We start from the raw sequence: 57,671 nt of genomic DNA on the forward strand, positions 1-57,671 counted from the left end.
ATCGGCAATGCGGTCGGCATGGTCGACGTTGTCGCCGAACTGCTGGGTCCGGACGGGCACGTCGTGGCATCGGCGCGCGGCGCGTTGCACGCTGCGCCGCTGGAGCGCACCGCGCTGGGCCTGATGCTTGACAAGATTCAGCCAGATCTGTGGTCGCCCGATCGCCCGGTGCTCTACACGGTGCGCACCAGGCTGGTCGTGGATGGCCGGATCACCGATGAACGCGTGACCCCGTGCGGGTTTCGCACCATTCGCTTCGATCCGGCGCACGGCCTGCTGCTCAACAGCCAGCCGCTCAAGATCAAGGGCGTGTGCCTGCGCCAGGATCACGCAGGGACCGGCGTTGCGATCCCGGCCGCGTTGGTTGACTGGCGGTTGCGCCAATTGAAGGCGATGGGATGCAACGCCATCCGGGTCGCGCACGGTGCGCCGGATCGGGCGGTGCTCGATGCCTGTGACCGGTTGGGTCTGCTGGTGATGGATGAAAACCGCAATTTCAACACGAGCCCCGATTACTTGGCGCAGCTTGAATGGCTGGTGCGCCGCGATCGCAATCACCCGTGTGTGTTTCTGTGGTCGATCTTTAACGAAGAGCCGATCCAGAATTCCGTTCAGGGTTATGAAATGGCGCGCAGGTCCACTGCGCTGGTCAAATCGTTGGATGACAGTCGCCCGGTCACTGCGGCGATGAGCTCCGTAACCAATTCCAAAGCCAGCGTCGCGCAAGCGGTCGATGTGGTCGGCTTCAACTATCAGAATGCCGGTTATGACCGGTTTCATTCCAGCTATCCCGACAAACCGATGCTCAGTTCGGAAGATTGCAGCGCCTTCATGACCCGCGGCGCCGTGAAAAGTGACAAGGCGGCACATGTGGCATCGGGCGACGACAGCGAACACGCCGCCTGGGGTCTGTCGCACCGTGCCGCGTGGAAGGCGATCGACACCCGCCCGTTCGTGGCCGGCGGGTTTTGCTGGACCGGGTTCGATTATCACGGCGAACCGACGCCTTATGCCTGGCCTTCGAATTCCAGCCTGTTCGGCATTTTAGACTTGTGCGGGTTTCCCAAGGCGGCGTTTTCCATCCGGCGGGCGCTGTGGCGCAAGGATGTGCCGGTGCTCGATATCCTGCCGCACTGGAACCGGGCAGGGGACGAGGGCAAACCGCTCAAAGTGCTGATCGCAACCAATCTCGATCGCGTGCAACTGCGGCTGGGGGGGCGCGTCGTGGGCGACGGGAAGCCCGATCCCTATGACATGATTACATTCGACGTGCCTTATGCGCCGGGGCGGCTGGAAGCGATCGGCTGGAAAGACGGGGCGCAAATTGCGCGCAGTGTGGTCGAAACGACCGGCCCGGCCACCGCGCTACGGCTGATCCTCGATCGGCAAGGGCTGCTGGGTGATGGATTCGATGCGCAGCCGGTCCGGATCGAGGCAGTGGACGCGCGGGGCAGGATGGTGCCGACGGCCAATATTGCCGTCACGCTGACCATCGGCAACGGTCGTCTGATCGGGGTGGGCAATGGCGATCCCACGTCGCTGGCGCCGTCGAAAGGCAACCGCGTCGAGACGTTCAACGGCCTGGCCCAGACGATTGTTCAAACGATCGCCGGGACGAGCGGCAAAATGCTGCTTTCGGCGAGCGCGCCCGGGCTTGCGGGGGCCGGCGTGGCCATGGCGATCACGCCGGCGCAAGTGGCCCGGTCGTTGCCACCGCTGCTGTCGCAGGTCGTGCGGCTGTGGCGCCAGTCGCCTGTCATGCCGATCCGTGCCAGCCTGATCCAGGGCATCGCCGACAGCGATATGAACAGTTGGGCGCCGGTGATAGCGGGCGAGCCGCCGCAACCGGCTACGGGCGTGGGCTATGTCATGGTGCTGGCAAAGGCGGTGCTGACAGAACCGATGCGGCGTCGTGGCACGGTGTTGCGTTTTCAAGCGATCCAGGGGGCGGGCGATGTACTGGTCGACGGGCGCGTCGCCGCGACCAAGCCCGATGCCGCTGCTGCGCCGCTGTCGGTCGCCTTGCCGCCGCATGATGGGGATATCGTCATCGCGCTGGTGCTGCATGTCAAGGCGGGCGAGGCGGTTGGCCTCGCCGGACAAGTCGTGCTCGAAGCCGCCGGCCTCTCCTGAAATTACCCGCATGACCACGAGAGGATTCACCATGTTCGACAGGCGCAATGTGATGGCCGGTGGCCTTGCGACAGCGAGCGCCGCGTTGGCATCGCGCGGGGTGGCGGCGCAGACGAACGCCGAGCGCGTTATGATCGATGCCCACCGCGAGATCGGGCCCTTGCCGCATATATGGTCCAAATGCGCCGGGTCCGATCGCGCGGCGATTACATTGCGCGAGGATTGGCGGCATGACCTGATGCGGTTTCATCGCGAAACGGGGCTGGAGCGAGTGCGGTTCCACGGCATCTTTGCCGATGAACTGGGCGTGTGGGGCGGGTTTGGTGCGGGCGGCGAACCCAATTTCCAGAATGTCGATGCAGTGTATGATGGCCTGATCGAACGCGGAGTCGATCCTTATGTCGAATTGAGTTTCATGCCGGGGCGGTTGATGAGCGCGTCGCGCCATTTTGGATTCTATGGCGCCAATATCTCGCCGCCCAAGGATCTGGGCCAATGGCAGCAATTCATTACCACTTTCACGCGTCACCTGATGGATCGCTATGGCAAGGCGCGGATTGGCAAATGGTATTTTGAAGTATGGAACGAGCCCAACCTGAGCTTTTTCTGGTCGGGCAACCAGGCGCAATATTTCGAGCTCTACAAGGCCAGCGTCGCGGGCGTAAAGGCCGTCGATCGCGATCTTCGCGTCGGCGGCCCGGCTACGGCATCGATTGGCTGGATCGAGCCGTTTCTCGCCTATTGTGCGGTGCAAGCGCTGCCGGTCGATTTCGTCTCCACGCACATTTACGCCGGGGATGATCAGCGCCCCGTGTTCGGCACGGCCGGCGCCTATTCGCAAAACGACATGATCCCGGCCGCCGTCGCAAAAGTGCGCGCGCAGATCGATGCCAGCCGGTTCAAGGGCACCGAACTGTGGATTTCGGAATGGTCGTCCGACAGCCCGGCGATGATTGCCCACGTTCTGAAAGGGGCGCTGCCGCACTGCCAGGCGATGTCGCAATGGGCGATCAGCAGCGTGTTCGAGGAAATCAACGTGCCCGCCTTTATCCTCAAGGAAGGGGACAACGGCTGGGGCATGATCGCCCAGCGCAATATTCCCAAGCCTGCCTTCAACACCTACAAACTGCTTCACCGGCTCGGTAACCGTCAATTGGTATCGACCGGGCCGGTGCTGGCATCACGCACGGAAAAAGGCATCGCCGCGCTGGTCTGGAACCTTGCCGAGGCGCAGCAACCCGGCGGAATTCCGGGCGCATCGAACGAACGCAAAGTCGTGGGACAGCCTAGGCGCCTTGACGTGGCGATACACGGCGCCCGGGCCGGCCAGGCGGCCTCTATCAGCTATGTCGACATGGCACGTGGATCGCCCTTTCCCATGTGGCGCGAGCTGGGTTCGCCGCGCTATCCCGGTCCCGAACAGATCGCCCAGATCCGCAGCGCAGCCGAACTTGCCCCGCCCGAGCGGCGGCAATGCGACGCCAATGGCAATCTGGTGATCGATTTGCCAGCAGAAGGCGTGGCACTGATCGAACTGGCCTGAGCCGCGGCCTTGGGACGCGATACCTGCGATCGCATCTGCCGATCAATCAGACCGTGTGCTGTGTGCCGCGTCCCGCACCGCAAAGGAAAAGCCGCACGACGAATTTCGCCTGCTGTTCCATTTCGGCCCGGATCATCGGCGGGCCGCCGAACAACAGGCGGCGCTGCCATTCTCCAAAGGCCATGGCAACGAACTGCGTGGCTTCGTCACGAAGGGCAGGGCCGCTCATGCCGTGCTGGTGCAGGATGTCGACCACCGGATCAACCTGATAGCGCTCGAACTGCACGCGCGCGATGGCGCGGACGTCGGCAAATTCGGCACCTTCGCGATAGAGCAGTGCCGTAATTTGCCGGCTGCGTTCCTGTGATAGTTGTTCCAGCACCGCGACCACATGCGCGATCAGAGCTTCTGCCAGATCTGTGTCCGGCGCAGATGCGGCTGGCATGTTTGATCGCAAGGTAACGCGGTGCAACTGCGCACTTGATGCCTCAAGACACGCCGCAAACAGCGCGACTTTATCGGCGTAATGATTGTAGAGCGTGCGCGTCGAGATATCCGCCTTGGCCGCGATCGCGCGCAAAGATGCGCCACGAAAACCCCGACTGGCAAATTCTTCCAGTGCGGCTTCGATCAGCGCGGTGTGTTTTCGCTCTGCCGCTTCGGCGTTGGGCCGGCCGGCGCCTTTCCTGGCCTGCTCGCCAGGCTGTTCGTTGATGATCCTCGCCCCTGTCATGTTGGCTCTTTTGCCGACCCCAGGTTCCGATGCAAGCCACCAAAGCCGTGTTGACGAAATACACACTCGGTTGTAATTTAAATCAGAACAGCGCCGCAGCGCGCGTTATCCAAGGAGCCGAGGATGCTGGCGCAATTCAATGGCGATGTGGCCATGCTTGATCAGGCAATTGCCGAGCTCGATCCGGTGGTCGCGCTGCTTTCGCTGGTCCAGATCACGGGCGACCGCACGCTGCTGCACAAGTTCGGGCCAGCACTTGAAGGCACACAGCACAAATTGCGCGAGGCGTTTGTCAGCTTTGGCGACCAGGACGGGCCGGGTGCGGCTTCTGCTGACATCGCGGCAGACGTGCGCAATCGGCTGAAGCTTGCGCTGCTTGCGGCGAAATCGCCCGTTTTGCCCAACCTCGACATGCCGCTGTTTCGTGTGATGTCACACCTTGCCCTTGGCATGGACATTCCCGAAATGTCGCTCGCCCCGGCTTTTCAGCACGCCGGATTCACCACCGACACACGCGTGCAAAAGGCCAAAGCCGTGCCGCCGGCAGGCTTCAAAGTCCTGGTGGTCGGGGCCGGTATGATGGGTATCAATGCTGCGGTAAAGCTGCAGCAGGCCGGGTTTGACTATACCGTCCTCGAACGCCTGGATGCGGTGGGCGGCAATTGGCTGGAAAACACCTATCCGGGCGCCGCTGTGGATACGCCCAGCAGAGTCTATTCGTTTTCGTTCGAACCCAATGGGTCGTGGACCCGGTTTTATCCCACCGGTCCCGAATTCCTGTCGTACCTGACGCGCGTCGCGGACACCTACGGCATCAACGCCAACATTGCGTTCGGCACCACGGTGGAAGGTGCCCGATGGGATGAGGCGCGGCAATTGTGGGTGGTGTCGGCACGGCGCGGCCACGAGTCGGTGACATACGAGGCGAATGAACTGATCATGGCGGTGGGGCCGAACAATACCCCCCATTATCCCGATGTGGCCAACCTTGAGACGTTCAAAGGTCCCGTGCTCCATGGTGCACGCTGGGACAAATCGGTCGACCTGACCGGCAAGAAGGTCGTTCTGGTCGGCACCGGGTGTTCGGGCGTGCAGATCGCGACTGCGCTCGCCGACACAGTGGGGGAATTGACGATCATCCAGCGGCAGCCCGAACACATCATCCCCAATCCCACCGCGCACGATCCGGTCGATCCGCTGGAAATCTGGCAGATGGAAAACATTCCATTTGTGGTGCAGTGGAAGCGATTGCAAAGTCTGGCCAGCGCGCTGTCGGATATGCACGGCATGATCATGAAGGACGAGGATTATGCTGCCAAAACCGGCGGCTTTGGTCCGATCAATGATGCCATGCGCCGGATGTGCAAGGCGTATCTGGAAAGCCATTTTCCCGATGACCCGGACATGCGGGCGCTGCTGTGGCCTACCTATCCGGTGTTTGCGAAACGCCCGATCCTCGATTGCGGCTTCTATGACACGCTCAAAAAGCAGCATGTCAAGATCGTGCGCGGTTCGCTGGCCGAGGCGTATGACGGCGGCATTGTTCTTGCAGACGGGACCCGGATCGATTGCGACGCGATCCTGCTCGCGACCGGCTATAATCTGTTCTTTGGTCGCCAGTTCGACATCACCGGGCGCAGCGGCAAGACTCTGAAGGATGCGTTCGATCCTTATCCCTATTCGTACGAGGGGATGCTGATTCCGGACTTTCCCAACTTCGTGTTCATGGGCGCGCCCTACAGCTATCTTGTCGCCAATCACGCCGTGGTCAGCGAACAGCAGGTCCACTACATCATCGAATTGCTGCAGTGGATGGTGGATGAGAACTTGTCGTCGGTCGACGTGACCCAGGCCGCGACGCGCGCCTTCGTCGACGAGATGGACACCAATCTGGCCCGGACGGCCTGGGTCCAGTGCGGGGATGCCCATGGCTATTACCGGGACAAGGGCAAGAAGGTGATCCTGGCCGTGCCCCGCCACAATTCGCATATCTGGCACGTGACCCGTTTGCCGCGCACCGGGGATTTTACAGTCAAGCGGGTGCCCGGCGCAGAGCCGGTTCAGGTGCGCGAACCGGATCTGTTGACGATCTGACAATTGCGGCGCGGCGTCACCCCAAACCCAACCCACCGGGAGATTATATCATGGCTCAGCAGATTCCCAGCGCCAGGACGCTCGACACCGATTTCATGTTCACCAAGCTGATCGTGCGCGATCTGGACGCGGCGACCGCATTTTATGCCTCGGTGGTCGGACTGGTCGAAATGACGCGCGTGGACGCGGCAATCGACGGACGTGCGGTGACAGAAGTCGTTTACATGCCGACGTATCCTGGTGGTCCGATGTTCATCCTCGCCCGGTTTTACGACGTCGTCACACCCGCCACGGCGGAACTGATTATGGGTTTTGCAACGCAGGACCTCGACGGATTTGTCGCCCGTGCAGAGCAGGCGGGCGGAAAAGTGATCGAGGCGGCACGCGAAATTCAGGGTGCGGGCATGCGCGTCGCATTTGTTGCCGATACCGAGGGTCATGTTCTGCAAGTCACGCAGATGCTCGGATAAATCCAGGTGCGGACGGATTTTTTCAACAAGGGTGCTGCGGCCATGGCTGAACGGCCGACTCTCGCGGTGGGGTCGCGATACATGGCCAGGTTGCCCGCGCCGGTCACCGCGACGTGCGATCCGTCCGGCCCGATTATGCATACTCTGCCGGCCGGGACAGTGATCGTTTGCGCGCAGGCGCCGGGCGATGGTGCACGGGTCCGGATCAGCAGCCCGGCGGGTTGGCTGGACGCCGGCGTGCTGGACCGCGCCGATCCCGCGCCGGCGCTGACGATCGATTTCGAGACGTTTCAGCAGCGCCATGCGCTGGTGCAGCCAGGTGATACCTATGGCATCGAATTTCCGTTTTCGCTGGCCATGCTCGAAGCGTACGGCCCTGATTTCCTGACCCGCGCCTTCCACGCCTCGGGCGTCATGGGCGCGGACAACCGGGTCACGGCGATTCTGGCGATGAAACCGATCGAAGTGAAAGGCGCATCCGAAAATGCCCTGATGACAGTCTCTTATGCCAAGGATGAACCCGCGATTTCAACGGAGCTGTTCGTGAAAATGTCGCCGGCGGACATGAATCGCAAATTCGGGCTGGCCGGGATGTCACACGGAGAGGTGCAGATCGCACAACTGTCGCAGAAGGGCATCGTGCCGGTCGACACCGCCAAATATTATTTCGCGGATTATTGCACGGATACCGCCAATTATATCCTGATCACCGGCAAGATCGCATTTGGTGTCGATCCGATCGAGCCTGCGTACCATAAGGGGTATGACTTCATGGTGCCCGATGCGGGCAACCACTATCAGGTGTTGACGCAAGCGCTGGCCCGCCTTGTCGCTGCGCACAAACTTGGCGCGATGGGCCATGATATCGAGGCGCACTTTCCTTATGCCCGTGCCGCGCGGGACTTCTGGCCGTCGGACGAATCTGCGGACCGGCTCGACCGCCTGATCGATTTCATCGGCCGGATTGCGCCGCAGTTGTTCATCGCAGAGGGCAGCGATCCTGCGTTTCTGGCACGTTGGCGCGACGATGTGCTGTTTGGCCTGGCCAACAAGGACGCGGTCATCGCGTTCCTCCACGCCGACCCCGACTATACCGGTTTGTGCCATTCCAATCTCAACATCGACAATGCCTGGTACTGGCGCGATGCGGCGGGCACCTTGCATGCCGGCCTGCTCGACTGGGGCGGAGCCGGGCAGATGAGCATTGGCCAGGCGCTCAGCAGCATGCTGATGATGCCTGAGCCGGAGGGTTATATCGCCTTGCAGCGCGCAACGATCGCGACGTTTATCGCCGCATACCGCGCGGCGGGCGGGATCGCACTCGATGCCGAAACGGTGCGTTTTCACTACAAGGCTTCGGTGTTTTCGACCGCAATCTGGATCATCGTCGACTACATCACCGACATGCTCTTCCAGTTTTCGGAAGAAGAATATGCCGGGATGAACGACCGCCATGACGCGCGGCTGACATCGACCGGTTTGTACAGCGCGATCATCTGGATCGACAACATGCTGCGTGATTGGCTCGACGACCTGACGCCGGGTGCTGCGTGCCGCCAGATCGTCGCGCAGCAGACGACGCTCGCCACCGTTTGAAACATTGACCGGAGAACGTGCCTTGATTCACCAGCTCGCCGAAAACTTTCGCCCGGTTTCCGCCCCGCAACTGATCGATGACGCCTATAGCCCTGAACAGCACGCCCGCCTGCTCAAAGTGGTGCGCGACAATGGTCCCTGGCCGCTGATCCTGGCGGAAAACTTCAAGACGCCCGAGGAAGTCATCGCGACCACTTCGGGCTCGATCCCGCCGGGGGTGAAGTTCACCTGGGAGATGATCGGGCTGAACCCGGTGTTCCGCGGCTATCTCGGGCGTGGCGGGGTGTGCCTTTATCCCGAACTCGAAGATTGCTATTACAATCCCCGCTTTCTCGAATTGGTGCGCAAGTACTGGGGGTGCCAGTATGCGGAGCCGGAAACGTTCCTGTTCAACATCCAGGGACCAACACCGATCGGTGGGCCGCCACATCTGGATGGAACAGTGTTTCGCGGCATGACGATGGATAACAACCCGCTGTGGCTGCTGCTGACAATGGCCAAATCCTGCCTGTTTGATCGCTGGCGGTCTAAGAAGGGCCAGGTTTTTGCCTGGTATTATCAGGGCAGGATTGGCGGGGGGTTCAACTGCTGGCCCAATGGACCCAGCGCTGCGCCGTTGCAGATCAACGCGCCGATGTGGGGCAAGGCGGTGGTCGTGGAAAACGAGATGATGTTCCACCATGGCCAGGCGACGGGCCCTGTCGGCCAGCGTACTCCGCAGGGCATGGACATTACCACGACCTTTGGCGCCGACCCGCAGGATGCCACCGGCTGGCAACTGGAAACATTCGGCCAGGTCAACCAGAAGGTCGCTGGCAAGGACATGCGCTTTCTCGTGCATTGGGGTGCGCGGTTGTTCAGCGATATGGCCGACCTGAAGCGTACATACGAACACACCGACGATATCACTGCGGACACCGCCATCGGCATGCTGATCGACAACATGAAAAAGCGCGGTATCGCGTTTGAAGTGCCCACCGACCCGCTGCACGACAATGCCTTTGTCGGAATTGTCGCACAAGCCTACGACATCGGTGGGCCGACCAACATTCCGGCCGATGCAATGGACGAGGTCGCCTGATCATGACGACAGGACGTTCAGTGGTTGCCGCGTGCCTGGCGCTGGCACTGTGGTCTGCGGCTGGGACACCCGCCCAGGCGCAAGCGGGCAGGCCGTTGACGGTCGATTCCACGGTTGGCGAATTGCTCGACAATCCCGCGGCAATGGCCGTGCTCCGCACCGAAGTGCCGATCCTGGTCGGCAACCCGCAGATCAAGGCGGCAGCAGCGTTGCCGTTGCGGGCGCTGGCGCACTATGCACCGACTGTGCTGACCGAGGCGAAGCTGACGGCGATCAACGCCGCGCTCACCCGGGCGCCGGGCGCGGTTTCCAGCGGAAGGGCGGTCGCCGCAGCGACCATGCTTGATCCGCGTGAGGCGTTGACTTTGCGCACTATGCCGCTGTGGGATGGCCCCGCGCCGGGCGCGCTGGGCACGCGGCCGCAGGATGTGCCGACTTTGACCGTGATAACGCCTGGCGAAACGACCTCGTTCGGTACGGCGGTGATCGTGGCGCCTGGCGGAGGGTACCAGGCCTTGGCCAGCAGCCTGGAGGGGCGGCAGGTGGCTGACTGGTTTGCCGCGCACGGCGTGACGGCCTTCGTTCTGACGTATCGCCTGACGCCGTTCGGCTATGGGCATCCAACGCAACTGACCGATGCGAAGCGCGCGATCCGCTGGGTGCGGGCGCATGCCGGCGATTACGGCGTGGATCCGTCGCGGATCGGGATGATCGGGTTTTCGGCGGGTGGCCACTTGACCGCGATGGCCGAAACGCAATTCGATGGCGGCGATGGCAGCGCGGCCGATCCCGTCGAGCGTGTCAGCAGTCGGCCCGATTTTGCGGTCTTGGGGTATGCGGCGATCGCGCTATCGGACAACCGCTGGAATTCGCGTGGTCTGATCGGGCCGAAGACTCCCCCCGCGGCATTGCCTCAGTTGAATCCAGCCGCCCATGTCCGCGCGGATACGCCGCCGACATTCCTGTGGGCGACCACGACTGATGAACTGGTGCCCTCGACCAATGCTACGCTGATGTACGATGCGCTGATTGCGGCCAAAGTGCCCGCCGAACTGCATATCTTTGCCAAAGGGCGGCACGGCATGGGGCTGGGCATGACCGATCCTGCGCTGAGCGTGTGGCCGACGCTGCTGCAGAACTGGCTGGACGGGCTGGGCATGATCGGCGCGCACGTTGGTGTCGGCAAATAGCGCGCCGCACGGTTTTTGCCCGACCCGAACGACCGCAGATATGTCCAGGGCTGGCAGGTTCAGGGCGCTGGCGCTGGTCGAGACATAGACACGCACAAGAATTGGAACAGAAAAATGGCGACTACACGTTTGCGTGCCGTGTTGGCCTTTGCCTTGCTGATAGCCTCTGTCGACGCAAGCTCTGCGCCCGAGCGGGGAGTTGTGCCGCAGATGAAGAGTCGGCTTTTCGTCCTCACCGATATAGGTGCTGACCCTGACGACACACAGTCGCTTATCCGTCTGCTGCTCTATTCCAACGAGATCGACATGGAAGGGCTGGTTGCAGTTACCTCGGTCCATCAGAAGACCCTGCTCGAACCGGACTCGATCCGGCGCGTGCTCCGGCAATATGCCCAGGTTCAAGGCAACCTCTCGCTTCATGACGTGGCCTATCCGACTGCTCATGCGCTGCTGGCGCTCGTCGCGACGGGCCAGCCCGCATATGGCCAGGCGGCCGTTGGTGAGGGAAAGGCCTCCGAAGGATCGCGGCGTATCGTCGCGGCGCTGAAGCGACCGGACACCCGACCATTGTGGATTACTGACTGGGGCGGAGCCAACACGCTCGCCCAAGCTTTGTTCAACATCCGGGAAACCGAATCCCCGGTCGAGGCAAAACGCCTGATATCGAAGCTGCGCGTCTATGCGATCTCCGACCAGGACGACAGCGGAGCCTGGATCAGGAAGGAATTCCCCGAACTGTTCTATATCGTCAGCCCGGGCGGCTATGGCGCAGCCACCTGGATGGGCATGAGCATTTTTGTGGACGGCATGGACAACACGACCGTTTCGAACGGCTGGTTAGCCTCGCACATTCAGCAGGGCCATGGGCCGCTGGGCGCCGCGTACCCCGACGTCGCGTATGGCATGGAAGGGGACACCCCCTCTTTCCTTGCCCTGATCCCAAATGGGCTCAACGTGCCCGAGCGCCCCGATTGGGGCGGCTGGGGTGGTCGATATACTCTCAGAATGCCGCCTCTCAGCGAAACTGACCCAAAAGGATTCAATGGCGGCGTTCCGGTGGTGCCCGAAAGCCGCCCGATCTGGACGAATACTGTCGATACGATAACGCCGATGATCGCAAAGCCGTTTGGACGAGCAACCGGCCCGACCAGCCGAAGCTACACCGGTTTCCGCGAGACGTTGTGGCGTTGGCGTGATGACTTCCAGAACGATTTTGCCGCGCGCATGGATTGGACGGTGACGGATCGAGCACATGCCAATCACCCGCCTATTATCCGACTTGCCCATGGCGACCATCTTGCGGCGCGAGCGGGTGACTTTGTACGGCTCAGCGCTCTGGGTACGAGCGACCCGGACGGCGACAGCTTGAGCTACCACTGGTTTGTGTATCCCGAGGCAGGCACTTGCGCGATGGCGATCCCGTTGTCGAGCGCAGACAATGTTTACCAAACCAGTTTCACCGCTCCGAAAGTCGATCGTGCGTGTGATGCACACTTCATCCTGAGAGTTACCGACAAAGGCACGCCGCCACTAACTCGATATGGCCGCGTGGTCGTTTCAATTACCCCCAAATAGCTGTGCTCCGCACTCGGCGCTTATTCGTAACGACGGTTCAGCCGGGTCCGTTTCGAGGCATCGGCGGATCGCTTCCTCGGTAAAGCCCAGCCCGCGACAGCAAAACCAGACCGCATCGTGGATGATTGTTTCGCGGTCGCCCGCGTAAGGCGAATCCTTGGTCGCAAGTCCGGCGAGTGTATTGGCCATCGTGCCGATATGTTCGGTGAACATCGACGTGTTGCGCGCGTCCAGAACTTTGCCGACGATATCGCCATCGTCATGGGCCTGAATCAGGGCGCGCCTTACCCGCTCGTTCATCATCCGATTGGCGCGGCGATAGATCAGACTGGCAAAGCTGCCATCGCCCGCTACGCTTGCCAGCAACAACCGGAAACCTTCCTTGATTTCCTCTGGTCCTTGCCCGACAGCGACTTCAAAATAGACACGCAAATTTGTGATCAATCCCCGGGCTGTGATCTCCTTCAGTCCGATAATATCGTGGTTTGCGTTCTGTTCCCGGATCGCGCGCCGCAGGACAGCGCGATAGAGCGCCTGTTTGGTCGGGAAATGGCGATAGACCAAAGCCTCCGAAACTTGCGCGGCGCGGGCAATGTCCTGAGTGCGGGTGGCTTCGAAACCAAATTTGGCAAATGCGTGCCGGGCGTGGTCCAGGATCAACGCTTTCCGTTCCGGACCTGAAATTCTTCTGCGGATCATGGGACCAACTTAGGCCGCCAGGTCAGCGTTGTGCAATAGCGCTCCCGCGTTACGATTTTGCAAATACTCGCCGACGAATCAGGCCATGGCCGGTGTGTCCGATTCGCGCATTCCAGTCGTTCGACTTTGTTTCTTGGGCTTTGCGCGAACACATAGCCCGAATTGTCTACGCAATTTGCAACCTGAACGCCCTTATCGGCAGAAATCGAACAGAACCGCACGATTTTTGACTGCCGTGCGACATGCCCGGTTGACGGGCCGCGTATCACTGGTAAGTCTAAACTAACTTACACCTCGAACTATAACAGGGGTGGTCGTTGGGAGTAGACGCATGATCGGCTGGCCGTCGCGCTGGCCGCTTACGGTCGCGCTGCGTGCAGATTGCAGTGCCCGGTCGTTGATGCGAAAAACCGGTGCCCACTCCTCCAATTGCTCTGACCGCAGGTCGAAAAATCGACGCGGCAATTTCATCAAAAGGGGAGGAAAACAATGAAATCCGTTTGTTCCAGACAGGCTCTGTTGCTGTGCTGCAGTGTTGTCGCGCTTGCCATGCCTGCATTGACCCATGCCGCAACACCCGGTGCAACCGGCGCCGCGGTGCCTGCGGCCGGTGATGTGCCGCCCGCGACCGCAACGCAGGTCGATCCTGCCGTCAGCATCAACGAGATCATTGTCACCGCCACGCGCCAGTCGAAACGGTTGCAGGACGTCGCGATGACGGTGAACGTCGCGACGGGCGAACAGCTCGACAAATACAAGATATTCGACATCAAGGATGTGGATCAGCTTGCTCCTGGTCTTGAACTGACCAACACCACGGGCCGCAACAACACCACCACGTTGCGCGGGGTCACATTCGACCCCGACCAGGGAACTGCGCCTGCGGTTCAGGTCTATTTCAACGAAATTCCGACCGACGCGCAGACCGCGTACACTGCGATCTATGACGTGCAGCAAATTGAAGTGCTGCGTGGACCGCAGGGCCTGTTGCGCGGCCTTTCGGCTCCCGCCGGTTCGATTACGATCACGACGCGCCGTCCCAGCTTCGACAAGATCGAAGGCTATGCCGAAGCGACAGCCACCGACCGCGCCGGTTACAATGCCCAACTCGGCGTTTCGATACCGATCAACGACAAGCTGGCCATCCGGTTTGCAGGTCTGCTCGACGGAAACCGCAACAACAACGTCCGGGATATCAACCGCAACGGGCAGCGCTCGCAAAGCCGCACCGAGAGTGAGCGGGTGACGCTCGGCTGGAAACCCACCGACACCGTGACGGCTTATCTGACTTATCAGCATCTCTATGCCGACAATGTCCAGTTTCAGCAGGTCGTCGGCAGCGGGGCCAATCCCTATGGCGTGTATGAAACCGAATTCGGAACGCCGGTGTCGTTTTTGCCGGCGGCGTATGGCGGGCATCCCTTTACTCCGGATACCACGGTCCGATCCGGGCCGCCTTTGAAGGCGTCGGATTATGCAGCGGTCGCTGACGGCGAGTTCCGCAACGTCAACAACACGCATATCGTCAATCTGAATGTCGCAGCCGATCTGGGTCCGGCAACCTTGTCATTCGTCGGTGCGCACCAGTTTTCGAAGCTGACGATCAACCGCGATCTCGATGACACGAATGCTCTGCCGGGCTATGTCGAGTATTCCAATGTCATTACGCCGTATATCGTCAACACCGCGGAAGTGCGTCTGAGTTCGAACAATCGCGAAGGCCTGGGCTGGGGCCTCGGCGCTTTCTACACGAAGCAAACGGGCGTCACGACGGTTGCGCAGGATTCATCGCAATTCTGGTACCCAGTCGCACCCGGCACGCCGGTCAATCTGCCTTATGCCGCAATCGGTGTGCCGCTCGCGGGGTTTACGCCGTTTACATTGTCCAACACGCTGGGCATCGCCACCTTGGTCAATGTGCCCGTGAACACGCAGACGTGGTCGTTCAACGGCAACGTGCGGTACAAGTCCGGCGGCCTGACGATCGAAGGCGGCCTGCGCTATTCGCTGTTGCGGATCGTCCAGACAACCCAACTGACGCTGTCGGGGGCGGTGACCCAGGGCCCCTATGAAATCATCCCGGCGGCATTGCAGAGGAACGATCACAACCCGCTGACCGGCGGCGCGGATATCAGCTATGCATTGATGCCAACGCTCAATGTCTATGCGGCCTATGGTCATTCCTATCGTTCCGGAAGCACCGGAGTGGCTGTTCCGGCCGGCATTTCGAACGACCTGATTCAGACCAAGCCCGAACAGACCGATTCGTTCGAAGTCGGCTTCAAGGGCTCGGCGGTGGATCACCGGATCAATTTCAGCATATCGACGTATTATCAGACGCTAAGCAACTATCTGTCATTGTTTCCCAATATCTATTATGATGCGCCCGCCGCCCAGCCGGCGACCGGCTTCTTTCAGTTCAATTACAACGGCAATGCCAGTATCAAGGGTATTGAAGCTGCCATCGATAATCGCGTGACCAGCAACTGGGACGCGGGCATCAGTGCATCGTACAATCATGCGCGGTACAAGAACGCGTTGCTGCCCTGCAACGATTTTGCCGGGACCGGCACACCGAACCAGAATGGTGCGCCGGCCGTGACAGGTGGGGGCAATGTCAGCTTTTGCCGCTCGAACGGACCGCTGGCCGAAGTGCCGGATTTCAGCTTGACCGCAAACACCGAAATCCGTTTCCCGATGGGGGCATATACACCGTTCGTGCGGGCCCTGTTCACCTATCGCCCGTCGTTCTATTCCGAGCGTGTGCAATATCAGTACCAGGACCGCGAACTGCTCAATCTGTTTGCGGGTGTGCGGATACAAGATAGCCGCTGGGAATTCGATGTGTTTGCGCGCAATCTGCTCAACCAGCAGCGGATTACCAATACGACTCTGGGGCAAGGCACAGTCAACGCTCTGCTCGGTGGAACCTTCAATTCGGGTTATCGCGCGGTCAACGTGATGAACCCGCGCGAATTCGGCGCCACGCTGAAGTTCAAATGGTAATACTTTCGACGCGTTGATCTCTACCGAGCCGCAGCGATCTGTCGCTGCGGCTCTTTTTCAGGCAGAATGTTTGCGATGATCGGTTCGACAAAGAAAACGATCCTTCTGACTGGCGCGACCGGCAACATGGGTTGCGCGACGCTGGCCGAACTGCTGACGCGCAGTGATCGTTTTCGGGTGCGGGCGTTCGTTCGTCCCGAAGAGAAGAACCATCCGGTGGTCAAGCGTCATAGCGGCGCCGCGGGACTGGAATGGGTGTGGGGCGATCTTACCCGGTATGAAGACGTGCTCGCCGGCGTGACCGGAGCCGATCAGGTGTTGCACATCGGCGGGCTTGTCTCGCCGCAGGCCGATCCCTTTCCCGAATTGACCATGAAGGTGAATGTCGGCGGTGCGCGCAACATCGTCGAGGCGATCAAAGCCGCCGGACAGGCGGATGCCACCGCACTGGTCTACATCGGCACTGTGGCCCAGACCGGGCACCGCAACGCGCCGGTCCACTGGGGGCGCACGGGCGACCCGATCAAGATCAGCCGCTACGACCATTATGCGATCAGCAAGACCCAGGCCGAAGCTATCGTCGCGCAATCGGGGCTACGACGCTGGGTCTCGCTGCGCCAGACCGGCATTTTGTATCCGACCTTGTGGAAAACTTTCGACCCGATCATCTTTCACAATCCGTTCAACGGCGTGTTTGAATGGGTCACGGTGGGCGACTCCGCCCGGCTTGCCGCCAATTCCTGTGAAGACGCCGTCCCTGATGGCTTCTGGCGCGATTTCTACAACATCGGAGGAGGCGCGGCGATGCGCCTCGTCAACCACGAATTCGCGCGCCTGACCGGCGAGGCGCTCGGTGTCGCCGATCCATTTTCCAGCTATCGCCCGAACTGGTCGGCGACACGCAATTTTCATGGGCAATGGTATGCGGATTCTGATCGGCTCGAAGCGATGGTCCCGTTCCGACGCGAAACGATGGATGATTTTGCACGCGGGGTCGCCGCGTCCATGCCCGGCGTCATCAAACTGTTGGCGCGACTTTTCCCGGGCGCGGGTCGCAAGCGGATGGAAAAGCTGGCACGCGGCCCTGGCGGTACGCTGAACTGGATCGCCAATGACGACCGCGACCATATCAACGCCTATTTCGGATCGCGTGATGCGTGGGAACGATTGCCGACGCAGTGGCAGGATTTCACGTTCCGCCAGCCCTCTCGCACCGTTTCGCTGCTTGACCACGGGTATGATGCCGCCTTGCCGATCGAAGCGTGCACTACCGCCGATCTCAATTCGGCAGCCGCGTTCAGAGGCGGATCATGTCTTGGCGAACCCCGCGAACCCGACGATCTGACGCCGTTTCGGTGCGCGCTTGGCCATGACTTTGCGATGACGGCGCGGCTTTATCTCAAGGGTGGACACTGGTGTCCGACCTGCATGATCGATCACGCCACATACGATGCCAACGCGGGCCGGAACCCGTTCTTTGCGCAAGTGTGGCCCGACAATGATTGAATTGCGAAGGTTGCCATCGAGTAAGCCGGCAACGCCGCCGAATCTACGCAGCGGGGAAGGCAGGCTGCAAGTCCTCCGGGCCCCAGAACGCCCGCAGCGAAACGATCAGTCCGTCGGCGCGAAAGCGAAAGGCGTCGGCACTGCGGATACGCAGGCGCGGTGATCCTGGCGGGGTGAATTCGACATCGAACACCAGCAGGGCTTCGTCGGCATGGCTGCCACGCAGGGGCGCGACCTGTGTGATGCGCGTTGAATAGGCGACGGTGTTGGCAAACCAGCTTGCGAGTTCGTCACCGGTTTTGATCGCGCTGCCGATTGGATCTTCGATCACGGCTTCGGGTGCGAACAGAGCCAGCACGCCTTCGGCGTCGCCGCTATTGATCCGCGCGACATAGTTATCCATTGCGGCATCCATCACGGCGCGCGCGATCGTCATCGGCTTGGCTGTCCGGGCAGCAGCTTTTGACGCGGGCTCAAAGCTCGACCACCGAAAGGATATGGCTCGCCCGCTCGGGAAAAACGTAATCGAATTCGAAAACCATGCTCTCGCCAAGCGGACCGTTGCGGACCAGATCGGTTTCGACAAACACCTGTACGCCCGCGCTGCCATAAGCATAGCGCTCGGCATTGCCGAACACCGGCGAAGCGTCGAGCTGCGCATCGATTTCGGGATCGCCGCGGCGGGCACGGTTCATGCCGATAGTGAGGCGCCCCATGAACGCGGGGTGATCGGCTTCGAGTTCGCGCAGCGCCACGACGAGCGCCTCGATCTCGCCGAGCGAGGGGACCAGAAAGCCGAAGTGAAAGCTGGCCTCGAAATCCTGCGCCATCATGGCGCGATAGTCCGTGACCGCAGCGTTTTCGTGATCGGTGCCGACGTGCAAAGCGCTATGGATCGCGGCGATCAGGCGGGCTTGCGGTTCGGGCAGGCACGACAGGAAGATAATGCCATCGCCGCGCGCAAAGTGGCTCTTGTTGGCGACAAACCGATAGAAATTGCCATTTGGCAGGGGCAGGACTTGCGTTTCGACCAGGCCCATCAGCCGCAACAGCCGCGCTGCCAGCGGACCATCCTCGGACGTTGCATAGTGCAAGGCCACATGGCCCATCGACAGACTTCTATCGGAAACCGGGCTCGGACGATCGGGGGCCAGCGTTGCCATGTTTATAAACCCTCTCACACACGCAACGGGTGATCCCGGAGCAGCGACTATTGCGGTTCAAGCATAGCGGCGCTCCACAACCGAGAAAGGTCTGGCAAGCATCACGTTGCATAATACGCGCAAAATAAATTTTAAAAATTAACGCACTACTGATTTATGTTCGACGGTTGTCAGTGATATGCGTATTAAATACCCACACTGTCTTATGCCGCCAGGGGATCGGGCAGGTGTCGAGATCGACCGCGCGATGCAAGCTGGACCTGCGTCGCGCGGACATCGATTGACGCGGTTCAGGCGTTGCGCAACCGCGCCAGTTCCTCGCCGGTCAGGACAAGCGCGGCAGAGGCGACACTGTCGCGCACCTGTTCCGGGCTGGAACCGCCAAAGATCGCGATGGTTTGCAACGGCTGGCTGAGCAGATAGGCCAGCACAACCGCGTTGATCGATACGCCGTGGGCAGCAGCGAGGTCTTGCGCGACGGCGAACCGGCGATCGTTGACCGGATTGCCATAGCGTTCGGCCAGCGCGCCAAGATCGGCGCCAGCGGCCCGCTTGGTAAAATAGCCGCCCGATTGCGCCGCATAGGCGATGATCGGCAGGCCCGTGGCGTGCAACGCTTCGTACTCGCCCTCGTAATAGTGCTGATACCCTTGCGCAGCGGCAGCGGCGACTTCGGGTACGGCCAGGCCCCAGAACGTTTCCGAGGCCACAAACCCTGGCTTGCCGAGTGAGGCGGCATAGGCGTTTGCGGCCGCGATGCGCGCGGCCGCCCAGTTCGATGCCGCAAAATGGCGGATGCGCCCCGCTTCGCGATGCGCGATCAGCATGTCGATGATCGGTTCGACCGGCGCTTCGGGATTGTCGGCGTGCAGAAAATAGAGGTCGATCGTCTCGATGCCAAGGTGATCGAGGCTTTGCATCAGATCGGCGGTCACATCCTCGGGCGTGACGCGATTGCGCCAGTCGCCCACGCGCATGTCGAAAAAGCCGCCCTTGGTGGCGATGACGAGATCGCTGCGTTGCCGGGTCTTGAGCCAGCCACCCACGGCGCGTTCGCTGGCACCGACGGGAGCCTCGGAGGACCAGTCGCCATACGAGCGCGCGGTATCGATGAAATTGCCGCCAAGATCGGCAAATGTGTCAAGAATGGCATTCGATTTGCCTTGGTCGAGCAGCCAGCCGAGCATGTTGGTGCCATAGCACAACGGACTGACCGAAAGATCGGTTTGGCCGAGTTTAACATTTGAAAGCATTGAGAAAAATCCTTCACGTGTCGCCGGCGGACAACCATCCTGCCCGCCATTTATGAGTGCCTACTTCATGATGCCGCCATGACTGCAAGCCGGGATGCGATCCGCCGCAGGATGATGACACTCCTCGCGCTCGTCACAGCCTACCACGGCATGAACGGCGGCATCTGGCTGGCCACTCCGGCAAACTGCGGCCTGCGTTTTTCGCAAAAGGCCTGGACGCCTTCCTTGCCGTCGCCGGTGCTGGAATAGAACATCGCGAGCGATTCAACCAGGTGGGCTTCCAGCGGCGCGGCATAGGCGCTGTTGCGCCACACCATCTGCCGGATCAGTCCGATCGAGACCGGGGAACGATCCTTGACCAGCGAAAGCGCAAAGGCGCACGCCTCTTCGACAAGGGTTTCGGGCGCGCAGATTTTGCGCACCAGTCCCTTGTCGAGAGCTTCGACAGCATCGAAAACCTCGGCGCGATAAAACCATTCGAGCGCCTGTTCCATGCCGACAATGCGCGGCAGAAACCATGTCGAACAGGCCTCGGGCGTGATCCCCAGCTTGCCGAACACAAAGCCGAAGCGCGCCTTTTGCGAGGCGAAGCGAAAGTCCATCGGCAACAGCATCGTCGAGCCGATACCCACTGCTGCGCCATTGATTGCGCCGATTATCGGTTTCAGACAGGCCAGCATCGCCAGCGCTACCCGCCCGCCAGTGTCGCGCACGCCGTTGTGGATCACCGGATCATCGAGCTGTTCGCGCATATCTGCCAGCGTCGGGGCGAGACTTTCATTCAGGCCAAACACATTGCCCGGCCGCGACAGGTCCATGCCAGCGCAAAACGCGCGGCCCTCGCCGGTAACGACGACCGCGCGTACCGAGTCGTCGATGCTGGCGCGGCCATAGGCATGAATCAGCTCTTCGCACATCCGGACCGTGAACGCGTTCATCTGGTCTGGCCGGGCCAATGTCAGCATTAGAATGCCGTCCGCATCGACTTCGTAACGCAACGTGTCGTAGGTCATTTCGTTCTCCCCGACCGGCAATCCTGGCCCGGCAGCCTGCAACCATCAGGCAAAGATCGCGGTGCGGACCCAATCCACCGTCGATGCCGGGTCATTCAGCCGTGCCTCGCCCAGCACGGCGGACCAATACCCTTCCGATCCATCGGAAAGGCGCCATTCGTGCAGGCGCCGGGTCAGCAATTGCAAGTCATGGTCGGCGCTGATGCCGATCGCGCCATGCACGGCATGCGCGCTGGCTGCGATCCGGATCGCGGCGGCAGAGGTGGTGATCTTCGCCGTCGCTGCCAGGGTGGCCGGCACCAGCGGCCAGTGCGATGCGCCCAATTGCGCGGCGATCCGGCAGGCCACCATATCCTCCGCCATCACCGCCAGCATCTGCTGCAGCGCCTGTTGACGCCCGATCGGTTTGCCGAACTGTACCCGGTCGTTGGCATATGTTGCAGACATGGCGGTCAGCCGCTCCGCCGCGCCGGCCATCAGCAAGGCCCGCAGCACTGCGGCAATTGGTCGTAATCCGCCTGCCGGACGCTCCAGCACGGGACCTTGCGGATCACCTGACAGCCACCCCGCCAGCGAGCCATGAACTCCGGTGACTTGCGGGTTGAGCGCGGCGATCGGCGACAGTATCAGCGCATCACCGGTATCGACGAGTGCATGATCGGCAAGCAGCACGCCGACCAGCGGTTGCGCCAGCGCGGGTGCCAGCACGATCGGCCCCTCTGGTGCCGAAACGCCCGCCTGCGCCAGCAGCGCCCGCGCAACCATGGTGTCGGCGACTGGCAGAGGCAGGGCATGCGCGCCAAGCGCGCCGATCAGCGGCGCGATTTCGGCCAGCGACAATCCGGCGCCGCCACTGGCTTCGTCGACCAGCGCGTCGAGATAGCCCGATTGCACAATACCTGGCCAAACCGATCCGATGTCTTTGCCAGACTCTAGTGTGCGGATCGCGTCAGAGCTCGCAACATCGTCGAGCATGCGAACAAACGGGTCGAGCAGTTCCATCGCGTCCATGACGTCTCTCATTCGTGTTAACGCAGGCCCATGCCACGCGCGATAATGCCGCGCAGGATTTCGCGCGTGCCGCCGCGCAGCGAAAAGCTGGGCGCAATGTGTGTGACATACAGCAGTGTGCGGTAAAGTTCGGCACTGACCGGCTGGTCGGGATGCGCAGCCAGATCGTCGCCGATCACCGAGGGTAATTCCTGTTCGAAGCCGGTGCCGCGATCCTTGACGATGCTGGCCTCGACCACCGGGCTTTCCCCCGCGGCCAGCCGCGCGGTGCAGGCAATCGACATCGCGCGCAATGTCGCCAATTCGGCGGTCAGGCGTCCGACCAAAGCTGCGCAATCGCGGCGCCTTGCCGCCTGGAGATGACCGACCCACGCATCGAGCAGGACCACGCTTGAATAGATCCGTTCGGGGCCCGAGCGCTCAAACGCCAGTTCAGCCGCGACTTGTTTCCAGCCTTCGCCTTCGCCGCCGATCAGCGCATCGGCGGGCAAGGCGACATTGTCGAAGAACACTTCGGCAAAATGCGCATCGCCGGTCAGGTCGACGATCGGGCGGATCGTCACCCCCGGTGCTTTCAGGTCAATGATGATCTGCGACAGCCCGGCCTGACGATCGGCCACCGTGCCCGAGGTTCGGACCAGCGCGATCATGTAGTCCGAATGCAGCGAATTCGTGGTCCAGATTTTCTGACCATTGACCACCCATCCCGCGTCGGTCCGATCGGCGCGCGTGCGCACGCTGGCAAGGTCGGACCCCGACCCGGGCTCGCTCATGCCGATGCAGAACAGCAATTCGCCGCGACAGATCCGCGGAATATAAAACTGCCGCTGCGCCTCGGTGCCGTACCTCAGGATCAGGGGTGCGCTTTGCCGGTCGGCGATCCAGTGCGCCGCGACCGGTGCGCCTGCACTCAGCAGTTCCTCCACCACCACAAACCGCGCAAACGGGCCCCGCTCGTGGCCGCCATAGGCCTTGGGCAGTGTAAGACCGAGCAACCCTGCGGCACCCAGCGCGCGGCTAAACCCGGGGTCGAACCCCTGCCACGACCGCGCCCGCCGATCGGCCGGGATGCCGGCGAAACAGCGCGCGACCAGGTCGCGCACGATGGGGCGCAAGTCTTCGTCCGCTTGCGGCAAGTGTGCCAGTGTCAGCGTGTCGAACACAATTCCGGCTCCTCAGCGTGTTATCATCTTGCTTTGGTGGCAGGTAGACCTCGCCAGAGGGTATAATCAAATATTCATTTCTCAGTTTGCGATAGTGTATCGATATCGTAAACTGCGCGAGCCGCCGCCACGAAATTGCGGACCAGTGGTCCGGCATCGGCCGCGTGAGCCAAGCCCATTTCGATCGGTATCGGTTGGTCGAGCGCGACGATCCGCACGTGTTCGGTTGCAAAGCGTGCGCTGCGTGCCGGGATCAGCGCGACGCCAAGTCCTGCCTCGACAAGGCTCAGGATCGTTTGCACCTGTACGGCCTCTTGCGCGATACGCGGTGTAAAGCCAGCGCTTTGACAGGCGAGGCGGATTGTGGCGTTCAGCACGCTGACCGGGCTGTAAATGATGAAACGATGCCCTGAGAGTGCCGAAAGTGGCAGCGTTGCATGTCCGGCAAGGGGGTCTTGTGCGGGCAGTGCGACGGCAAGTGCATCGCGCTCGATGACCGCGATCTCGACCAGCGAGCCATCCATCAGCGGCAGCCGGACCAGGCCGAGGTCAAGCCGCCGCGCAGCGATCGCCGCAACGATCTGGACGCTGTTCATTTCGGCCAGCGTCAGTTCGACAAGCGGAAAGGCAGCGCGAAACGGACTGATGATACGCGGCAACAACTGCCCGATGGCCGAACCGATAAAGCCGATGGTCAACCGCCCACTCAGACCGGCCGCGCCTTGTCGAACCGAATCGCGAAAGGCATCAGCGGCTGCAAGTGCCGCGCGCGCCGAGGGCAGGGCGGCTTCGCCCGCGGCGGTCAGGCGTACCCCGCGTGGTTCGCGCACAAACAGCGCGGTGCCGAGGTCCTCTTCGAGCTTGCGGATCGCGACTGTCAACGGTGGCTGGGACATGTGCAACTGTTCCGCTGCGCGATGAAAATTGAGCGTATCGGCCAGCGCCGAAAAATAGCGGAGTTGACGCAAATCCACGGCGTGCATCCTTGATAGTCAATCGATATCGAAATCAGGTAAATCAATATTGGCCTATTACGTCCGATTTTTCTAGCCCGATGCGAGATATAAAGCTGGGAGAGCAGCGCGATGGACGATACCCCCTTTCTGCTGATCGAGCGCGACGGCCCGGTGGTCATCGTCACGCTCAACCGGCCCGATAGCCGCAACGCGATTTCGGAAACTGCGCACAGCGAAGAGATTGCAGCATTCTGCGCCACCATGACGCGCGACCCAACAGTGCGCGCAGTCGTGCTGACAGGTGCGGGCAAGGCGTTTTGTGCGGGCGGAAATGTCAAACACATGCACGATCGCAGCGGCATGTTCGCCGGCGCGCCTTATGCGCTGCGTAACGCCTATCGCACCGGCATCCAGCTCATCCCGGCCGCGCTTTACGAACTCGAGGTCCCGGTCGTTGCTGCGGTCAATGGTCCGGCGATCGGTGCGGGGCTCGATCTTGCCTGCATGTGCGATGTGCGGATCGCATCCGACCGCGCCTTGTTTGCAGAGAGCTTTGTGAAGCTCGGTATCGTTCCGGGCGACGGCGGTGCGTGGTTGCTCCCCCGCGTGATCGGTATGGCGCGCGCCAGCCTGATGACGTTGACCGGCGATACCATCGATGCGGCCAAGGCGTTGGAATACGGGCTCGTCAGCGAAGTCGTCGCGCCCGATCAGGTGGTGAACCGTGCGCTCGAAGTGGCGCACGCGATTGCTGCAAATCCCGGACACGCCACGCGCATGGCCAAGCGTTTGCTGCGCGAAGGGCAGGACATGAAGTTGGCGCCGCTGCTCGAATTGTCGGCGGCCTATCAGGCGCTGGCGCACCATACAGCGGACCATCACGAAGCGGTCGCCGCGTTCCTCGAACGGCGCCCTGCGGCGCTCGGCGACCAATGACCGTGACCGCAGGGGCGTTGGCAGGCCTGCGCGTGCTCGACTTGTCGCGTGTGCTTGCGGGGCCGTGGTGCACGCAGATCCTGGGCGATCTCGGCGCCGAAGTGATCAAGGTCGAACAACCTGGGCAAGGAGATGACACGCGCCGCTGGGGTCCTCCGTTCGTCCCGGATGGCAGTGGCGATTCGGCTTATTATCTGTGCGCCAATCGAAACAAGCACTCGGTTGCGATCAACCTTGCCGATCCTGCCGGGGCTGAACTGGTGCGCAGGCTCGCCGCACAATCGGATATCGTGGTCGAAAATTTTCGGGTGGGCAGCCTTGCACGCTATGGCCTGGACTATGAATCAGTCAGGGCCCTTCGCGCTGACTCCATTTATTGCTCGATCACCGGATTTGGCCAGACCGGGCCGATGCGTTCGACCGGCGGCTATGATTTTCTCGTCCAGGGGATGAGCGGGTTGATGAGCGTGACCGGCCTGCCCGATGGTGTGCCGGGCGCGGGGCCGATGAAGGTCGGGTTGCCGGTTTCCGATCTCCAGACCGGGCTTTATGCCGCTGTGGCGATCCTGGCCGCGCTCAATCACCGGCACGCCACCGGCGAAGGTCAATATATCGACCTTGCCCTGCTCGATACCCAGGTCGCGCTCCTGTCCAACCAAGCATCGAACTGGATGAACGGGGGGATGATCCCGCGCCGGTTGGGCAACCAGCATCCCAACACAGTGCCTTATCAGGATTTTTCCTGCGCCGATGGCAATGTGCTGGTGGCATTGGGTAACGATCGGCAATTCCGCCAGTTCGTAGCTTTGATCGGTCTGCCGCAGCTCGGTACCGACGATCGCTTTGCGAACAGCCCCGGACGAAGCATCAACCGCGATGACCTGATTGCTGCGATGCAAGCGGCAATCGGCACTTGGTTGGCGGGCGACCTGATCGCCGCAATGCAGGCCGCCGGCCTGCCCGGAGGCCGGATCAACACTATTCCCGAAGCACTCGATCTGCCGCAGATCGCCGCCCGCGATCTGGTGCAGGACATGCATCGCAGCGACGGGACACCGGTAAAAGTTCTTGGATTTCCGGCAAAGCTGTCTGCCACGCCCGCCAGATACGGGCGGGCGCCGCCGCGTGCGGGCGCGGACACTCGCGCAGTTCTGATCGACAAGTTCGGGCTCGCTGACAACGAAATTGCAAGCCTGCTGGCCGCGGGCGTGATTGCGGAGACACTATGATGCAAGGGCAGAATTTCATCGCCGGACGCTGGATTGACGGCATCACGCCGTTCACGACGGCCAATCCGTCCGATCTTGACGAAACCGTTGGTCATTACTCCAAACTTGGCGAGAGCGAGGTGCGCGAAGCCATGGCCGCTGCGCGCGCCGCCCAGAAGGGGTGGGCCGCGTGCAACATGCAGGTCCGCGCCGACATCCTGCGAAAGGCCGGCGATATCCTGCTCGCGCGCAGCGAAGAGATCGGCACGCTGTTGTCGCGCGAAGAGGGCAAGACCCGCGCCGAAGGTATCGGCGAAACGATCCGCGCGGCACAGTGTTTTCACTATGCTGCCGGCGACGTGGTGCGGGCGCAGGGCGAATTTTATCATTCGATGCGCGACGGGTTCAATGTGCTGGTCACGCGTGAGCCGGTTGGCGTGGTCGCTGCCATCACACCCTGGAATTTTCCGATCGCGCTGCCGTCGTGGAAAGTCGCCGGCGCACTGGCTTATGGCAACGCGGTCGTGCTCAAACCGAGTTCGTTCGTGCCCGGGTGCGCGGTCATGCTGGCGCAAGTGCTCGAAGCCGCAGGCCTTCCGGCGGGCGTGTTCAATCTGGTAATGGGCGACGGGCGCGCCACCGGCAATATCATGATCGACGAAGCCGACGCGCTGACGTTTACCGGCGGGACTGCGACGGGCCGGCTGGTGCTGGCGCGCGCCGCAGAAACGATGACCAAATGCCAGCTCGAACTGGGCGGCAAGAATGCGCTGGTCGTCCTCGATGACGCCGATCTCGATCTGGCGGTCGACATCGCCAGCAACGGCGCGTGGATCCAGACCGGGCAGCGGTGCACCGGCACCGAGCGGTTGATCGTGACGCGCGGTGTCCATGACGCCTTTGTCGAGCGGATGGCGGGGGTGGCAAAGGCCTATCGCGTGGGCCATGCGCTTGATCCCCAGACCCAGATCGGCCCCGTTGCAAATACACAGCAATTCAACGAAAATCTGAAATTCGTGCTCGATGCGCAGGCCGAAGGCGCGGAGCTTGTCGCGGGCGGTGGCGCGGTTGAGTGCCGCACGCGCGGGCTGTTCATGGCGCCGACGCTGCTGGTCGGCACGCAAGGCGCGTGGCGCTGCAACCAGCACGAATCGTTCGGCCCCATCGCCTCGGTTATCCGGGTCGATGACCTCGACGAGGCGATCGCGGTCGCCAATGCCTGCGCCTACAAGCTGTCGTCCGGGATTGCCACAAGCAGCCTGCGCAATGCCGAACGGTTCCGCCGCGAATCGCTGGCAGGCATGGTCATGATCAATGCGCCAACCGCCGGCCTCGAATATCATGTGCCGCTCGGCGGACGGTCGCCGTCTGGCTATGGCCCGCGCGAAACCGGCGCTGCCACCGCGGAATTCTTCACCGAAAGCAAGACCAGCTACATCAATCACGGCGCGATATAAGCGCCTGCGCGGGAGAGTACGACCATGACCATCACAATCGGCTATATCGGGCTTGGCGCGATGGGCCTGCCGTTGGCCGGCCACCTTGTGCGAAACGGGTATGATGTCATTGCTTGCGACCTCGATCCGTCGCGCGCCGACACCATTGTCGAACTCGGCGGGCGCAAGGCGGCCTCGATTGCGGAAGCGGCACGCGACTGCGATGTGGTCATCACCTGCTTGCCAGCCACAGCCCATGTCGAGGCGGTCGTGCTAGGTCCGGACGGTGCACTGGCTCAGATGGCGCCAGGTACGCTGTTGATGGACATGTCGACGATCGATGCCAATGGCACCGACCGTGTCGCGCGAGCCTGTGCGGCAAAAGGCGTGGCATTTGTCGACAGCCCGATCGGTCGGCTCGTGCTCCACGCCGAACGCGGGGAATCGCTGTTCATGGTCGGCGCTGACAATGCCACCTTTGCCCGGGTCGAGCCGCTGTTGCAGGCGATGGGCAAGGATATCTTGCGGTGCGGCGGGCAGGGCATGGGCAGCCGAATGAAGCTGGTGAACAATTTCCTGCTGTTGACGATTGCCGAAGTCAGCGCCGAAGCGGTCGCGCTGGGCACGCGGTTGGGGCTCGATATCGACACCATTCTCAAGGTGACCGGATCGACCACCGCGCAAAACGGCCAGTTGCACACGCTGATGGTCAACAAAGTGCTCAAGGGCGATACAACGCCCGGGTTCACGATCGATCTGGCGTTCAAGGATATGACCCTGGCCATGACCGCCGCCGCCGAATACCGCATGGGTCTGCCGGTCGGCGCCGCGGCACACGCAGTCTACGGCGGCGCGCGCGCTGTTCCGGAATTTGCAACCAAGGACTATTCCGCGATGCTGGAATGGGCATGCCGCAATGCCGGCATTCCCACTCCGCAAACCGACTGAGCCTTTTGAATCAATCGACGGCAATCTCCCTGGCCAGATCAGGCATCAAGGGCGCGGTTTGTTCGGTCAGGAATTTTACCCGCCCGCCAATGATCTGCGTGCTCATCTCCGGCTGGCTGTGGACCCAGAAGCGATTTTCCGCCATCTGTTCAAGGAACAGGCGGCACCCTTCGTCCAGATCCATACCGTAATCGCGCATCATCGCAAACATGGCGCGGCGATGGCCTTGTGACTGGCCGGGCTCGCCTTCGCCGCCTTCAGCGTTGAAGATATTGGTACGCATCATCCCGGGCACGATCGTGGACACATGGATCGGCAGGTTCTTGAGTTCCATTTCCAGATAAAGACATTCGCTGAACGCCTGCACCGCGTGCTTGGTCACGGTGTAGGCGGTCTGCGCGGGCATCTGGCCAAACGCGCCGACCGACGACAGATTGCCGATCCACGCTTCCTTGCCGCTGGCGATCATGCGCGGAACAAACGCGCGCACACCATGGATCACCCCGTGCAAGTTGATATTCAGCGTCGCTTCCCAGCGGGCTGTCGGGACTTCCCAGGTATAGCCGACCGTTTCGATCCCGGCGTTGTTGATCAACAGGCGCACGGCGTCGTGGCGCGCAAACACAATTTCGGCCAGGCGATCGAGTTCTTCGGGCTGCGACACATCGACAGCGATGGCCTCCGCCTTTCCGCCTTCGGTTACGATCGCATCGACAGTCGTCTGCGCCGTCGCCTCGTTCACGTCCGCCACGACCACCGTCATGCCCAAGACCCCGGCGCGCCGGGCCAGACCGGTGCCAATTCCCGACCCTGCTCCTGTGATGACGGCCACGCCACCTGCAAATACTTCGACGTCACGCGTCATTCGATTGCTCCTCATCATCAACAAAACAGATTATTGGCCAAAAACGGTTTTTAGAAATGCGCCTGCATCCTGCATCACCGCGCGGGCGCCGGGTAAAAATCCAACCCATGAGGCAAAGCCATGGACCATGCCGGCATAGCGCCGCATGGTTACCGGAACGCCCGCATCGCCGAGCTTCGCAGCATAGGCCTCGGCATCGTCACGGGTCGGGTCACATTCAGCCGTGCCGACAAAATGCGGCGGCAGTCCCGCGTGGCTGGCGGCGCGGAATGGTGAAGCCCGATAGTCATCGCGCTCGGCCGGATCGGCCAGGTACTGCTCCCAAAACCACGTGACGTCGTCACCGCGCAGGATCGGCCCATCAACAAATTCGCGCGCCGACGGGGTGTCATCGGATGGATAATTGCACGAGCCATAGATATTAACGACACCGCGCAAGGGCGGCCCGCCCCGGTCGCGCGCCATCAGCGCCAGCGCGCAGGCATAGTTTGCACCCGCACTGTCGCCGGCCACCGCGATGCGTGCGGGATCGCCGTCCAACGAGCGCCCATGCGCAGCAGCCCATTCGAGTGCGGCGTAAGAATCTTCCGGACCCGCCGGGAAACGATGTTCCGGCGCCAGGCGATAGTCGACCGATACGACCAGCGTTTGACCCCAGGCGCAAAGCGCGCGGGCGATCATGTCCTGTGTATCGAGATCGCCAACGACATAGCCGCCGCCATGCATATAGACGGTCATCGGAAACGGACCTTCGCCCATGGGCCAATAGCACCTGATCCCGATGTCCCGATCAGGACCGCTGATCAACCTGTCTTCGGTTCGCGCGACAATGGCATCGGCGGCAGGCGGGATCGCGATCGAACTGTCGCGCACAGACTGGCGCAGCAGATCGAGCGGTACGGCGCGCACCCCGGGCCATTCGGGCATGGCAGCTAGCATTGCGGCTATTTGTGGATCGACGGCCATCGTTGCGGCTCACTCCCGATAGATTTTATTAGTATACACTCACTTTAGCGGGGTGCGGAAGGCCAAGTCAATCCATTGACAGGCCGCGCTGCGGCGGTGAGTAAGCGGTCATGACGAGAAAGCGTATTCCCGGCACCGAACGGCGAACCCAGATAGTGACGGCGGCACGACGGGTTTTTTCCCGGCATGGCTATGATGGGGCCAAGACTCTGCAGATTGCGCGCGAAGCCAACGTGTCCGAAGCGCTGGTCTATCGCCATTTCCCGTCCAAACTGGCGCTTTATCGGGCCGTACTGCGCCAGGTCTTTGCCGATCAGGACGACCGTTGGCGCGAACAGGGTATTCGCGATGAAGGCACGCCAGGCCTGGTGCAAGCGATCCATGGGTTCATCGCAGCATCGGTCGCCGATGCCACCGATCCGGAGAGGCTCGACACCAATCGGATGATGCTCGCCAGCCTTGCCGGTGACGGTTCATACGCCAGCCTTATCTATCGACGGTCGCAGCGACGCAATGGCCAGACCATGGATGCCGCCTATGCCGCTGCGCGGGCCGATGGCGGACTGTCGGGCGAAGCGCTGGACGTGCCGGCGGCCGCGATGTTTCTCGAACATGTCGGCTCGATGATCGCCGCGATCGGCGCATTGCCACCTGCGGCCCAGCCTTATGGTGTCGCTGGTGACGAGCTCGTGCGCCAGGCCACATGGTTCTGCCTGCGCGGGATCGGCATGAGTGATGCAGAGATCCGCAAACATCTTGGCCTGCTGCTACAAACAGCAGGCCAGGAGAGCGCACGGACGGTTATGTGAACGCTTCGTATTCTCGAAACTGAGCGGCGCTTATGACGCAATCGTTCAGTTTGATGACGTCGACCTCAATAGCGTCGACCAATTCGCAAGACGGCCAACAAGCGATCTTCGCGTAAAATCCAGCAGGACTTCGAACACATCCGCAAGCGGCACTAGGGTCACCTCACGAGAGTAGTCTTCGATAGCGCGGATCAAAGCGCCGAACTCTACTGAGTCGGTGATCGCTGCGAAATGCTTTGCTCTTGGCTGGATGAGAGCTCCCAGAAGTAGCTGCGCGGGATCGCGCTCGGCTCTCGTTGTGGCGGCTGCATATCGGAATACGCGACTGGCAAATGAACGCATCCGTTTGGCTGTCTCCAGTCGGCCCCGGCGCTCGTGATGCTTCAATTCGTGCAAGACTTCGGCTGGGGTGATGTCTGCAATTGGCCTGCGGCCGAATTCCGGTCCAAACAATTTCAGTAGCCAAACATATTTTTCCATCGTTCGGGGGGATAATACCAACCCGCGATGAGTTTGACTCACGTGGGGGATTCCCAAATCACGAAAAGTCTGAATCTATGGTTGCCGACTATGGAGGGTCGGGATCATGGGTTCTGCGATCGGTTTACGGGGCGATTATGATGGGACGGCGCTGAGGCGATTGGCGCGGGCATCGAAGAGTGCGAACCAGGCGCGACGGCTTTTGGCACTTGCAGAGATTTATGACGGGGCGAGCCGGACTACGGCGGCGCGGATTGGCGGGGTTGGCTTGCAGATTGTTCGCGACTGGGTTGAACGCTTCAATGATCGCGGCCCCGATGGCTTGCTCGATGGCAAGGCACCCGGTCGGCAATCGTTGCTCAACGATACCCAGCGCCAGGCGCTCGCCCTAATTGTCGAAAGTGGTCCAATCCCGTCGATCCACGGCGTTGTTCGCTGGCGATTGATTGATCTGGTTCAGTGGCTGCACGACGAATTTGCGGTTTCGCTCGATGAGACGACCGTGGGGCGTGAGTTGAAAAGGTTGGGTTGTCAATCGGCGTCCAAACGGGACCCGCTATCGGCGTGCAAAAGGGGACCACTTGGCGGCGTTGCACTTGGGTTGATGCCGGGCGCTGATTTCGCGCTGGGGCTGGCGTAGGGAGGGCGTAGCCCGACCGGAGGCAGCCCCAGCGCGAAGTAAATTTTTATCGAGGTTTGGCCGGGTCAGTTGCGGTGTTTGAAGCGCCAGCTGTCGTTGCCCGTTTCGATGATGTCGCAATGGTGGGTGGTGCGGTCGAGCAGCGCGGTCGTCATTTTGGGATCGCCGAACACGGTCGGCCATTCGCCAAACGCCAGATTGGTGGTGATGATCACCGAGGTCTTTTCGTAGAGCTTGCTCATCAGGTGGAACAGCAGCTGGCCGCCTGAACGGGCGAACGGCAGATAGCCCAGTTCATCGAGCACGACGAGTTCGATGCGGCTGAGCTGGGCGGCGAGCGAGCCAGCCTTGCCGATGCGCGCCTCATCCTCAAGCCGCGTGACCAGATCGACGGTGTTGAAGTAGCGGCCACGGGCGCCGGCGCGCACAACGCTGGCGGCGATGGCGATGGCCAGGTGGGTTTTGCCAGTTCCGGTGCCGCCGACCAGCACGATGTTGCGCCTGCCCGGCAGGAATGATCCGGCCTGTAACGAGCGGACCAGTTCCTCGTTGATCGGCGTGCCATCGAACACGAACGCGTCGAGATCCTTGATCACCGGCAGTTTGGTGGCGCTCATGCGGTAGCGGATCGAGGCCGCGTGGCGGTGCGCGGCTTCGGCGCGCAGCAGATCGGTCAGGATCTCGGGCGTGGTGCGCTGGCGTTGCACGCCGGTGGTTACCGCCTCGTCGAACGCGCTGGCCATCCCCTTGAGGCCCAGCGCGCGCATGGCGTCGATCATCTCATGCCGCTGCATTGTGGCCTCGCACCGTGTCATAGATTGCGCAATCAGCGCGGGGCGGATGCTTGAGTTTGAGATCGACTACGACGCTGAGTGGCTGATCTGTTGGTGGTTCGCGCCGCCGCGCCAGAATATTGAGGATCACCTCGTCGCTGGCAGCGCCGGTATCGAACGCTTCGCCGATGGCGGCCTCGACCGCCTCCAGTCCGTCGGTGGATATGGCGGCCAGAACCCGCACAAAGCGGCGATCGGCTTCGTCTCCGCTGCCCAGCTTGCGCCGCAACCGCGCCAGCGCCGGCGGCAGGGCCCAGTCCTGAAATGGCGCGCCGTTGCGCAGCGCACCGGGTTTGTGCACCAGTACCGGCAAATAGTGCCACGGATTATAGAGCGTCCGGTCGCGCCCAAAGCAGCGCGGGTGTTCGGCGACAACCTCATCCCCCAGGCGCACCACGATCCGGTCGGCATAGGCGCGGACCTGAACCGCACGGCACACCGCGCGTGCCGCCACGGAATAGCGGTTGCGGTCAAAGCTGATCAGGCATGTGCCGGTGACCGCGTGGCTGGTCTCGTGAAAGCCCCAAAACGACTTTGGCTCACGACGCCAGCATTGGTTGCAGTGCGGGCCGCTCGGCCTCCAGCGCCTGGGACACGGTCATGTCCTTTTGCTCGGGGTGCGCGTGCATCGCCGCCCAGCGCAGGCACTCGGCCTCAAGCCAGCCATTCAGTTCCTCGATGCTGGCAAACTTCAGCCTAGGCTGGAAAAAGCGACCACGGATCGTCTGGACCTGGTTCTCGACCTGGCCCTTCTCCCAGCCTGCCGCTGGCGAACAGGCGGTTGGTTCGACCATATAATGATCGGCCATGACCAGAAAGCGGCGGTTGAACACGCGCTCCTTGCCGACAAATACCGTCGTCACCGCGGTCTTCATGTTGTCGTAGATGCCGCGCAACGGCACCCCGCCGAAGAACGCAAAGCCGCGGGCATGGGCGTCGAACACCATCTCCTGCGTCTCACGCGGATAGGCCCGAACATAGACCGCCCGCGACGCGCACAGCCGCATGTGCGCCACCTTCACGCGCATCGGCTTGCCCGCGATCTCCACGTCCTCGTGGCTCCAGTCGAACTGATAGGCTTCGCCCGGCTTGAACAGCAACGGGATGAACGCAGGCACATCGCCGCCGGGATCCTTGCGGCGGCCATCAGCCCAGCGCCGGGCATAGCGCCGCACCGCATCATACGAACCCTCGAACCCTTCACGCAGCAGCAGATCGTGGATCCGCGTCATCCGCAGCCGGTCACGCCGATGCCGCGCCTCGTTCTCGCTCAACAGCGTATCGAGCCGTTCCTGAAACGGCCCGAGCCGAGGCCGAGGCTGGACCGTGCGATGATAGTCAAACGCCACTTCCGGGGCATTGATCGCCTTGCGCACCACCTTGCGTGACAGCCGCAAATCCCGCGCGATCTCCCTGATCGCCTTCCCGCCCGCGTGCTCGCGCCTGATCCGTACAACTGTCTCCACCACCAACATCCCGATCTCGCCACCTGAAAATCCAGGCCGCTGTCTAAACCATCGGAATGGTGGTTCCCTTTTGGACGCCGATCACCCCGCTAGCCGGGTCCTTTTTGCACGCCGATCCACACCCAAAGAGCGGTAAATAGTCTTGGCCGTGTACGGGATATGTACGGGGATGAGGCGAAATGAGGCGTTTTTTGCCGCATTTTGCTGCATCGAGAATAATCGTCGCTTCGGCGGGTTCCAAAAAATCTCGTTATTTCAGAGAGATTTATGGTGGGCGCGGCAGGGATTGAACCTGCGACCCCACCCGTGTGAAGGGTGAAAAGGTCGGCAAAACGACGGAATACCGTCGTGCGAAATCAGAACAAACCATGGATTTACCACGAACAGAGCCTAAAGCGCTGACCACATGCTGACCACGTAATCATGGATACCGCTGCTTGCGCTGCAAGGGCTCATTTTAACTGAGGTGCGCATCTTTCCTCCAGTTGTGCGAAGGGGAGGAGCATGATGATGACGGCACTAGGCAGCATCGGCGATGCTTATGAAGCATCGGCGCAGGACACGACATGCGCATTGCTTTGCCGCGACGTTTGCTGAGACACAATCTGCGACAACCAACCGCTACGCAACCCTCTCAAACATTCGGTACAGTTCGACGCACGTGCGATTGACACCGAATTGCTCCGACGGATCGGTTTGTTTCCCCCTGATAGCTTGTAGGGCGTCAATTTCCTGGAGTGGTTACACGCGGTTCGCAGCTGAGTTCTGGCGGCTTGGAAACTTTCAAGGGTAGATCGTTTGCAAGCGCAATGAAGCGCGCCTCGGAGATTACCCATGCAAATGATGCGCGAAGCTGAAGCCGCCGGCTACCTGCAACTAGCCCCCAAGACCCTTGCTCGTTGGCGTTGGGCTGGCAAGGGTCCAAATTATTCGAGGCTGGGCGCTGCCGTGAGGTATGCCGTCGCGGAACTCGACATCTTCATCGCATCTGGGAAAATCGAACGGTGATCGCGACCGTAGAAATCGCGAAGATGCCGTTGCTCTTTAGCAGGGACAGAGAAACACCGATGCCACTTCGTGGAATTTGGCCCAAAGGCATGCCACGCCAACGTCACGCTAAAAACCTGACTTTCAACGCAAATGACTATCCCTGTGTTGGGGACAGATTGCAGGCATTCTCAGACGCCGCAATTCAACTCAACGAAGCCGGTTTTAACACCTATACTACGGTCAATCCGGTAAAACCCAGCTTTCTTGGAGATCTCCATAATGGGCTTGCGGTCACAGACAAAGACATCGCTTGTAGGCGGCTGATCTTCATCGACCTTGATCGTACCGGTGTACTTGATGGGCCTGCCACCGATCAGGAAGTGGCGGACGCTGCCATTGTTGCTCAACAAATAACTGCGTTTCTCAGGGAAGAGCTCCAAATCGAGCCTTGGCGTGTAATGTCGGGAAACGGTTTCCACGTTTACCTGCCTATCGACAACCTACCCAACGATGCCGTTTCCGCCAATTGCTGCCAACGCCTGCTCCATGGCCTTGGTGACCGGTTCGACACAGAAACCATCAAGGTGGATCGGTCAGTTTACAATGCTTCCCGTATCACCAAGGTCCCCGGGACCATAGCGCGCAAGGGCATCGAGACGGCCAATCGGCCCTTCCGCATGGCGCATGTATTGTGAGTGCTCCTTGTTTAGCGGCCTTGGAAGCTGTCGTCGCCAATCTTGGGCAACCAATCCTATCAAGTGGAAGCGCCTGTCTGAGCGCCTCACTATCTTCATCGCCAATGGCACGGCCAGCTCGTCAGGCTGGCGCCCACAACGACAATTTGCCACCGCCTGCAGATTTCCTGTCGTGTATCTCCGCTGACACAGGTCGCGGCAACGGAAGCTTGCTCGGGCTCGACGGCAAGCCGCTGACCGATATCTGGCTTGCGGTGATTTGGGCGTTCCGTGGAGCTTACGGAGATACGGTCAAGCACGTGCTGAGGCAATGGTCGAAGACCAGCAACAGGTATGATCGCAAGGGCTTCGAGGATGCTTGGAACGCCTATGACCCCGACCACGTCAACCCAGTCGGGATAGGCTCGATCCTTCATTTTTCCAGGGCACACGGATGGGTGGGGAGCGCCCCTGCTGATCTGCCCCCGGTGCCCTCGACAACTCGCTATCACCTGCTTGATAGGGCCGCAATCTTGGCAATCGAGCCAATTGAATGGCGCGTGAAGGGTTTGTTTCCGATGACCGGCATCGGGGTGATCTTCGGCCCCAGCGGATCGGGCAAGTCTTTTCTCGCGTTATACCTGTGCTTCTGTTTTGCCTTTGGCCGGGCATGGTTCGGGCGTCGGACCAGGGCCTGTGTAGTAACCTACGTGATGCTGGAGGGGGAAGCAGGGCTTCGCAACCGAGTAGTGGCCCTTTCAACTTTCGAAGGTGGGCCCATTCCGGAAAACTTTCGTGCCATCACCCAAGCGTTTGAGCTCTCCAACCCCCAAGATGTAGCCGACCTCGCAGCCATTTTGCCCCAGGGTGGGGTGGTCATCATCGACACATTGAACCGCGCAGCTCCGGGATTGGACGAAAACGCTAGTCGCGACATGGGACTGATCGTCGGCGGTATGAAGCGCCTACAAGAGCTGACCAAAGGGTTGGTTTTGGCCGTCCATCATACCGGCAAGGACCCCGGCAGGGGCATGCGGGGGCACAGCTCGCTTCATGCCGCGCTTGACTGCGCGATCGAAGTCACCCGTGCCGACAACCGTCGCGCGTGGAGTGCTGCGAAGGTCAAGGATGGTGAAGATGGACTGGCTGTACCGTTCAAATTGCACGTCGTTGAACTCGGTAATGATTCTGACGGTGACATCATTACAAGCTGTGTGGTTGCGCCTGATGCCGATGGCGTTCCGCTACGTCGCGAACCTTCCGGGAAAGCGCAGCAAGCAGCCCTGTCCACGATCCGGCGCGCCCTTGGGCGGTCATCAGACATAGGCCAAGGTGGCTGTGGTCCACAAACGCCCTGCATGAGCGTCAATGCCGCAATCTCCGAATACGCAGCCACACTTGTCACCGTTGACCCCAACCGGCGCATGCATCGTGCCAAGGGCCGAGTACAGGACCTTATCACCGATGCACACCTGCGCACCGGGGTTGATGATGTTGGTGAATCGTGGGTTTGGTGCCCGTGAAAAACTCAACCTGTATTGGCCCCTGAGAATCGAGATCGTGGTGACCAAAAAAGACCAACTCTTAGAGTCGTTGGTCTTTTTGGTCTTTGGTCCGGAAAACCAAGAAAGCCGAATACATGATTTTGGTTGTTTTGGTCACCCCCAAAAACCAACTCGCCACCTTCCCAACCGCCCCCCGCAAACGTCATCAAGTTCAGGGAATTCGACCATGTACGTTCCAAGCAAGCGCGCCCTCCTCATGCGGGACGTCATCCTTTATGATGTGGTCTCCTCAGGGTTCATCGACACCTCGGCTCCTTGGGTCGGCAACAGTTCGGTCCCGCCGATCCGATTCTGGGCCCAGATCGATGATATCCCCGCCGTCATCGAAGTTTTTCCTTGGAATGCAGGCACCTGCTCGGTCGGTTGGGTCATGTGGCCTGGATCGGACGATGTGACAGTCCCCCGCTCACCCACGGACAAGTGGCCCGGGGATGCTTTGGGCATCGCTTGCTTCGACCGGCGCATCGGCCTCCGGCTAGGAGACGACTGCTGGATGAAATGCCGGAACCGCAAGAAGCAGCGCGTTGATGCGATACCCCACCTCCACCTCAACCTTCTGCTGCAAGAGTATCTTCGCGCGACTTGATCGAAATGGCTTCGCGCGCAACCCCACAAATTTGCGCGCGAACTATAACTGTTCCGAAAAGAAATCAGTTTTCACAAAGGGAAACCGACACATGCCGCCGATCAAGCCGGTCTCAGCAGCTTGGCAGCCGGTCCCCCCACCGGCTCGCTGTGAGCGCGACACAAGAAAACTCAACAGGTTTCACGCCCACATCCTGACCCCAGGCTTCTCCCGGGCCTTCCACGCGGCCACCCTTAATCGATCGCTCACCTCCATCGCCACCTACCGCGCCAAGGCGCTCCAAGCCGCCCAGAACGACCCCACGATCCTGGATCTGGTCACGGCCAACGTCCGGGCAATTGGCCCCGAGCAGGGCTTGGCTATGGCTCGGGCGCGAGGCAGCGCGCAATTGGTGCATTGGTCACGGCTGGCAATGTACGATTGGCGCAAACGCGGATTTTCTCGCGTCGAAATTGCAAAGGCTTTCATGTGCTCTGTCGGTACCGTGGCCAGCGTACTACAAGGCCGAGGCTGGCGCTACTTCCGTACAGGTGAAAGACGCCTGACCCCAAGGCAGACCAAGCCACCGGGGAAGTGGCGAAATGAGCCTCGGCAATGTAATTAATTCACTTTGGAATCGCAAGTGTCGAATTTACTAATAATTGAACAAATTAGTTTATAAGTTTAATGAAAATCCAATCGTCTATTTTTGTTCTGTAGTAAATATTATTTCAGGATGGCATGGGCTCTTTAAAGTCGCTGACCACGCCAACGATCGATCGTCAAATGACGGTAATTTAGACCTTACCGATTGTTACCTCCTGATCTTGACCGCTTGCAGGTATGGGTTGATCGCCGAGATAAGCGTATCCTTGACGGCTTGATTGCACTAAAAAGTGTCATCTCGGATTGACCAGCAGGCGTTTTGCTTAGCGGTCACGGGCATTGCGATGCGGAGAATTTGGCGTATGCTGAAGTGGGGGGACGCTATCGATGCTCAGGTATTTCAAATCGCTCGTTGTGATTCTGTTGGGTACTTCCTTTGTCGGGAGTGTTGTCGCGCAGCAGCCGGCGCCCGATGATGGGTGGGTGAAGGTCGTCGATATCGACTATCGCGCTGCCCCCCCGCCAAATTGTTTTGGGGAGTTTGCATCATACCAGTCGTACATGGATTGTCTGATCGGAGCCCGAAAGTTCGGGGATCTACGGGCCGGCTCTCGACGATTGCAGAATCGGCAAAATTTTGTTGGCCAAGCCCCCGGAGCTAACGTGCTGACCACCAGGGGCGTGCCGGACAACGCCCGTGGCGGAAGAGTGATTCCGACTGACGACGGTGGACCTATACCGATCGATGCCGGACCCAGGATCCCTGCCGTCGGTCGACTGCCTGGCATGCTTCCGAACCAATTTCCGGAGGTGCGGAGTTCCATAGTTATTCCGCGGCGGCAGGAGCCGACGACCTATCTAGACAATGTCGATGCAATCAATGGCTTCCAAGCTTTTGCGAGCGTCGATGATCGAGCGGTGACGGGTCTGGATCTCTATAATTTTCTGGCGCTGAGCACATGCAATCGTCAACCTAAGATAGCCTCTGCGGTGTCGCTGGCGACAGCCGGTGCGGGCGCCATGGTGCTCCATCAGGATAGTCAGTTCGACGTGGGGGAATGCGTCACCGTCTTGAAGGTGGATACCAGCGATGCCACCGTCGCGATGCAATGGGCCCGTCGCTTGACCACGTCTCACACGCGGAGTCTCGGCAAGACCACGCTGGACCAGTTCGACGAATTTCTTCCGCTGGACGCGCGAGGAGCGCCATACGTGCTGCCGGCGGCTGTATGCACGGCGACCAACCAAACCATGGTCCTTCTGATCAATGTGCGGCTTGCAGCTTCGCTGAAGCTCTCAAGCGAACTGTTCTTTCGAAAGGATCTTCCAGCGCCGGTTACCGGCTTAGGTATGAGCCAAATAGGCATCCCGACCAAGAAGGCGGACTATCTGTTTGCGCGTCGAATCGCAAGTAACTGCGCCGACCCTAAGGAATTTTCTGCGAAAGCACTGACAGACCTGCGGGCCAATGGAGGCACCTTGTGACAAGACTCTTGGCACTGATTTTTGCCCTATTCGTTTTTGCGGCCCCAGCGCGGGCCGATATCGTCGTTCGCCTCTATACTGTCAATTTCGTCTATTACAGTTCGCTCTGGGGTCAGAACGGAGTTAACGGCAACAGCGACTTCCCGCACGCCTTCATACGGTTTACCGGTACTTTGCACGATGGGGCATCGAGCCAAGAAATTGATGAGACATTGGGATTTAACCGAGCCCCCTCAAGCGGCGATGGTCTCTTTGATTACGTAATTGGCGCACAAGGCGGCGTGGAAGATGACTCGGATCTGCTTGCGCGCTCTACGCCCTATGTCAGCAAAACCGTCTCGGATGCCGAGTATCGCAAGCTGAAGGCTATGGCTGACGCATGGAGTTCCAAAAGTTCGACTTATCACGGCTATTTCAGGAACTGCATGGATTTCGTCGGCGCGATCGCAAAGGAAATGGGGCTGAAGACCCCCCCCACCACGGGCGTCGAACCGACATGGTATGTAAGCAGGATAGCTCGGGAGAACCCCGAATTTGCAATGAATCGCTCCTCCGATCCCTCGCCGTTGTCGGCAGCTCAGCTTGATGCAATCGAAAATGATCTTGCGCTAAGGAGCGCGGCGACGTGGTCGGGCGCGCGAGGAACAGCGGCCTATGGGTCCGCAATGGATCAGGCCTTCGTCAACATGAGTGCATACCGTGATGCGGCTCGTCGGACGCAAATCAGCTCGCTCGAAAATGTCCGGAGAACGACGGTGCAGGAGCGGGCAAATTACAATAACTACGAGTCGGCGAGGCAGGCCAAAAAAACTGCGGCGGGGAAAGCGGAGATCGATGCGAAAACGCGCGCGATGCTCGAGAAGGTTCAGACACAGACCGTGTATTCGACTGAGGCGGGAATGGGCGACTCGGGTGTCGGTCGCGGCGCGGGCGGTGGCTCAGGAAGCGGCGGCGGCGGCCCTGGCGCGCCGACACCCACGCCATCGCCGACGCCTTGTGGCTTTTACCATTGTGTAGAAACCTCATTCCCACCGAGTGGCACGAGCCGCTTCATCGGCCGGGCGCGCGTTTCGAATGTCGCGGCAGCGCTAAGCGGCGGGTCAACGCAAGGGACGCCCAAGATATCCGTGGATAGCGACGACGGTGTCCAGTTTTCTTCGGCGGAAGGTGCGGCGCCCACCGGGCGGCGGCAAGTCTACCATCTTGGCAATGTCCTGCCCGGCGAGACGTACAAGATTACGTTCAAGCTCACGTCGAACGCGCAATACGACACTGTGCTGGCCACATTCGCATCCGGCCCAGTGACCATTTCGATGGCGCGGGAGGAAAGGATCCCGAGCAATGGGTTGACCTTCCGCGCAGGGACAACAAAGACCGTTCAAGCAACGGTGGTCATTCCAAACTTCGAAGAGATCAAGAAGAACGGTGTGCCACTCTCCAAGATCGTGTTCACGAGCCATGACCTCCCGTTCGCGGAAATATACATCGCATATGACTTATATCCGCAGGATCGGGTAAATTTCGAAGTCTCGTCCGGACCCGTTCAGACTGGTTTCGGGACAGATTGGGGACCTTGGTATGCGATTTGCGCTGGGCCGAACTTTCTTGGTTATAAATTCGAGAGCGAATTCCATGGTTTGACCAGTCTCTCACCAGATCACGACCGGGGGTGTATGAGTTGGGGCGCATGTTCAGTTGTTGATACCGTTCCGGAATCGGGCATCTGCTTCAACTTCACGGCTCGTGGTCACGGTCGATTGGATAGGAAATCGGAAGACAGCGGTTTCGCGTATGTCGCCGACCTTCGAGCGACCTACGTGCTCGAACGACCGCAGCCAAAGTGGATCACGCCTGACAATATCGTGGCGTTCTGAAGCCTTCGACTGAGGCGCTCAGTCACATTGGATTGCCGACTCAAGAGGCGCGTCGACGGCGGCGAGATCTTTCGCGATTTTGCTTGAGTGGGGATCATATTTTCCACCGCAGGCGCGGTGCCAACAACAGGTGGCCATTGGCTGGAGCGACTAGCGTTGGGTTACCCGCAGGCGCGTTGCCATCATGGTCAGATGCGGAGGCTTGACGGTCGTTTTGCCAAAGTGGGAGTTTACCAAATTGCATCCAAACGGCCTTACCCTCCAATCGCCGCCTTGAGGCTCGTGATTGTTTCGACTATCAGCCGGACGAAATGCGGAGATCTTCAGCTGTGCGGGCACCAATCCGATTGGAGGGCATCTGATGAGAGTAATTGTATATGCCGAAGATCTGAGTGGTCGCAACGATGATGGGTATTACTCCAAGCCGGATTTGGCATCCGCGCTGGAAATCTTCTTTGGGACCAGCGAATTTGGTATGTTCCTAGATCGGGACGGCGAACAGAGGCTCAGCCGGAACGAAGCGGAAGGCATTTTCGACGCTGACAGGCGGGTGACTTTTTTCAATGACGAAGGCGAGAAAGTGACGATTTCTGTCGATCCGACTGAGTGACACAGGAGACCTGAAGCGCGTCCAAGTAACCCAGACCAAATTCTGACATGACAGCGCAATTGTTTATAATCATGTGATAAAAAGACTCACTATTAGTCGCAATCGCCCTTCAGAAAGTGGTTGACCCGTTCGATCGTGCGGGCTTGCCGTTTTTTGTCCAAATCACATTCCCACACCACGGCGACTCGCCAGCCCAAGCTCCTCAATCTTTCTTCGACCTCAAGATCCCGTTCGATGTTCCGGCGAAATTTCTCCTGCCAGAACGTCGAGTTGGACGAAGGGTTGGTTGTCCGATTGCAGCCGTGTCGATGCCAGAAGCAGCCATGCACTTGCAGCACCGCCCGGTATTTCGGAAACACCAGGTCCGGCTTGCCGGGCAAATCCTTTGCGTGAAGCCTGTAACGGAACCCGAGCGCATGTAGTGCGCGCCGCAGGAGCATTTCAGGCCGTGTGTTGCCTGCTCGAATGCCCGACATCATCCGGGAACGAACTTCAATCGAAACGATGTCGGCCAATGTGGAGCTCCTGCGATTGCAGCCTGGTCAAACTTGCTCACCGTCATATAGGAGGGATCGAGATGGAGGCCACTTGAGCAACGAAATTGAAATTGTAGATTTGTTTGCCGGACCGGGCGGACTGGGTGAGGGCTTCTCGGCGGCAGGCCGCGAAACCACAGTGCCCATGTCCATACGCCTGTCTGTAGAAAAGGATGATTTCGCAATTCAGACATTGCGGCTTCGCGCGTTCCTTCGGAGCTTTGAAGGAAGGTTTCCGGCAGCATATTACGACGCATTAAATCGATCGCAGACTTTGCCGGACTGGTCAGAGACCCACGGCGATAACTGGAAGCTCGCCTTGGAAGAAGCCCAGCAAATGGAATTGGGCGGTGACGGCGTGTTCGAGCATCTCACGCCAATCTTGGACAAAATTCGCGAAAGGTGCGGCGGCCGCACCGTGCTGATCGGAGGCCCCCCTTGCCAAGCATACTCCGTTGTCGGACGGGCTCGCAACGCCGGAAAGAAGGGTTATGTCCCCGAGAGTGATGGGCGACATTTTCTGTACCGGGAATACGTGTCGATCCTCGATCGACTGAAACCTGCAGCATTCGTGATGGAAAACGTCAAAGGCATGCTGTCGAGCCAAGTAAATGGCGGCCCAATCTTTGAGCGGGTTTTTGAGGATCTCCGGCTTGCAGGCGATGGCTACGCGCTTCTGCCACTTACCGTTGAAGGCAACGTTCTTTCTGATCGCAAGGCCGGCGAGTTTATTGTCCGAGCTGAGGAGCATGGTGTTCCGCAGGCACGGCACAGGGTTTTTATCGTGGGTTTGCGCTTGGACCTCGCCAAAGGTCGAAAGTTTGTGGGGCCATTGCTCGTGAAGACCAAGCCATCGGCGATCAATTCGGTTGTCGCCGCAATAGGTGGAATGCCGCGGTTGCGGAGCGGCCTGAGTCGAGAAGACAGTCCCGATGCCTGGGAGAACGTTGTCAAAGGTTGGGCGCGCAGGCTGGCGGCCGATTCTTCACTACCTGCCGCATTGGCACCATTGTTTCGCCGGATCGTGCGAGCAAGCGAGCCCGGCACGTTTCCCCGTGCTACATCGGCCATGGCAAGCCATGTCGTCGGCAGCGAACTTGCAGCATGGTTGGAAGATCCCATGCTCGAAGTTTCGATCCAGCATGAGACGCGTGGTCACATAGCCGATGACCTGGGGCGCTATCTGTATGCTTCGGCCTTTGCCAAGACGTACGGATATTCCCCGAAGCTCCACGAATTTCCTTCGGCTCTCCAACCGGACCACGCGAACCGGGCAACCGGGGCGTTTGCAGATCGTTTCAGGGTTCAACTCGCTGAATTGCCATCGACGACTGTGACCAGTCACATATCGAAGGATGGCCATTATTTCATCCATCCGGATCCGGAGCAGTGCCGCTCTCTAACTGTCCGCGAAGCCGCCAGGCTTCAGACCTTCCCCGACAACTATCACTTTTGCGGGCCTCGAACGGAGCAATACAAACAGGTTGGCAACGCTGTCCCATGCTTGCTTGCAAAGCGGATCGCCCACGTCGTGCATGACCTGATCACGTCGGGCGGATGAGTCTCCGCCTGCAAGTTAGTGCCTTGCAGGCGGAGAAAGCATTCATCTGCCTTTGATTTCCAGGACACTGCCCCTGCCCTCAGGAAACTCGCAGGCCCTGACAGCCTTCCACGTGTCAGGGCGTTTCGCGACTTCCGAAATCTGGCGGCCTGGTGCAATGCGTTCGAAGGTGGAATTCACCACTCTTGCCCAATCCCACAGCAGCTTGCCGAAACTCTCGGAAATGCCTTGCTGCTGCCAGACCAGATCGAAATCGATCCTGCCCGCCATTTTCTCAGCCAGCACCGCAACCGTGTAGGTCGTGATGTTTACCCAGCCCTGCCGGAAAGTGTCCTTGGCATCCTTCTTCTTGATCATGGTCTCGATGGCCCGGAAAATGAGCACCTTGGCGATCATTGCACGATACCAATCAGGTGTAAGGGGATTGGGAACCAGCTCCGGGTTTTCGTCCAAAGCCGCCATGAAAGCCGCGAAGTTTTTCTCGCCCGCAAGTGCCACCTGCGTTGGCTTGCCTCGCCAGGCCTCGTGAAACTTGGCAATGTCGTTTTTCGAAAGTTTGTGCTTCTGAGGTACCATCTGCTGGAATTCGCGGCGCTTGGCATCAGTGCGTTCGCGAAGCAGTCTCACCTGATAGGCGCCGGCTGCACGTTCGTAAAACCACCTGCTTGCACCGTCAGCGCACCACACCTCTTCCGACAGCTTTTCGAGTTGAACATGAAACGGTCGATTGGCAGACAGATCGGATGTTTTCACGGCATTCTGGCTGTTGGCAAACCGTGAAATGTTGGAGATCAGACGTTCTCTGGCATCGTCATCGTTCCCCTTGAGGATGATGATCTTGGCAGGAACCATGACGTGGCTGAGGTCGATTTCCTTTTTGTCTCGTGACGCGAAGAAGATCGAGGACGTGGTCTGCCCGCCGTTGACGATTTGCAGCCCCTTGATCAGCGAGAAGCCCAAGCCGCCATCTTCGCAACGGCTGAGTTCGGCGCTGTCGCAGACCACGACGAGCCCGTTGTTGAAAGCCATGAAGTGCTCGGGCTCACGAAGCAAAGTATCCGCAATTCCCTGGTTCACCTTTGAACGATAACCGAGGAACGTGCGGACGTTGGCCTCCAGCAGGCGTGGGCCGTAGCGAAGGTAAAGCTCACGGATAACGTGGCCCGGAATGGCTGTCAGCGCATACTCGTAGTCGGCGTCAGGATCGGGAACATGTATGCACGGAAGCGGGCGTCCAAGCATCTGTTCGAAACTTATCGCGACCTCGTCCCGCGGTTTTCCGGTCGTGTGCCGATACAGGCGTTCGATATCCATCGCTTCGATCGCGACGATCTTGCCTTGCACTTCCTTTGGCGAAAACCGCTTCGATTTGGTCAGGCCATCAGTGACCACGAATACGCGCAACTGCTCCAGGGTTGCCCAGCGTTCCCGGATGAAGACCACCAGCTCGTAGATGTCACCGCTGGTCTCCATCTTTGAGGCCAAGCGACCGCTGGCCGCCTCGAACAGGAACTTGATACCTTCCTTGGCAGTGGAAGCGGCTTCAGCGTCCTTCAGGCTTTCGATCTCGTCCGACCCGAAGTATCGGGTGACGAACAGATCAAGGCATGTCTCATCAGCGGATAGCGCATAACCTGTGATCCTGAGGCGGGCATTGCCGATGGTGCCGGTCCAGTGACAGATGGTCGGCGATTCACAGATGTTGGCATTCGCGATCTGATCCATTGCCAGTTCGGCATAGATCAGTTCTTCGGAGGGGAAGGTCCCTTCATCATTCCGAATCCGGTCGGCGACGATTGCCTGAATTTCGGAACGGATGCCCCGATGAAATTCCTCGATGCTCATCCGGCCATCCCCAGTGTACTCAAGGCGCCTTCAAACTCGATATCCGGATGCGAAAGCGAGCTCAAATCGAGCGTGTAGGTAGCGGCCGTGACCTGCGGGGGCAATTTGGCTCGGCGAACTGCCGGAAATTCCTCATCAATATTGTAGCATCTGAATTCATCCACGAGCAACCTACGCTCGTACTGCGCGGAGTGCTCGTCGTAGTAGCCGCTCATCACAAGCAGAGCATCGAAGGATCTCCTCCGCCCCCTTTCGCCCGCGACTTCTCGCAGTCCGTCAACCATGTCATTGAGATTCAAACCGGTTGTGTCCTCCTTCAGCCGGATGGCACCGAGGAACATCGGCTGCCGTTCGGAATCAAGCTGCTCTATGCTGTTGATTCTGGCCTTGAACGCATCGGTCGTTGTCGTGGTCTTCACTTCGATCGCGCCCGATCCCAAATGGAAATCCTGCGCCGCGTGCATCGGGCCTTTCCATGCGTCGAACGGCGTTCCGCCTGGCAGAACGTCCGCCAGCAGCTTCAAGGTGGCAAGTTCACCATACAGACCAGCCTGCGCTTCCTGCGAAAGCGGCCGCAGGCCGCGAGACATGAAACTCTGCCAATCCCTGACCCGCTGCAGGAATCCGGAGGCAAGGGTCTTGGCATCCTTTGCCTTCCTGTCCTCCAGGAATCGAAGCAGATCCACGACCATGATGGCGAAAATGTCGAAAGTACCTTCGAGCCTGCGGATCAAGGCGATAACATCCCTGCCATGAAATGAAGGATGCCCTTCGATCAGGTTCGCTTCGAAACCCCTCCCTTCCGGAAGGCTGTCCAGCTTCCCGATCCATCCGGTCGGAAAGGCCACGACCAGCGCCTCCCGGCTATCCGGAAAATGACGTCCAGCATGCACCGCAACTGCCTCGATGGTCGCGAGATTGACCAACCGCCATTCCTCGTCACCTTGCTGTTCGGCCAGTGCCCGCCAGGCACGGATCAGACCATCTTCAGTCCACCCAGTCATTCAACGCCCCCCACATCACACTGTTTGCTACATACGCAGCATTGCTGACCCTGCGGTCCGACGAGCTGCCCGGGAAGCTGATGGCGAACGCCACGATCGGATCTGCGTTTTCCAGCTCGGGTATTTCGCTTGCCTTGGGATCAAGCAGGTACAGAAGAAGCAGGCCGCGTTTCGGAGACGCATGAACACCAGATTTTGCCCATCCATCCCCCAGAACCTTGCGAATGGCAGGGCCGCGCGGCTCATCTGGCGGTTCCCGTCCTTCATTTCGCTCCGCATCTCGCCGCCAGGTATCCCGGCTCAGCTCAAGGGCTGCTTGCCACTGGTCTTCTGTCAGATCGATTGCCTGGTCCCGCGGCGAAATCAGCGTCTTGATGGAATAGCGGTCGTCGTGATCGACAGTTTTTCTGCGGGTCAGCATGGCGACGTCGTGGTTCCCGATCGAGGCGTAGCCTGATTGCTCGGCAGAATCCTTTCCCACCAATGCGACCGTCCATTGGGTAAGTTCGCCATCCTTGTTCATCTCATCGATGAATTCGGCGATGAGCGGACTCATGATCCGAAAGCTCGCCTGGTGTGTCCGGTATGACCTGAGAAACGCGGTCACCTGCTGGGCTGGTATTTCACGCCAGAGATGGCCGGCCCACTTCTGACCATCGGGAACATGGTGCTGGGCGTTCAGGTCGCGGGGCACCCCCAGGCTTAAGATGAAGCGTTCGGTCGCGCGGAAATTATCGCGGATCTCCGCTGGGCGATTGGGAAAGACGATCGTCTGAAGGAGGTCGCCGGAATAAGTGAAGGATACCGGCCGCGCGTTGCGCATCTTTGCTCGCGAGGTCACCGTCAGCACCGAGTGCGACCGAACCCGCAAACCGAAATCCTTGGGAGTTGCGCCCGCCGCGACCATGTTGTCGAACTCCTGCCTCAACTCTTCGGCAGCGTCCGCAATATGCCCGAACCACTCGATCAGTTCGTGCGTGGTGTAGAGCCGGCAGACATCAAGATACCCGTCGCGATATCCGAACCAGCGCCCCATCTGCATGAGAGTGTCGTACATCTTGGCTGATCGCAGAAAATAGCTGGTGCACAACCCTTCAAGGGTCAGCCCGCGGGCCAGCTTGTCGCCGCCAACGGCTATCACCTTGAGGCCAGTCCCTTCGTTGTCGGTATAATCGAGCGCATCTCTCGCTGTTCCGTTGATCTCCCGCACCTTGATGTCCGCAATGACATCCGGGAGTACCTCGCGAACCTCCGCCCAGGAAAAGTCTGCAAGCTTTTCGTGTTCGACAAGTTCCGTCCGTATGCGTGCCATACCTGGCTTGAAGCTATCCTCGTATTCGGACCGCATCTGTCCTTCGATGCTGGCGAGGTCGATCCCACGTTGATACCGCCCCCTCAATTCCCGCACATATTCTGCAATCTGAGCTACAACCTCGTTCTGAACAGACGTGAAGCGGGTGACGTGCACCAGCATGGAAGCATGACGATTTCCCTGGCCTCGCAATTTGCGCACTGCGCAGGCGTAGATGAAGGAGCGCACCGCCTCCTCCAGTGAATCGGGTAACTTTGCTTCACCATTCCATCGCGGATGGTACCCATTGCGATGGCGGGGCGGCATCCACGGAGTATATTCGGCTTCACCAAGCGGCCGCGTGAGGGGGAGGTCTGCAGCAGTGGATGAGGCAGAACTGAAAACTCGACCAGGCCCGATATAGTTCGAAGGCGCGGCAAGGTTGGTGATGAACGCAGATGGAAACAGGTCGGGGCCGTGATCTTCCGTCGCGCCCTTGTCGTGAATGAATATGTTGGCGAACGGAGTTGCGGTGTAGCCGACGTATGCTGAGCGCGCAAAATGGTTCAGGATCGAACGGATCAGCCTGTTTATGGTTGTGGGCTGGTGCTCCATGTCCGGCCTGCCATTTTCATCGACGACGTCCTCACCGGTATCGACTGACCCATGGTCGGATTCGTCATCGATCATCAGGATCGGCAAGTTTGTAACCAGCCTTCGCCCGGTCACTGGGTCGGTGTAATCAGCAACCCGATTCCGGATCCAGCCCAGCAGTCGTTCAAGGACAGTCTTGTTCTTCTTGACCACGAATAGCCACGGCCGCTGCTCCGGGGTCACGCCGAGCTTCGCTGCTGCAGCTTTCGTGAAATCCCCGTTATCCGTGCGATTGGTTGCGTAGTTTGGTCTGATCGAATGATCGGCATCGATAAGACCCACGCCGATGGCCGGCAGGTCCTCAACGTTCGCCAGCGTGGCGAAACCAAGGAAGCCTTCGTCGAGACGGATTTGCGTCTGAGCCCTGAGATTGTTGTGCAGCCCCGCAAGCACGATGATAATCTTGTAGCCGGCGTCCGCACCCTTGCAGATCAGGCCGGTGTAATTGCCGGTCTTGCCCGACTGAACGTGACCAACGACCAGACCGCGCCTGTCCCAACTGCCATCTCGCCTCGGATCTTCGAGATGACCAAGCACTTCATCCGTCGCTTCATCCAGCGCGTCCAGCGCCACCTCGGGTATTCTTGCCTCCATGTATTCGGAATATCGTCGCCAGTAGAGCCAATCGCGTTTCCGTTCCGCTGTCAGCCAGGGCACATGGTCGGAATCGTCCGAAAGCGTCGCATTCCGGCCAACCGTATGGCTGGACCTCCGGATCAGCTCATCGACGAGTTGCTCGCGATCCACGACCTTGAAGTCGTCCTCGAGGATCATTTCCAGCTTGGCGAGCTCGGAGTTGATCATTTCAGGAGTGATCGCTTCACCAGTCTTGCCCGCTCTGCGCCGCAGCAAGTTTTGCGCCATGCTGAGGATGGCATCGAACGCACGCTGGTCGCTGGTGGTCATCAATTGTTCCTGCCAATCTTGTCGACGATTTCCGGGTACTGATCGAATGGGTGAGTTCTGGCGAGGCGCTCCCGGGCCTCATCGGGCGCCATACCGCGAAACTCGACCAATGCTTCGTAAAGGCTGATGAGGGTTTCCTCGATTTCCGCGGCTGGCGCTGCCGCAAACTCTCCCTTTGGAGTTTGGTTCTGTTCCGAAGTGTCCAGCCAAATCCGCTGCACCGGTACCGTTTCCTCAATGAGCCTCAGAAGCGAAACCAAATCGCCTTTCAATGGACCCGCCCGGTCAAGGATGGACGCTACCAGAACGTGATCTCGGGAAATGCCGTACGAGATCCCTTTTGACGAATGCCGAGATTGCCAGACATCGGGCAAACGGCCCGCGCCATGACCGCCGCCCGTCATGAGCCGACCGCGGTGAGCGAAAACCCTTCTTGCGACCTCACGGGTTTCGGAAGCCAGCCTGACAAGCTGACCGCGCAGCCGCACTGGCACGCTCGCCGTCGACTTCAGGATATTGATTTTCCAATCGAAATCCGCGCTGTTTGGAATATCGAGCCGAATTCTCGCGAGCCGATGCGGCTCGTCGCGAGTCCAGCGCCGACCACGCTCGCCAAGGCCGAGCCATCCTCCAGTAAGGAGGAGCCGGCGGTTTCGGTAGACGTAAAAACCCTGCTGAGCCGTCCATCCGCTGGGGCCTGCAGCGGACTCGAACTCGGATGATTTGAGCAGATCCTTGTGCGGGAGCACATGGCATTGCGCGACAACGCCAGGAGCATTGAGAATTTTGTATTCGACGCTTTGCAAGGCCTTGCCGGGGTGGCCGGTAAGAAAGGGATCCCAACCTCTGATTGCACGCCCGTTCAGGGAAACCTCAATCCCGTCGTCAAGTAACCGGTGAAATGTCATCGCCAGATGCGCTTCAACGTGACCGGAAAGTTCGATGAAGTCATCAGGCTTGAACCCTTCGGTTACGATCCTGTCGAGGTTCTCCCACAGGACCACAGTGCCGCTTCTCGTTGCGCAGGGCGCTTCAAGTCGGGGCTCGGAACCGGGGCGGGCACCTTCATGCAGCAGCCAGCTTCCAGTCTCTCCTCCCAGATCATCTAGGTCCCATCGCAGGCAGCACTTGGTGCCTGCGACAACACGACTGGCAACTGTAAGAACGCGAGCCTGGGAGAAGCTTGCAGTCTTGAGACCCATTCCGAAACGGCCTAGGTCACCGGCTTTCCGCACATTTCGCGGGTCGCGCGCCCCAAGCCGCATGGCGGACTCAAGTTCAGAATCGGACATTCCTCTGCCGTTGTCGATAATTCGGATCCAGCTGCGGTCGCCTTGCCAGGCAAAAAGAATTTCAATGGTCGTCGCTTCTGCACTGATGGAGTTATCTATCAGATCGGCAATAGCAGCTGCGGTGTTGTATCCCAGTCCCCGCAATGATTCGAGCATGGCACCAGCTGCCGGGGGAACGTTCCTTGTCGCCATGGCTACAGCAGCTCCCGCAGGAAACGTACCCGCGATGGGTGGCCGAGTGTCCTGAGCGATTTCGCTTCGATTTGTCGGATGCGTTCCCTGGTTACGCCATAGATCTCGCCGATTTCCTCAAGCGTCATGTCGCTAGGGCGGTCGATACCGAATCTCATCCGGACTATATCTTGTTGCCGCTCGTCGAGATCAGTCAGTTTCTCTTTCAGGAGCCTTACGGATTGCTGCTCGAGAGCGGCGTCTTCAGGCGATGGTCCGCGGTCCGCTTTGCTGGCCATCGCTCGGCAATATTCCAGCGGTTCGGAAAACGCGGTACGGAGCGAGTCGATAGTCCGGATGTTGCAGCCGACGGCTTCAGATATTTCCGCCTCTTTCGGTGTGCACGGGTTAATTTTCTCGAATTCCTCCACGAACGAGAGGATCTTCTCGTACAATTCGTAACGGTGAACGGGGACGCGGATGAGTGATCCATTGTTTAGCCGCCATCTGCTCACCTGCTGCCGTATCCAGAACGAAGCATACATGTAGAACCTGACGCCGCGATCGGGATCAAATCGTTCGGCGGCCCGTCGGATTGCAAAATACGCTTCCTGAAACAATTCCTCCGGATCCTCGCCCGGTGCGGCCATCTTTGCCGTTTCGCGCCTCGCAAAGGGGAGATGGGCAAGGACGAACCGTTCAGTCGAGCGGTCGCAGTCGGCCAGCAAACGATGAAGTTCGGGTCCGATACCCGCATCATTTGCAAGAGCTTCGAGACAGGTGCGCGAAATCTCGAGCATGTCGAGGGCTTCCAATGCCCGGCGGCGTCCTCGGCCACCGGCCTCCAGCCCGACATCACGTGCAGCTCGCAACAATTCCAAGCTGGCAGCAAACTCGGATCCGGCATGGTCATCATCAGCCAAGTCGATACCCGAGTCAGTAAATTTATCCGGCGGAATTTCACCGGCAGCGACCTGCTCTCCCATGCCAACAATTCCTGAGAGCAGATGGTTATTGCCCAGGATCGCGTTCAGCAAATGGTGCCTTGCATTGGCGATCTCCCCTATCAGCTTCGCTTCGCTCGAGCGATCAACATCAAAGGCCCTACGTCCCGGTACGTTAGTGTCCCGGTTACAGGCCGCACAAATCGAATCGGCAAGTTCTCCAGCCTCAACTAATGGCTCCACGGCAGGCATGAGCTGTTCAAATGCGCTCAGATGCCTAGTCATTGCAACGCCTGCATCCCGCAGAATTCTTCTGACGTTGACTTCAAGGTCGCCGACCGTGTGGTTGCCGTGGCATTCACCGATCAACGTCCGGATTGCGACGTCGTCCGCGATCCCGTTCGCTAAGACTTCGCGTGCCCAAAGGCGTGCGGTTCGATCTGCAAGGCTGAAATTTGTGTCCTTAAGTTTTTGAGGCCGTCGCGCCGCATGCCTGCTCGAATACGAGAAATCAGCGACTTCTGCATTGGCGAGACCTGAAGTGCGACTTCCGGCGAATGGGTCGGCTGGCCTGACTGTGGCGAGTGCATTGGGCAAATCCCAATCACTGTTGTCGCCAGCGCGATCGCTGTTGATTTCGTTGCCCGCAGGTATGGCGACAAACGTCGCCGAGACCGTCGCCAATCCTTGTCGGGAGTGAAATTCGAGCGGGTCATCTTCTCCCTCAAAATCAATCTGAGCAAAATCTTCATGATCCTGAACGGGGAGTGTTTCTGCTTCAAAAGACATATCCGGCTCATCAGGTGGCCCCTGCATCTCAATCCGGTAAGTCGTCGCGATCCGTCCGGTCAAGAGCGCGGCCAATTGATCGTAACCAGCCTCAGCCGCCACGTCGCCTGGCGTTTGCCCTGCGTTATTTTGTGTCGCGGAATCGGCGCCAGCTTCGAAAAGGCGACTGCACAAACTCAAATGACCACCTGCTGCTGCAAGATGGAGAGGCGTGTCTCCCTTTGCATTTCGGACCATGACTCTGGCGGAAACCACGATGCGGTCAACGGTCGCGGATTCTCCTGAGATCAATCCTCGCTGCTCCCGGGCATCGAGCAGTGACCCAGGCGAGGAAGCGACACTTCCCCTTGCCCCCGTCAAGGAGTTTGCTGCCGCGCCTGCAAGTGTTCGAGCCAAGGAGCTGTAGCCTGCAGCTTGCGCCAAATCCGCAGGTGCCAGTCCGGCCTTGTCGGTTGCAGCGGGATCTAGTCCGGCATTCATGTATATTCGGCAGATTGCAGTTTGGCCGGCGCGGGCGGCCGCATGGAGCAGTGTGCGACCTGAGCCATCGACGCGGTGCAACGCATCGCGATCACGGCAAACGTGATACGCCTTTTCCTCGTCCGTCATTGCGCTCGCACGGCGTGCCTCCATCGGTATCACGAAGTCCGCATTGCCAAGATTTCTTGCCCTTGAAACGGTTCGGTCACCTATCGGGTCAAGCTATCACCAACATCCGCTTTCGCAACCTGTGCCAGTTGTTTTCAGGTACGTCAGGCAGCATTCGATAGGTTGCGGATCAGCTCGATTATGATTGTTTGTGAGAACTTCCGTAAAGCCTGGTTGTTAACATGTTGTATTTGGCGAAATGTAACTCAGGGTTTTGATTGAGAATTGACCTCTCCTAGTCCGGTTAAGTGCTGCGCTTGTAGCACAGGAACAGGTTCAGGTTTTGTCCTTTCTGGCTTTGGACGCAGCTGTGCTCGCACGTGATCGGCAGGTGTCGTTTCTGGTGTGCGGGCACGCAACAGTGATGAGTGGGACGGTCGAGTAGTGCGGTTGGCATTGTGGCACTTACAGACCCAAAACCATTCGCTGACGCTCAGATTGGTTGCAATGATAACTCTGAGCGACGGGCCGGCCTTCAAAGCGTGGGTGCGCCAGGCTGGGGAATCGACTTATTCGCCACATTATCTTATTAGTTAATTCGGAAAATCTCGAAAAATCCCCGGTGACGGCGTTTCTATAGCCAAGCAAACGGCCAATTTGCCTGCCGCAAATGCCTGGTACCCCTGTCAAGCAGCGGCCCAGTTTTAAAGCCAAGCTCCCGCTTGGTGCGACCAGAATATGCGTGCGCAGATAGTTTCGATCGGTGCAGAAACAAAAATACCTGCACTCTGAGGATTTCGTTGTGGCACGGGATGGCCTGTTCCCACGGCGCCGATCGCTCAAATTCTGCCACGGCAAGGCTCTACAAGCCAGGAACATTCCAAGTCACTTCTCAGCCTCGAACGCGACATCGATGAGGCGTCGGATCTCGTCCGGTCGGGTGCGGTCACCGCGTTGAAGATCTATCCGCGCGAGCTGGTCCGGCTCAACGCGTAGGTGAATTGAAACGGCACCATTTGAGGGTCGACCTCTTTTTCTCGTACGAGGTATTGCATCCTTCATAAATAACTCGTACTCAAAATAACGGACCGAGACAAGGCGGCAACCTTGCCTCGGCCCTCACCACAAAGTCTTCTGGAGAGACAATATGACTAATCATGTCCTTAAAGCCGATACTGCTGCTTGGAAACTGGCCCTTTCAAAACTTCGCGCTGCGAAAGCGGAATGCGCGGCGATGAAAATTCCACGGGACCGGGATATTCAGAATGATAAATGGGAGACGTACTTCGTAGCCGAGTCCGCCCTACTGACTTTGCCAGCGCCGGACCTCAACGCGGTAATCGAGAAGCTCATGCTCCTCTGGAACGAAGACTTGGCTTCTGGAGCGCCTGAGTCCCTTCAGCGATGTCGGGTTATTGGAGACATTCGTCGAATTGGTGCTTTTTCATGAATGGAAGATCCAACAGCGCCACTCAGATTGCTTGGGAACTCGCATCCGCTTTGTTCATGAATGCCAAAGCGGAATGCGACAAACTTGAAATGACGCGCGATGACGCGATCTGGGATGGTACATTCGATAGCTACTACGAGCGGCGGGAAGAACTGTTGGCACTGCCAGCACCGAACGTAAGGGCTGTGATCTGGAAGATTGAAATCCTGTGGACTGATGAAATTCAGTCCGAACTCCCTGAAGGGATAGGCACCAGGGCAATTATAAGCGATCTGCTGCGGTTGGAAACGCGTGGCGCGATCAAATAAATTTGGCCAATTAACCGCGGGCGAACTCATCGTCGCGGTCCTTACCCAGATTGCAGACATCGAACAGACAAGGCATCCCTGATGACTGCGACGCTGGCAGGGATGCCGCCCGCGTGGCGATAGCGACCACCGGGCGAACCCAACGTAGCAAGGTCCGGCAGACCTGCGGCCAAGTCTGGCTCTCGAAGGCCACTGTTGCCGGTCGAGCGCCAACCGTTTGATCTTGGTTGGAACCAGGCGATTGGCTCCGATCCAAGAAATCTACATGGCTTACCATCTAAAAGTAAGGGTATTTTCTTACGTGCATCCGGCCAGCGATGTACTCGTGACATCATGACAGCCCATCACATCGCCTCGAAAGTCCGTCGTGCCTTGCGCAATGAGACGGGGGCTCAACTTTCTCTTGCGCACTTGCGTGAACTGGTTGGTTTCGGCCTGCTCGATATCCTCTCAAAACACGAGACCCAGGAATTATGTCCCGCGACAACAGCCCCTACATCGTTGGCGACTTCTGGCTCGATAAGCGGCGCGACGGTCGCGCCAAAAAGGTTTGGCAAATTGCCAGTGCCATCAAGCGATCGGTCCTTTATCGCAGCACTCACTGCCAAGGCCTAGAGGAAGCCAAGGCTGCGCTCGATGGCCATGTGGCAAATGAAAAGGCTCTCTCGAGGCAGGATGCGCGGGACGCTGAAGTGATCCCGATGCTGATGGCGTACTGGACTGAGCATGGCCGGAAACTGATCAACTTCGACCAGACCGGCCGCAGCATTCGAACATTTATCGGCTTTCTGGTGCAGGATCGTGCTGGTGTGCGCGCTGTCATCACTGACATGGGGCCGGCAATGTTCGAGCGGTTTCGGGAGTGGCGCATGGGGCCGCATGCATTCGATGTGCCGTGGGCGGGCAAGACTATAGTCTATGCCAGCGAAGGCGTAGCCGGCGCGACCGTGCAAAGGAACATCAACGATATCCGTGCAGCCGTTCATCATGCTGAGGACAACCTGCGGATCCCGAGGGCGCCCAAGATCAAGGACATCGACGAGAAATATCAGTCGGCTCCGCGAGATCGGGTGCTCACCATCGAGGAGATGGCGCGTATCGCCTGGTATGCATCACATAACTCCGACCTGTTCAGGTTCGTGGCCTTACAATTTGCCACTGCGGTTCGGCCCCAAGCTGCCCTAAAATTTG

The 57,671-nt window shown here is 59.6% G+C and carries 46 protein-coding genes and 1 pseudogene (2 of these 47 cut by a window edge); 27 read left to right on the forward strand and 20 right to left on the reverse strand.

What is annotated here, in order from left to right; all coding sequences use genetic code 11:
• On the forward strand, positions 1-2,133 hold the 3' portion of the coding sequence (gene galA / locus ACOOE2_RS04320; protein WP_420381792.1) for a beta-galactosidase GalA. Its footprint begins 786 nt before the window's first position; 2,133 of the gene's 2,919 nt are visible here — the last part of the coding sequence; the start codon falls outside the window, past its left edge; it ends in the stop codon at positions 2,131-2,133.
• A 31-nt stretch (positions 2,134-2,164) separates the two neighbouring features.
• Positions 2,165-3,676 (forward strand): GH39 family glycosyl hydrolase, encoded by a 1,512-nt coding sequence (locus ACOOE2_RS04325; protein ID WP_420381793.1) that lies wholly within the window; start codon positions 2,165-2,167, stop codon positions 3,674-3,676.
• Between the two features lie 46 nt (positions 3,677-3,722).
• Here the strand turns inward: ACOOE2_RS04325 and ACOOE2_RS04330 are convergent, their stop codons facing one another.
• Complete coding sequence (locus ACOOE2_RS04330) at positions 3,723-4,409, reverse strand: TetR/AcrR family transcriptional regulator (protein WP_420381794.1); 687 nt, start codon at positions 4,407-4,409, stop codon at positions 3,723-3,725.
• A 123-nt stretch (positions 4,410-4,532) separates the two neighbouring features.
• Between ACOOE2_RS04330 and ACOOE2_RS04335 the strand changes: the two genes are divergently transcribed.
• From ACOOE2_RS04335 to ACOOE2_RS04360, 6 genes are all read left to right on the forward strand, one after another.
• Complete coding sequence (locus tag ACOOE2_RS04335) at positions 4,533-6,503, forward strand: NAD(P)/FAD-dependent oxidoreductase (protein ID WP_420381795.1); 1,971 nt, start codon at positions 4,533-4,535, stop codon at positions 6,501-6,503.
• Positions 6,504-6,553: 50 nt separating this feature from the next.
• Positions 6,554-6,973, forward strand: coding sequence for a VOC family protein (locus ACOOE2_RS04340; protein WP_420381796.1), 420 nt, complete (start codon positions 6,554-6,556; stop codon positions 6,971-6,973).
• An 81-nt stretch (positions 6,974-7,054) separates the two neighbouring features.
• Entirely contained in the window at positions 7,055-8,569 is a 1,515-nt protein-coding gene (locus ACOOE2_RS04345) for a hypothetical protein (protein WP_420381797.1), read from the forward strand.
• Positions 8,570-8,591: 22 nt separating this feature from the next.
• Positions 8,592-9,650, forward strand: coding sequence for a hypothetical protein (locus ACOOE2_RS04350; RefSeq protein WP_420381798.1), 1,059 nt, complete (start codon positions 8,592-8,594; stop codon positions 9,648-9,650).
• Between the two features lie 2 nt (positions 9,651-9,652).
• A complete protein-coding gene (locus tag ACOOE2_RS04355; protein ID WP_420381799.1) occupies positions 9,653-10,840 on the forward strand; it encodes an alpha/beta hydrolase in 1,188 nt (395 codons plus the stop codon).
• A gap of 114 nt (positions 10,841-10,954) precedes the next feature.
• Positions 10,955-12,415, forward strand: a complete 1,461-nt coding sequence (locus ACOOE2_RS04360; protein ID WP_420381800.1) for a nucleoside hydrolase-like domain-containing protein — start codon at positions 10,955-10,957, stop codon at positions 12,413-12,415.
• Here the strand turns inward: ACOOE2_RS04360 and ACOOE2_RS04365 are convergent.
• A complete protein-coding gene (locus ACOOE2_RS04365; RefSeq protein WP_420381801.1) occupies positions 12,398-13,114 on the reverse strand; it encodes a TetR/AcrR family transcriptional regulator in 717 nt (238 codons plus the stop codon). The two genes, ACOOE2_RS04360 and ACOOE2_RS04365, sit on opposite strands and share 18 nt — an antisense overlap.
• 549 nt (positions 13,115-13,663) lie before the next feature.
• Here ACOOE2_RS04365 and ACOOE2_RS04370 point away from each other — a divergent pair.
• Both ACOOE2_RS04370 and ACOOE2_RS04375 read left to right on the forward strand, forming a co-directional pair.
• Positions 13,664-16,120, forward strand: a complete 2,457-nt coding sequence (locus ACOOE2_RS04370; protein WP_420381802.1) for a TonB-dependent receptor — start codon at positions 13,664-13,666, stop codon at positions 16,118-16,120.
• A gap of 75 nt (positions 16,121-16,195) precedes the next feature.
• Positions 16,196-17,626, forward strand: a complete 1,431-nt coding sequence (locus ACOOE2_RS04375; RefSeq protein ID WP_420381803.1) for an NAD-dependent epimerase/dehydratase family protein — start codon at positions 16,196-16,198, stop codon at positions 17,624-17,626.
• A gap of 43 nt (positions 17,627-17,669) precedes the next feature.
• Here the strand turns inward: ACOOE2_RS04375 and ACOOE2_RS04380 are convergent, their stop codons facing one another.
• From ACOOE2_RS04380 to ACOOE2_RS04410, 7 genes are all read right to left on the reverse strand, one after another.
• The gene (locus ACOOE2_RS04380) at positions 17,670-18,062 is read right to left on the reverse strand and encodes a nuclear transport factor 2 family protein (protein ID WP_420381804.1); all 393 of its coding nucleotides are present in this window, start codon (positions 18,060-18,062) and stop codon (positions 17,670-17,672) included.
• Between the two features lie 37 nt (positions 18,063-18,099).
• Positions 18,100-18,789: a hypothetical protein gene (locus tag ACOOE2_RS04385; protein WP_420381805.1), complete on the reverse strand. Its 690-nt coding sequence runs from the start codon at positions 18,787-18,789 to the stop codon at positions 18,100-18,102.
• Between the two features lie 290 nt (positions 18,790-19,079).
• Positions 19,080-20,042, reverse strand: a complete 963-nt coding sequence (locus tag ACOOE2_RS04390) for an aldo/keto reductase (RefSeq protein WP_420381806.1) — start codon at positions 20,040-20,042, stop codon at positions 19,080-19,082.
• A gap of 140 nt (positions 20,043-20,182) precedes the next feature.
• Positions 20,183-21,055 (reverse strand): crotonase/enoyl-CoA hydratase family protein, encoded by an 873-nt coding sequence (locus ACOOE2_RS04395; protein WP_420381807.1) that lies wholly within the window; start codon positions 21,053-21,055, stop codon positions 20,183-20,185.
• Between the two features lie 45 nt (positions 21,056-21,100).
• A complete protein-coding gene (locus ACOOE2_RS04400) occupies positions 21,101-22,066 on the reverse strand; it encodes an acyl-CoA dehydrogenase family protein (RefSeq protein WP_420381808.1) in 966 nt (321 codons plus the stop codon).
• 17 nt (positions 22,067-22,083) lie between these two features.
• The gene (locus tag ACOOE2_RS04405) at positions 22,084-23,229 is read right to left on the reverse strand and encodes an acyl-CoA dehydrogenase family protein (protein WP_420381809.1); all 1,146 of its coding nucleotides are present in this window, start codon (positions 23,227-23,229) and stop codon (positions 22,084-22,086) included.
• A 74-nt stretch (positions 23,230-23,303) separates the two neighbouring features.
• Positions 23,304-24,203 carry a LysR substrate-binding domain-containing protein gene (locus tag ACOOE2_RS04410; RefSeq protein WP_420381810.1) on the reverse strand — a complete coding sequence of 300 codons (900 nt, stop codon included), beginning with the start codon at positions 24,201-24,203 and terminating at the stop codon, positions 23,304-23,306.
• Between the two features lie 111 nt (positions 24,204-24,314).
• Between ACOOE2_RS04410 and ACOOE2_RS04415 the strand changes: the two genes are divergently transcribed.
• Genes ACOOE2_RS04415 through ACOOE2_RS04430 form a run of 4 tightly spaced genes read left to right on the forward strand, consistent with a single transcriptional unit; the run spans position 24,315 to position 28,713 of the window.
• Complete coding sequence (locus ACOOE2_RS04415) at positions 24,315-25,121, forward strand: crotonase/enoyl-CoA hydratase family protein (RefSeq protein WP_420381811.1); 807 nt, start codon at positions 24,315-24,317, stop codon at positions 25,119-25,121.
• Positions 25,118-26,350 carry a CaiB/BaiF CoA transferase family protein gene (locus ACOOE2_RS04420; protein WP_420381812.1) on the forward strand — a complete coding sequence of 411 codons (1,233 nt, stop codon included), beginning with the start codon at positions 25,118-25,120 and terminating at the stop codon, positions 26,348-26,350. The genes ACOOE2_RS04415 and ACOOE2_RS04420 overlap by 4 nt, the downstream gene beginning before the upstream one ends.
• Positions 26,347-27,786 (forward strand): aldehyde dehydrogenase family protein, encoded by a 1,440-nt coding sequence (locus ACOOE2_RS04425; protein ID WP_420381813.1) that lies wholly within the window; start codon positions 26,347-26,349, stop codon positions 27,784-27,786. Before ACOOE2_RS04420 ends, ACOOE2_RS04425 begins: the two co-directional genes overlap by 4 nt.
• A gap of 24 nt (positions 27,787-27,810) precedes the next feature.
• A complete protein-coding gene (locus tag ACOOE2_RS04430; protein ID WP_420381814.1) occupies positions 27,811-28,713 on the forward strand; it encodes an NAD(P)-dependent oxidoreductase in 903 nt (300 codons plus the stop codon).
• Between the two features lie 10 nt (positions 28,714-28,723).
• Here ACOOE2_RS04430 and ACOOE2_RS04435 read toward each other — a convergent pair whose 3' ends face one another.
• Together ACOOE2_RS04435 and ACOOE2_RS04440 are read right to left on the reverse strand one after the other, a co-directional pair.
• Positions 28,724-29,578, reverse strand: a complete 855-nt coding sequence (locus ACOOE2_RS04435) for an SDR family NAD(P)-dependent oxidoreductase (protein ID WP_420381815.1) — start codon at positions 29,576-29,578, stop codon at positions 28,724-28,726.
• A 30-nt stretch (positions 29,579-29,608) separates the two neighbouring features.
• Positions 29,609-30,505 carry an alpha/beta hydrolase gene (locus ACOOE2_RS04440; RefSeq protein WP_420381816.1) on the reverse strand — a complete coding sequence of 299 codons (897 nt, stop codon included), beginning with the start codon at positions 30,503-30,505 and terminating at the stop codon, positions 29,609-29,611.
• Positions 30,506-30,654: 149 nt separating this feature from the next.
• Between ACOOE2_RS04440 and ACOOE2_RS04445 the strand changes: the two genes are divergently transcribed.
• Positions 30,655-31,353 (forward strand): TetR/AcrR family transcriptional regulator, encoded by a 699-nt coding sequence (locus tag ACOOE2_RS04445; RefSeq protein WP_420381817.1) that lies wholly within the window; start codon positions 30,655-30,657, stop codon positions 31,351-31,353.
• Positions 31,354-31,398: 45 nt separating this feature from the next.
• Here the strand turns inward: ACOOE2_RS04445 and ACOOE2_RS04450 are convergent, their stop codons facing one another.
• Positions 31,399-31,875 (reverse strand): tyrosine-type recombinase/integrase, encoded by a 477-nt coding sequence (locus ACOOE2_RS04450; RefSeq protein ID WP_420381818.1) that lies wholly within the window; start codon positions 31,873-31,875, stop codon positions 31,399-31,401.
• A 64-nt stretch (positions 31,876-31,939) separates the two neighbouring features.
• Between ACOOE2_RS04450 and ACOOE2_RS04455 the strand changes: the two genes are divergently transcribed.
• Positions 31,940-32,473: a helix-turn-helix domain-containing protein gene (locus ACOOE2_RS04455; protein ID WP_420381819.1), complete on the forward strand. Its 534-nt coding sequence runs from the start codon at positions 31,940-31,942 to the stop codon at positions 32,471-32,473.
• A gap of 65 nt (positions 32,474-32,538) precedes the next feature.
• On the opposite strand, the gene istB is transcribed toward ACOOE2_RS04455, so the two are convergent.
• Positions 32,539-33,267, reverse strand: a complete 729-nt coding sequence (istB, locus tag ACOOE2_RS04460; RefSeq protein WP_420381820.1) for an IS21-like element helper ATPase IstB — start codon at positions 33,265-33,267, stop codon at positions 32,539-32,541.
• Positions 33,254-34,781, reverse strand: a pseudogene (gene istA / locus ACOOE2_RS04465) (IS21 family transposase). The gene istB and the pseudogene istA overlap by 14 nt, the downstream one beginning before the upstream one ends.
• Before the next feature lie 834 nt (positions 34,782-35,615).
• Between istA and ACOOE2_RS04470 the strand changes: the two are divergent.
• The 7 genes from ACOOE2_RS04470 to ACOOE2_RS04500 all read left to right on the forward strand — a co-directional run bounded on the left by ACOOE2_RS04470 (position 35,616) and on the right by ACOOE2_RS04500 (position 43,141).
• Positions 35,616-35,780 carry a helix-turn-helix transcriptional regulator gene (locus tag ACOOE2_RS04470; RefSeq protein ID WP_420384555.1) on the forward strand — a complete coding sequence of 55 codons (165 nt, stop codon included), beginning with the start codon at positions 35,616-35,618 and terminating at the stop codon, positions 35,778-35,780.
• On the forward strand, positions 35,777-36,457 hold the full coding sequence (locus ACOOE2_RS04475) for a hypothetical protein (protein ID WP_420381821.1): 681 nt from the start codon (positions 35,777-35,779) through the stop codon (positions 36,455-36,457). Before ACOOE2_RS04470 ends, ACOOE2_RS04475 begins: the two co-directional genes overlap by 4 nt.
• A gap of 209 nt (positions 36,458-36,666) precedes the next feature.
• Positions 36,667-37,959 carry an AAA family ATPase gene (locus ACOOE2_RS04480; protein WP_420381822.1) on the forward strand — a complete coding sequence of 431 codons (1,293 nt, stop codon included), beginning with the start codon at positions 36,667-36,669 and terminating at the stop codon, positions 37,957-37,959.
• Positions 37,928-38,587, forward strand: a complete 660-nt coding sequence (locus ACOOE2_RS04485) for a hypothetical protein (protein ID WP_420381823.1) — start codon at positions 37,928-37,930, stop codon at positions 38,585-38,587. Before ACOOE2_RS04480 ends, ACOOE2_RS04485 begins: the two co-directional genes overlap by 32 nt.
• 972 nt (positions 38,588-39,559) lie before the next feature.
• Complete coding sequence (locus tag ACOOE2_RS04490; protein WP_420381824.1) at positions 39,560-40,657, forward strand: hypothetical protein; 1,098 nt, start codon at positions 39,560-39,562, stop codon at positions 40,655-40,657.
• 8 nt (positions 40,658-40,665) lie between these two features.
• The gene (locus ACOOE2_RS04495; protein WP_420381825.1) at positions 40,666-42,531 is read left to right on the forward strand and encodes a hypothetical protein; all 1,866 of its coding nucleotides are present in this window, start codon (positions 40,666-40,668) and stop codon (positions 42,529-42,531) included.
• A 361-nt stretch (positions 42,532-42,892) separates the two neighbouring features.
• Positions 42,893-43,141: a hypothetical protein gene (locus ACOOE2_RS04500; RefSeq protein WP_420381826.1), complete on the forward strand. Its 249-nt coding sequence runs from the start codon at positions 42,893-42,895 to the stop codon at positions 43,139-43,141.
• Positions 43,142-43,233: 92 nt separating this feature from the next.
• On the opposite strand, the gene ACOOE2_RS04505 is transcribed toward ACOOE2_RS04500, so the two are convergent.
• The gene (locus ACOOE2_RS04505; protein WP_420381827.1) at positions 43,234-43,656 is read right to left on the reverse strand and encodes a very short patch repair endonuclease; all 423 of its coding nucleotides are present in this window, start codon (positions 43,654-43,656) and stop codon (positions 43,234-43,236) included.
• Between the two features lie 73 nt (positions 43,657-43,729).
• On the opposite strand from ACOOE2_RS04505, the gene ACOOE2_RS04510 reads away from it, so the two are divergent.
• Entirely contained in the window at positions 43,730-45,238 is a 1,509-nt protein-coding gene (locus ACOOE2_RS04510) for a DNA cytosine methyltransferase (RefSeq protein WP_420381828.1), read from the forward strand.
• A gap of 42 nt (positions 45,239-45,280) precedes the next feature.
• Here the strand turns inward: ACOOE2_RS04510 and ACOOE2_RS04515 are convergent, their stop codons facing one another.
• The 5 genes from ACOOE2_RS04515 to ACOOE2_RS04535 are packed head-to-tail and all read right to left on the reverse strand — an operon-like array spanning position 45,281 to position 54,743.
• Positions 45,281-47,083, reverse strand: a complete 1,803-nt coding sequence (locus tag ACOOE2_RS04515; RefSeq protein ID WP_420381829.1) for an AIPR family protein — start codon at positions 47,081-47,083, stop codon at positions 45,281-45,283.
• Positions 47,080-48,087, reverse strand: a complete 1,008-nt coding sequence (locus tag ACOOE2_RS04520; protein ID WP_420381830.1) for a PD-(D/E)XK motif protein — start codon at positions 48,085-48,087, stop codon at positions 47,080-47,082. Before ACOOE2_RS04520 ends, ACOOE2_RS04515 begins: the two co-directional genes overlap by 4 nt.
• Positions 48,071-50,938: a Z1 domain-containing protein gene (locus ACOOE2_RS04525; protein ID WP_420381831.1), complete on the reverse strand. Its 2,868-nt coding sequence runs from the start codon at positions 50,936-50,938 to the stop codon at positions 48,071-48,073. Before ACOOE2_RS04525 ends, ACOOE2_RS04520 begins: the two co-directional genes overlap by 17 nt.
• The gene (locus ACOOE2_RS04530) at positions 50,938-52,386 is read right to left on the reverse strand and encodes an ATP-binding protein (protein ID WP_420381832.1); all 1,449 of its coding nucleotides are present in this window, start codon (positions 52,384-52,386) and stop codon (positions 50,938-50,940) included. The genes ACOOE2_RS04525 and ACOOE2_RS04530 overlap by 1 nt, the downstream gene beginning before the upstream one ends.
• Before the next feature lie 38 nt (positions 52,387-52,424).
• Positions 52,425-54,743: a sigma-70 family RNA polymerase sigma factor gene (locus ACOOE2_RS04535; protein ID WP_420381833.1), complete on the reverse strand. Its 2,319-nt coding sequence runs from the start codon at positions 54,741-54,743 to the stop codon at positions 52,425-52,427.
• A gap of 1,126 nt (positions 54,744-55,869) precedes the next feature.
• Between ACOOE2_RS04535 and ACOOE2_RS04540 the strand changes: the two genes are divergently transcribed.
• The 3 genes from ACOOE2_RS04540 to ACOOE2_RS04550 all read left to right on the forward strand — a co-directional run.
• Positions 55,870-56,172 (forward strand): hypothetical protein, encoded by a 303-nt coding sequence (locus ACOOE2_RS04540; RefSeq protein ID WP_420381834.1) that lies wholly within the window; start codon positions 55,870-55,872, stop codon positions 56,170-56,172.
• Entirely contained in the window at positions 56,169-56,480 is a 312-nt protein-coding gene (locus ACOOE2_RS04545) for a hypothetical protein (RefSeq protein WP_420381835.1), read from the forward strand. Before ACOOE2_RS04540 ends, ACOOE2_RS04545 begins: the two co-directional genes overlap by 4 nt.
• 473 nt (positions 56,481-56,953) lie before the next feature.
• On the forward strand, positions 56,954-57,671 hold the 5' portion of the coding sequence (locus tag ACOOE2_RS04550; RefSeq protein WP_420381836.1) for an integrase. It continues 488 nt past the right edge of the window; 718 of the gene's 1,206 nt are visible here — the first part of the coding sequence; the start codon lies at positions 56,954-56,956; its stop codon lies beyond the right edge, outside the window.

Origin of the sequence: Novosphingobium sp. (assembly GCF_965214355.1) — a bacterium.
GTDB lineage: Bacteria > Pseudomonadota > Alphaproteobacteria > Sphingomonadales > Sphingomonadaceae > Novosphingobium.

Bases quoted from the DNA above. Each gene is read 5' to 3' on its own strand.
- ACOOE2_RS04325 (WP_420381793.1), top strand. From the start codon at position 2,165: ATGTTCGACAGGCGCAATGTGATGGCCGGTGGCCTTGCGACAGCGAGC.
- ACOOE2_RS04330 (WP_420381794.1), bottom strand. From the start codon at position 4,409: ATGACAGGGGCGAGGATCATCAACGAACAGCCTGGCGAGCAGGCCAGG.
- ACOOE2_RS04335 (WP_420381795.1), top strand. From the start codon at position 4,533: ATGCTGGCGCAATTCAATGGCGATGTGGCCATGCTTGATCAGGCAATT.
- ACOOE2_RS04340 (WP_420381796.1), top strand. From the start codon at position 6,554: ATGGCTCAGCAGATTCCCAGCGCCAGGACGCTCGACACCGATTTCATG.
- ACOOE2_RS04345 (WP_420381797.1), top strand. From the start codon at position 7,055: ATGGCCAGGTTGCCCGCGCCGGTCACCGCGACGTGCGATCCGTCCGGC.
- ACOOE2_RS04355 (WP_420381799.1), top strand. From the start codon at position 9,653: ATGACGACAGGACGTTCAGTGGTTGCCGCGTGCCTGGCGCTGGCACTG.
- ACOOE2_RS04360 (WP_420381800.1), top strand. From the start codon at position 10,955: ATGGCGACTACACGTTTGCGTGCCGTGTTGGCCTTTGCCTTGCTGATA.
- ACOOE2_RS04365 (WP_420381801.1), bottom strand. From the start codon at position 13,114: ATGATCCGCAGAAGAATTTCAGGTCCGGAACGGAAAGCGTTGATCCTG.
- ACOOE2_RS04370 (WP_420381802.1), top strand. From the start codon at position 13,664: ATGCCTGCATTGACCCATGCCGCAACACCCGGTGCAACCGGCGCCGCG.
- ACOOE2_RS04375 (WP_420381803.1), top strand. From the start codon at position 16,196: ATGATCGGTTCGACAAAGAAAACGATCCTTCTGACTGGCGCGACCGGC.
- ACOOE2_RS04380 (WP_420381804.1), bottom strand. From the start codon at position 18,062: ATGACGATCGCGCGCGCCGTGATGGATGCCGCAATGGATAACTATGTC.
- ACOOE2_RS04385 (WP_420381805.1), bottom strand. From the start codon at position 18,789: ATGGCAACGCTGGCCCCCGATCGTCCGAGCCCGGTTTCCGATAGAAGT.
- ACOOE2_RS04390 (WP_420381806.1), bottom strand. From the start codon at position 20,042: ATGCTTTCAAATGTTAAACTCGGCCAAACCGATCTTTCGGTCAGTCCG.
- ACOOE2_RS04395 (WP_420381807.1), bottom strand. From the start codon at position 21,055: ATGACCTACGACACGTTGCGTTACGAAGTCGATGCGGACGGCATTCTA.
- ACOOE2_RS04400 (WP_420381808.1), bottom strand. From the start codon at position 22,066: ATGGACGCGATGGAACTGCTCGACCCGTTTGTTCGCATGCTCGACGAT.
- ACOOE2_RS04415 (WP_420381811.1), top strand. From the start codon at position 24,315: ATGGACGATACCCCCTTTCTGCTGATCGAGCGCGACGGCCCGGTGGTC.
- ACOOE2_RS04420 (WP_420381812.1), top strand. From the start codon at position 25,118: ATGACCGTGACCGCAGGGGCGTTGGCAGGCCTGCGCGTGCTCGACTTG.
- ACOOE2_RS04425 (WP_420381813.1), top strand. From the start codon at position 26,347: ATGATGCAAGGGCAGAATTTCATCGCCGGACGCTGGATTGACGGCATC.
- ACOOE2_RS04430 (WP_420381814.1), top strand. From the start codon at position 27,811: ATGACCATCACAATCGGCTATATCGGGCTTGGCGCGATGGGCCTGCCG.
- ACOOE2_RS04435 (WP_420381815.1), bottom strand. From the start codon at position 29,578: ATGACGCGTGACGTCGAAGTATTTGCAGGTGGCGTGGCCGTCATCACA.
- ACOOE2_RS04440 (WP_420381816.1), bottom strand. From the start codon at position 30,505: ATGCCCGAATGGCCCGGGGTGCGCGCCGTACCGCTCGATCTGCTGCGC.
- ACOOE2_RS04445 (WP_420381817.1), top strand. From the start codon at position 30,655: ATGACGAGAAAGCGTATTCCCGGCACCGAACGGCGAACCCAGATAGTG.
- ACOOE2_RS04455 (WP_420381819.1), top strand. From the start codon at position 31,940: ATGGGTTCTGCGATCGGTTTACGGGGCGATTATGATGGGACGGCGCTG.
- istB (WP_420381820.1), bottom strand. From the start codon at position 33,267: ATGCAGCGGCATGAGATGATCGACGCCATGCGCGCGCTGGGCCTCAAG.
- ACOOE2_RS04470 (WP_420384555.1), top strand. From the start codon at position 35,616: ATGCGCGAAGCTGAAGCCGCCGGCTACCTGCAACTAGCCCCCAAGACC.
- ACOOE2_RS04485 (WP_420381823.1), top strand. From the start codon at position 37,928: ATGTTGGTGAATCGTGGGTTTGGTGCCCGTGAAAAACTCAACCTGTAT.
- ACOOE2_RS04490 (WP_420381824.1), top strand. From the start codon at position 39,560: ATGCTCAGGTATTTCAAATCGCTCGTTGTGATTCTGTTGGGTACTTCC.
- ACOOE2_RS04500 (WP_420381826.1), top strand. From the start codon at position 42,893: ATGAGAGTAATTGTATATGCCGAAGATCTGAGTGGTCGCAACGATGAT.
- ACOOE2_RS04515 (WP_420381829.1), bottom strand. From the start codon at position 47,083: ATGAGCATCGAGGAATTTCATCGGGGCATCCGTTCCGAAATTCAGGCA.
- ACOOE2_RS04520 (WP_420381830.1), bottom strand. From the start codon at position 48,087: ATGACTGGGTGGACTGAAGATGGTCTGATCCGTGCCTGGCGGGCACTG.
- ACOOE2_RS04525 (WP_420381831.1), bottom strand. From the start codon at position 50,938: ATGACCACCAGCGACCAGCGTGCGTTCGATGCCATCCTCAGCATGGCG.
- ACOOE2_RS04530 (WP_420381832.1), bottom strand. From the start codon at position 52,386: ATGCTCGAATCATTGCGGGGACTGGGATACAACACCGCAGCTGCTATT.
- ACOOE2_RS04535 (WP_420381833.1), bottom strand. From the start codon at position 54,743: ATGACGGACGAGGAAAAGGCGTATCACGTTTGCCGTGATCGCGATGCG.
- ACOOE2_RS04540 (WP_420381834.1), top strand. From the start codon at position 55,870: ATGACTAATCATGTCCTTAAAGCCGATACTGCTGCTTGGAAACTGGCC.
- ACOOE2_RS04545 (WP_420381835.1), top strand. From the start codon at position 56,169: ATGAATGGAAGATCCAACAGCGCCACTCAGATTGCTTGGGAACTCGCA.